This window comes from Psychromarinibacter sediminicola, from assembly GCF_029168335.1.
Classification (GTDB): Bacteria; Pseudomonadota; Alphaproteobacteria; order Rhodobacterales; family Rhodobacteraceae; genus Psychromarinibacter; species Psychromarinibacter sediminicola.
Window position 1 is genome coordinate 1 of record NZ_JARGYC010000040.1, and the last position, 45,007, is coordinate 45,007.

44 protein-coding genes, 1 tRNA gene, 1 other RNA gene and 1 pseudogene are annotated in these 45,007 nt (G+C 69.6%); 17 read left to right on the forward strand and 30 right to left on the reverse strand.

All coding sequences use genetic code 11. The annotated features are described in order from the left end of the window. Nucleotides 1-87: 87 nt before the first annotated feature. A tRNA-Ser gene (locus tag P1J78_RS14820) sits at nucleotides 88-177 on the reverse strand. 143 nt (nucleotides 178-320) lie between these two features. Between P1J78_RS14820 and P1J78_RS14825 the strand changes: the two genes are divergently transcribed. After that, nucleotides 321-1,274, forward strand: coding sequence for an MBL fold metallo-hydrolase (locus tag P1J78_RS14825; RefSeq protein ID WP_275568156.1), 954 nt, complete (start codon nucleotides 321-323; stop codon nucleotides 1,272-1,274). On the opposite strand, the gene P1J78_RS14830 is transcribed toward P1J78_RS14825, so the two are convergent. The 12 genes from P1J78_RS14830 to P1J78_RS14885 form a co-directional block, all read right to left on the reverse strand. Next, nucleotides 1,265-1,993 carry an alanyl-tRNA editing protein gene (locus P1J78_RS14830; RefSeq protein ID WP_275568157.1) on the reverse strand — a complete coding sequence of 243 codons (729 nt, stop codon included), beginning with the start codon at nucleotides 1,991-1,993 and terminating at the stop codon, nucleotides 1,265-1,267. The genes P1J78_RS14825 and P1J78_RS14830 overlap by 10 nt on opposite strands. Continuing rightward, nucleotides 1,993-4,458, reverse strand: a complete 2,466-nt coding sequence (locus P1J78_RS14835) for a DUF3772 domain-containing protein (protein ID WP_275568158.1) — start codon at nucleotides 4,456-4,458, stop codon at nucleotides 1,993-1,995. Before P1J78_RS14835 ends, P1J78_RS14830 begins: the two co-directional genes overlap by 1 nt. After that, a complete protein-coding gene (locus tag P1J78_RS14840) occupies nucleotides 4,455-5,492 on the reverse strand; it encodes a cysteine synthase A (RefSeq protein ID WP_275568159.1) in 1,038 nt (345 codons plus the stop codon). The genes P1J78_RS14835 and P1J78_RS14840 overlap by 4 nt, the downstream gene beginning before the upstream one ends. 61 nt (nucleotides 5,493-5,553) lie before the next feature. Next, nucleotides 5,554-6,663: an NUDIX domain-containing protein gene (locus P1J78_RS14845; protein ID WP_275568160.1), complete on the reverse strand. Its 1,110-nt coding sequence runs from the start codon at nucleotides 6,661-6,663 to the stop codon at nucleotides 5,554-5,556. Continuing rightward, entirely contained in the window at nucleotides 6,664-7,104 is a 441-nt protein-coding gene (locus P1J78_RS14850; RefSeq protein ID WP_275568161.1) for a TrgA family protein, read from the reverse strand. It lies immediately after the preceding gene. Nucleotides 7,105-7,291: 187 nt separating this feature from the next. Next, entirely contained in the window at nucleotides 7,292-8,713 is a 1,422-nt protein-coding gene (locus tag P1J78_RS14855; RefSeq protein ID WP_275568162.1) for a cryptochrome/photolyase family protein, read from the reverse strand. A 22-nt stretch (nucleotides 8,714-8,735) separates the two neighbouring features. Next, nucleotides 8,736-9,959 carry an aminotransferase class V-fold PLP-dependent enzyme gene (locus tag P1J78_RS14860; protein ID WP_275568163.1) on the reverse strand — a complete coding sequence of 408 codons (1,224 nt, stop codon included), beginning with the start codon at nucleotides 9,957-9,959 and terminating at the stop codon, nucleotides 8,736-8,738. A 324-nt stretch (nucleotides 9,960-10,283) separates the two neighbouring features. After that, nucleotides 10,284-11,990 (reverse strand): BCCT family transporter, encoded by a 1,707-nt coding sequence (locus P1J78_RS14865; protein WP_275568164.1) that lies wholly within the window; start codon nucleotides 11,988-11,990, stop codon nucleotides 10,284-10,286. Between the two features lie 66 nt (nucleotides 11,991-12,056). Further along, nucleotides 12,057-12,476, reverse strand: coding sequence for a universal stress protein (locus tag P1J78_RS14870; protein ID WP_275568165.1), 420 nt, complete (start codon nucleotides 12,474-12,476; stop codon nucleotides 12,057-12,059). Nucleotides 12,477-12,717: 241 nt separating this feature from the next. Then, nucleotides 12,718-13,710, reverse strand: coding sequence for an acrylyl-CoA reductase (NADPH) (gene acuI / locus P1J78_RS14875; protein WP_275568166.1), 993 nt, complete (start codon nucleotides 13,708-13,710; stop codon nucleotides 12,718-12,720). A 35-nt stretch (nucleotides 13,711-13,745) separates the two neighbouring features. Further along, nucleotides 13,746-14,252, reverse strand: coding sequence for a DinB family protein (locus P1J78_RS14880; protein ID WP_275568167.1), 507 nt, complete (start codon nucleotides 14,250-14,252; stop codon nucleotides 13,746-13,748). 27 nt (nucleotides 14,253-14,279) lie between these two features. Continuing rightward, complete coding sequence (locus tag P1J78_RS14885; RefSeq protein ID WP_275568168.1) at nucleotides 14,280-15,434, reverse strand: LCCL domain-containing protein; 1,155 nt, start codon at nucleotides 15,432-15,434, stop codon at nucleotides 14,280-14,282. Between the two features lie 81 nt (nucleotides 15,435-15,515). On the opposite strand from P1J78_RS14885, the gene ssrA reads away from it, so the two are divergent. From ssrA to P1J78_RS14920, 7 genes and pseudogenes are all read left to right on the forward strand, one after another. Further along, nucleotides 15,516-15,868: a transfer-messenger RNA gene (gene ssrA / locus P1J78_RS14890) on the forward strand. Nucleotides 15,869-15,976: 108 nt separating this feature from the next. Continuing rightward, nucleotides 15,977-17,089 carry a hypothetical protein gene (locus P1J78_RS14895; RefSeq protein ID WP_275568169.1) on the forward strand — a complete coding sequence of 371 codons (1,113 nt, stop codon included), beginning with the start codon at nucleotides 15,977-15,979 and terminating at the stop codon, nucleotides 17,087-17,089. An 85-nt stretch (nucleotides 17,090-17,174) separates the two neighbouring features. After that, a complete protein-coding gene (locus P1J78_RS14900) occupies nucleotides 17,175-17,624 on the forward strand; it encodes an SspB family protein (RefSeq protein WP_275568170.1) in 450 nt (149 codons plus the stop codon). Nucleotides 17,625-17,781: 157 nt separating this feature from the next. Continuing rightward, nucleotides 17,782-18,339, forward strand: coding sequence for a class I SAM-dependent methyltransferase (locus tag P1J78_RS14905; RefSeq protein WP_275568171.1), 558 nt, complete (start codon nucleotides 17,782-17,784; stop codon nucleotides 18,337-18,339). Between the two features lie 138 nt (nucleotides 18,340-18,477). Further along, nucleotides 18,478-19,872 carry a class II fumarate hydratase gene (fumC, locus tag P1J78_RS14910; protein ID WP_275568172.1) on the forward strand — a complete coding sequence of 465 codons (1,395 nt, stop codon included), beginning with the start codon at nucleotides 18,478-18,480 and terminating at the stop codon, nucleotides 19,870-19,872. 47 nt (nucleotides 19,873-19,919) lie between these two features. Further along, nucleotides 19,920-20,117 carry a DUF4169 family protein gene (locus P1J78_RS14915; protein WP_275568173.1) on the forward strand — a complete coding sequence of 66 codons (198 nt, stop codon included), beginning with the start codon at nucleotides 19,920-19,922 and terminating at the stop codon, nucleotides 20,115-20,117. Further along, nucleotides 20,114-20,329, forward strand: a pseudogene (locus P1J78_RS14920) (ribbon-helix-helix domain-containing protein); the annotation flags it as partial. The gene P1J78_RS14915 and the pseudogene P1J78_RS14920, both read left to right, overlap by 4 nt. Before the next feature lie 40 nt (nucleotides 20,330-20,369). Here the strand turns inward: P1J78_RS14920 and P1J78_RS14925 are convergent. Together P1J78_RS14925 and P1J78_RS14930 are read right to left on the reverse strand one after the other, a co-directional pair. Next, complete coding sequence (locus tag P1J78_RS14925) at nucleotides 20,370-20,807, reverse strand: DUF6314 family protein (RefSeq protein WP_275568174.1); 438 nt, start codon at nucleotides 20,805-20,807, stop codon at nucleotides 20,370-20,372. After that, the gene (locus P1J78_RS14930; protein WP_275568175.1) at nucleotides 20,804-21,832 is read right to left on the reverse strand and encodes a sodium:calcium antiporter; all 1,029 of its coding nucleotides are present in this window, start codon (nucleotides 21,830-21,832) and stop codon (nucleotides 20,804-20,806) included. Before P1J78_RS14930 ends, P1J78_RS14925 begins: the two co-directional genes overlap by 4 nt. A 78-nt stretch (nucleotides 21,833-21,910) precedes the next feature. Here P1J78_RS14930 and purB point away from each other — a divergent pair, with 78 nt between their 5' ends. The 6 genes from purB (at nucleotide 21,911) to P1J78_RS14960 (ending at nucleotide 26,097) form a co-directional block, all read left to right on the forward strand. After that, nucleotides 21,911-23,218, forward strand: a complete 1,308-nt coding sequence (gene purB, locus P1J78_RS14935; RefSeq protein ID WP_275568176.1) for an adenylosuccinate lyase — start codon at nucleotides 21,911-21,913, stop codon at nucleotides 23,216-23,218. Nucleotides 23,219-23,302: 84 nt separating this feature from the next. Next, nucleotides 23,303-23,458: a hypothetical protein gene (locus tag P1J78_RS14940; RefSeq protein WP_275568177.1), complete on the forward strand. Its 156-nt coding sequence runs from the start codon at nucleotides 23,303-23,305 to the stop codon at nucleotides 23,456-23,458. Nucleotides 23,459-23,620: 162 nt separating this feature from the next. Beyond that, nucleotides 23,621-23,788, forward strand: a complete 168-nt coding sequence (locus P1J78_RS14945; protein ID WP_275568178.1) for a hypothetical protein — start codon at nucleotides 23,621-23,623, stop codon at nucleotides 23,786-23,788. Nucleotides 23,789-23,877: 89 nt separating this feature from the next. Next, nucleotides 23,878-24,411 carry a tetratricopeptide repeat protein gene (locus P1J78_RS14950; protein ID WP_275568179.1) on the forward strand — a complete coding sequence of 178 codons (534 nt, stop codon included), beginning with the start codon at nucleotides 23,878-23,880 and terminating at the stop codon, nucleotides 24,409-24,411. Between the two features lie 104 nt (nucleotides 24,412-24,515). Beyond that, nucleotides 24,516-25,556, forward strand: a complete 1,041-nt coding sequence (locus tag P1J78_RS14955) for a flagellar motor switch protein FliG (RefSeq protein ID WP_275568180.1) — start codon at nucleotides 24,516-24,518, stop codon at nucleotides 25,554-25,556. Nucleotides 25,557-25,731: 175 nt separating this feature from the next. Further along, on the forward strand, nucleotides 25,732-26,097 hold the full coding sequence (locus P1J78_RS14960; protein WP_275568181.1) for a cupin domain-containing protein: 366 nt from the start codon (nucleotides 25,732-25,734) through the stop codon (nucleotides 26,095-26,097). Between the two features lie 56 nt (nucleotides 26,098-26,153). Here P1J78_RS14960 and P1J78_RS14965 read toward each other — a convergent pair whose 3' ends face one another. The 14 genes from P1J78_RS14965 to dusB form a co-directional block, all read right to left on the reverse strand. Further along, nucleotides 26,154-26,546 (reverse strand): DUF2177 family protein, encoded by a 393-nt coding sequence (locus P1J78_RS14965; protein WP_275568182.1) that lies wholly within the window; start codon nucleotides 26,544-26,546, stop codon nucleotides 26,154-26,156. A gap of 69 nt (nucleotides 26,547-26,615) precedes the next feature. Next, nucleotides 26,616-27,602: a magnesium transporter gene (locus P1J78_RS14970; protein ID WP_275568183.1), complete on the reverse strand. Its 987-nt coding sequence runs from the start codon at nucleotides 27,600-27,602 to the stop codon at nucleotides 26,616-26,618. 89 nt (nucleotides 27,603-27,691) lie between these two features. Then, nucleotides 27,692-28,972 (reverse strand): GTPase HflX, encoded by a 1,281-nt coding sequence (gene hflX, locus P1J78_RS14975; protein ID WP_275568184.1) that lies wholly within the window; start codon nucleotides 28,970-28,972, stop codon nucleotides 27,692-27,694. Between the two features lie 3 nt (nucleotides 28,973-28,975). Further along, complete coding sequence (gene hfq, locus P1J78_RS14980; protein WP_275568185.1) at nucleotides 28,976-29,209, reverse strand: RNA chaperone Hfq; 234 nt, start codon at nucleotides 29,207-29,209, stop codon at nucleotides 28,976-28,978. Nucleotides 29,210-29,416: 207 nt separating this feature from the next. Next, nucleotides 29,417-30,934, reverse strand: coding sequence for a TrkH family potassium uptake protein (locus tag P1J78_RS14985; RefSeq protein ID WP_275568186.1), 1,518 nt, complete (start codon nucleotides 30,932-30,934; stop codon nucleotides 29,417-29,419). Then, nucleotides 30,934-32,310 carry a Trk system potassium transporter TrkA gene (gene trkA / locus P1J78_RS14990; RefSeq protein ID WP_275568187.1) on the reverse strand — a complete coding sequence of 459 codons (1,377 nt, stop codon included), beginning with the start codon at nucleotides 32,308-32,310 and terminating at the stop codon, nucleotides 30,934-30,936. The genes P1J78_RS14985 and trkA overlap by 1 nt, the downstream gene beginning before the upstream one ends. A 98-nt stretch (nucleotides 32,311-32,408) precedes the next feature. After that, the gene (locus P1J78_RS14995) at nucleotides 32,409-32,948 is read right to left on the reverse strand and encodes a hypothetical protein (RefSeq protein ID WP_275568188.1); all 540 of its coding nucleotides are present in this window, start codon (nucleotides 32,946-32,948) and stop codon (nucleotides 32,409-32,411) included. 191 nt (nucleotides 32,949-33,139) lie between these two features. Then, nucleotides 33,140-33,595 (reverse strand): pentapeptide repeat-containing protein, encoded by a 456-nt coding sequence (locus tag P1J78_RS15000; RefSeq protein WP_275568189.1) that lies wholly within the window; start codon nucleotides 33,593-33,595, stop codon nucleotides 33,140-33,142. Between the two features lie 245 nt (nucleotides 33,596-33,840). Further along, on the reverse strand, nucleotides 33,841-34,452 hold the full coding sequence (locus P1J78_RS15005) for a hypothetical protein (RefSeq protein WP_275568190.1): 612 nt from the start codon (nucleotides 34,450-34,452) through the stop codon (nucleotides 33,841-33,843). Nucleotides 34,453-34,578: 126 nt separating this feature from the next. Next, complete coding sequence (gene ntrX / locus P1J78_RS15010) at nucleotides 34,579-35,991, reverse strand: nitrogen assimilation response regulator NtrX (RefSeq protein ID WP_275568191.1); 1,413 nt, start codon at nucleotides 35,989-35,991, stop codon at nucleotides 34,579-34,581. 20 nt (nucleotides 35,992-36,011) lie between these two features. Next, nucleotides 36,012-38,267 (reverse strand): sensor histidine kinase NtrY-like, encoded by a 2,256-nt coding sequence (locus P1J78_RS15015; protein WP_275568192.1) that lies wholly within the window; start codon nucleotides 38,265-38,267, stop codon nucleotides 36,012-36,014. Nucleotides 38,268-38,369: 102 nt separating this feature from the next. Continuing rightward, nucleotides 38,370-39,734, reverse strand: coding sequence for a response regulator (locus tag P1J78_RS15020; RefSeq protein WP_275568193.1), 1,365 nt, complete (start codon nucleotides 39,732-39,734; stop codon nucleotides 38,370-38,372). 29 nt (nucleotides 39,735-39,763) lie between these two features. Then, nucleotides 39,764-40,840 carry a two-component system sensor histidine kinase NtrB gene (locus P1J78_RS15025; RefSeq protein WP_275568194.1) on the reverse strand — a complete coding sequence of 359 codons (1,077 nt, stop codon included), beginning with the start codon at nucleotides 40,838-40,840 and terminating at the stop codon, nucleotides 39,764-39,766. Continuing rightward, a complete protein-coding gene (gene dusB / locus P1J78_RS15030) occupies nucleotides 40,837-41,775 on the reverse strand; it encodes a tRNA dihydrouridine synthase DusB (RefSeq protein ID WP_374213301.1) in 939 nt (312 codons plus the stop codon). The genes P1J78_RS15025 and dusB overlap by 4 nt, the downstream gene beginning before the upstream one ends. Nucleotides 41,776-42,017: 242 nt before the next feature. Here dusB and P1J78_RS15035 point away from each other — a divergent pair, with 242 nt between their 5' ends. Genes P1J78_RS15035 through P1J78_RS15045 form a run of 3 tightly spaced genes read left to right on the forward strand, consistent with a single transcriptional unit; the run spans nucleotide 42,018 to nucleotide 44,115 of the window. After that, nucleotides 42,018-43,154, forward strand: a complete 1,137-nt coding sequence (locus P1J78_RS15035; protein WP_275568196.1) for a bifunctional 2-C-methyl-D-erythritol 4-phosphate cytidylyltransferase/2-C-methyl-D-erythritol 2,4-cyclodiphosphate synthase — start codon at nucleotides 42,018-42,020, stop codon at nucleotides 43,152-43,154. Then, nucleotides 43,151-43,645: a phosphatidylglycerophosphatase A family protein gene (locus P1J78_RS15040; RefSeq protein WP_275568197.1), complete on the forward strand. Its 495-nt coding sequence runs from the start codon at nucleotides 43,151-43,153 to the stop codon at nucleotides 43,643-43,645. Before P1J78_RS15035 ends, P1J78_RS15040 begins: the two co-directional genes overlap by 4 nt. Next, on the forward strand, nucleotides 43,642-44,115 hold the full coding sequence (locus P1J78_RS15045) for a CinA family protein (RefSeq protein WP_275568198.1): 474 nt from the start codon (nucleotides 43,642-43,644) through the stop codon (nucleotides 44,113-44,115). The genes P1J78_RS15040 and P1J78_RS15045 overlap by 4 nt, the downstream gene beginning before the upstream one ends. Before the next feature lie 9 nt (nucleotides 44,116-44,124). On the opposite strand, the gene P1J78_RS15050 is transcribed toward P1J78_RS15045, so the two are convergent. Beyond that, the coding region (locus P1J78_RS15050; RefSeq protein WP_510177806.1) for an MmgE/PrpD family protein at nucleotides 44,125-45,007 on the reverse strand (883 nt) is incomplete at its 5' end.

The following is a 45,007-nucleotide window of genomic DNA, read 5'->3' on the forward strand; positions in this document are numbered from 1 at the left end:
GGTGTTCAGCCTGTCCGGCAAACCCCTTTGAAAACGCGGTAAAATCCGGCCGCAGCCGGATCGGGAGAACGCTTTCGCGAGGGCAAATGGCGGAGAGACAGGGATTCGAACCCTGGAGACGGTTTCCCGCCTACACGCGTTCCAGGCGTGCGCCTTCGACCACTCGGCCACCTCTCCGTGGCGCTCCGATTAACAGCTTTTGGCCGGGAAGGGCAAGCATGAGGACGACGCTTGTCGCGCATATTCGTCGCGAACCGTCATGGGGTTCTGCTAGGCTGCCCGGCACAGGCCTATCGCGCCAAATGCATGGAGGAACGATCATGAAACGCCGCGACTTTCTCACGAGCTCGGCCCTGGCCGCGACGGCCGGGCTGGCCGGTCTGCGCGTCGCCCCGGTCCTGGCGCAGGACGGCGCCGCCGGACTGGCCGTCGCCCGCAGCTTTCCGGTCGGCGACCGCACGGTGACGGCGCTGTCCGACGGGTTCCTGCCGATCGCCGCGGATGCGCTGATCGGCATCACGCCCGAGGAATTCGCCACGCTGCTGGCGGACGCGCATATCTCCGCCGACGCGCATCCCACGGGCGTCAACGCCTACCTGATCGAGGGCGGCGGCGAGACCGTGCTCGTCGATGTCGGCACCGGCACCGCCATGGGGCCGAGCCTCGGGCACGTGCTGGCCAACCTGACCGCCTTCGGCACCGACCCGGCGGAGATCGACCGGCTGGTCGCGACGCATCTGCACCCCGATCACATCGGCGGGTTGCTGGGCGACGGCGGCAATCCGTTCCCGAATGCGGGGCTGGTGACCCAGCGGGCCGAGGTCGCGTTCTGGTCCGACGATTCGATCCGCGACGGCGCGCCGGAGGGCGTGCGCGGCTTCTTCGACATGGCCCGCGCCGCGGTGGCCGCTTTCGGCGACCGGGTCGAGACGGTCGACGGCGAGACCGATCTGGGCAACGGCCTGACCCTGATGCCCCTGCCCGGCCACACCCCCGGCCATTCCGGCGTGATGCTGGAGAGCGCCGGCGACAGCCTGCTGATCTGGGGCGACATCGTGCATGTGGGTCCGGTGCAGTTCCCGCGGCCCGAGGTCACGATCGGCTTCGACACCGACAAGGAGATGGCCGCCGCGACGCGGGCGAAGGTCTTCGACATGGTGGCGACCGACGGGCTGCGGATCGCGGGGATGCATATCGGCTTCCCCGGCATCGGCTATGTCGAGAAGGGGCATTCGGGCTACGGGTTCACGCCGGCGCCGTTCCCCTACGGCTGATACGCCTCCAGCAGAACCGTCACCCGGCGGTTCTGCTTGCCCTTGTTCTCGATCTTGCCCAGCCGGACCGGCCCGATCTCGCCGGTGCGCGCCACATGGGTGCCGCCGCAGGGCTGCAGGTCCACCTGGTCGGCGCCGTCGCCGATCCGAATCAGCCGGATGCGCCCGGCGCCGCGCGGCGGCTGCACCGACATCGTCTTGACGAGCGCGGGGCTGGCGTCGAGCTCCGCCTCCTCGATCCACGCCTCCGTGACGGCGAGGTCGCGCGCCACCAAAGCGTTCAGGTCCGCCTCCAGCGCCGCCTTGTCCTCGGGCGGTTCCGGCATGTTGAAATCCAGCCGCCCGCGGCCCGCGTCGATGGCGCCGCCGGTCACCGGCAGCGGGATCACCACCGACAGAAGGTGCAGCGCCGTGTGGACCCGCATATGCGCATGGCGCCGCTCCCAGTCGAGCTCCTGCCGGACCGCCGCGCCCACCGGCGGCGGTTCCGCGCCCGGCGCCGGGATCAGCACCACCTCGGCGCCTTCGCCCTTCACCGTATCGGTCACGGCCGCCTCGCCGCCGTCCCAGAGCAACCGCCCGCTATCGCCGGGCTGGCCGCCGCCGCGCGGATAGAACAGCGTCCGGTCCAGCACGATCCCGCCCTCGGGCGTCACCGCCCGGACCGCGGCGGACGCGCTGCGCGCGTAGGGATCGTCGCGGAACATAAGCTCGGACATCACTGGTCCTCCCCGCCGCCGCCGTCCTGCACATCCTCGCCGCGCACGGTCTCGGTGGCGGTGGCGGACGGCGCCTCCGGCACGTCCTCGGCCTCCGGCAGGGCGCGCGGCTGCGGCGCCGCCGCGGAGGGCCGCAACGTCTCGGGGTTGCGCAGCCAGATATCCTGCTGCGCGAACGGGATCTCGATGCCTTCCTCGGCGAAACGCTCGGCGATCCGGTGGCGGATCTCGGTGCGCACGTCCAGCCCGTAGCCGATGTCGCGCAGGACCATGCGGATCTGGAAATCCAGGCTCGACGCGCCGAATTCCAGGAAATCCACCGCCGGCTCCGGGTCCAGCGTGACCAGCGGATGCTCGTGGGCGATCTCGGTCAGGATCTGCTGCACCTTCCGGGTATCCGTGCCATAGGCCACGCCCACCTGCACGATGATCCGGCCCATGACATTGCCGCGCGTCCAGTTCTTCACCGTGCCCGAGATGAAGTCCGCGTTCGGCACGATCACGTCGTTGCGGTCGAAGGTCTCGATCCGGGTGGAGCGCACCGAGATGTCCTTGACGATCCCCATATGGCCGCCGACCTCGATCCAGTCGCCCTCGGCCACCGGCCGCTCCACCAGCAGGATGATCCCCGAGATGAAGTTCGACACCACGTTCTGCAGGCCGAAACCGATCCCGACCGACAGCGCGCCGGCGACGAAGGCCAGCGCCGACAGGTCGATGCCGGCCGCCGTGACCGCCAGGATCGCCGCCAGGAAGATGCCCAGATACCCGATCCCCGAGATCACCGCGTTCTGCCCGCCGGGGTCGAGCTTGGTCTTCGGCAGGATGGTGGATTTCAGCGCCCCCTGGAACAGCCGCGTGGCGGCGTAGAGCACGATAAAGACCAGGATCAGCGTCAGCAGGGTGCCGGGCGAAAGCCGCGTGTCGCCCAGCATCACGCCCTCGCGCGCCATCGCCCAGATCTCGGTCAGGTCCGCGACCCGCGCGCCCCAGATCAGCGCGAAGAGCGGGACCGAGGCCAGAACCAGCAGAAAGCTGACCGCCGACGGCCCCAGCGCCTGGTGCGATTCCTCGGCCGTGCGCCCGGTGAACAGCGCGTGCAGCTCCACGACCAGGTCGTGAAACACGCGAAGGACCCCGAGCAGGAGCAGCGTCAGCGCCATCGGCTGGATCACGAAATCCGCCGCGTTCAGATAGCCGATCGCCGCCAGCAGAGGCGAGGCGAAGCCCACCAGGACCAGCGCCTGCCCGATCAGCCGCTGGGTGCTGTGCGCGAAGGCGGCGGCGACCGCCTCGCCATGCGGGTCGTTCGGTCTGGCGGTGGTCGTGAGGATCCGGCCGATCCGCACGAAGATCAGGCCCGAGACCAGGATCAGCGGGAAATAGACGACCGCCTGCGTCGCCTCGGAATAGCTCTCGTATTCGACCAGCCCGTCGATCAGGACGAACAGCCCGACCAGCACCCCGAGCATCGTGGTGTAGAACCGCATGCCGCGCCCGCCATCCGCCGGCACCGGCATCGGCCGCGGGGCGTCGGGGTGGATCGGGTAGAGCCGCTGCGACAGCCAGCGCGCCACGAAGACGCTGAACCCCGCCACGGTCAGGCTGCGCACCAGCACCTCGCCCCGGATGCCCAGCATCCCCGTGGCCTGCAGCGCCGCGGCCAGGAGCGCCAGGCCCAGCACCGGCAGCACCACCTGGAACAGCGAGGTGATGAACGCCGCCAGCGCCCGGGCGCGGCCCTTCGACCGGGTCAGCACCGCCTGCGTAAGCTTCACCATCGCCGGGCGGCCGCGCAGCAACAGCGCGCCGGCGATCACGATATAGAGAATGGTCTGCGGCAGTTGCTGGCGCAGGCTCTCGCGCCGCACCTCGGACGCCCATTGCGCCTGCATTTCCGTCCAGACCGCCCGCACGCTTGTCACGAAGGCGGTCACCGCGTCGGGCCAGATCGCCGGGTTCAGCGGGGACGGCCCGATACTGAGCAGCGCGTCCGCCTGCCGCAGCCGGATCAGCGCGTCGATCCGGCGGATCAGCCCCTCGGCGCGGCTGAACGCTTCCTCGGCCCGCCGCACCGGCGCCAGCGCCTCGCTCAGCTGCTGGTTCAGCGTCTGCCGCCGCTCGGACAGTTCGGCGACCTCGGCCTCGCCCTCCGCCGGCGCCGGTCCCAGCGCCTCGATCTGCGCGCGGAGCGTCTCGATCCGCGAGGCGTTGACGGTCTGCGCCTGCAGGAACCGCTCGCGCCAGCCGTCGATCTCGGCGCGCAGCGTCTCCAGCGCCTCGTTCGACGCCCGCGCCGAGTCCACCGCGGCCTCGGCCCGGGTGGCCACACGCTCCCACGCCTCGTAATCTATCGTCTCGGGGGCCGCGGCCTCCTGGGCAAAGACCGGCCCTGTCGCCGCGGCGCCGCCGATGGCGAGGCCGAGACAGAGGACCAGCAAGAACCGGGCAAGCATGGCGCTCATGCGTCTTCGAACACTGCCGGGAGCGCCCGGCGTCCCTCGTCCACCAGCCATTCCGGCACCGGCAGGCCCTTTTCCTTCAGAAAGCCCGGGTTGTAGAGCTTCGACTGATAGCGCGAGCCATAGTCGCACAGCACCGTGACGATGGTGTGCCCCGGCCCCAACTCGCGCGCCATGCGCACCGCGCCGGCCATGTTGATCGCGGTCGAGCCGCCCATGCACAGCCCCTCGTGCTCCAGCAGGTCGAACACGTAAGGAATGGCTTCTTCATCGCTGATCTGCCACGCGAAATCGGGGGTGAAGCCTTCCAGGTTCGCGGTCACGCGCCCCTGCCCGATGCCTTCGCTGATGGAACTGCCCTCGGCCTTGAACTCGCCGTTGGTGTAGAAGCTGTAAAGCGCCGCGCCCATCGGGTCGGCAAGGCCCATCTTCACGCCCCTGGACTGCAGCGCCTCGGCGACGCCGGCCAGCGTGCCGCCCGAGCCGACGGCGGCGACGAAGCCGTCGACCTTGCCGTCCAGCTGCGCCCAGATCTCCGGGCCCGTCGTCTCGACATGCGCGCGCCGGTTGGCGACGTTGTCGAACTGCTGCGCCCAGATCGCGCCGCCGGGCTCGGTCTTGGCCAGCTCTTCCGCCAGCCGGCCGGAATACTTCACGTAGTTGTTGGGGTTGCGGTAGGGCACCGCCGGCACCTGCACCAGCTCGGCGCCCGCCAGGCGGATCATGTCCTTCTTCTCCTGGCTCTGGGTCTCGGGGATCACGATGACGGTCTTGAACCCCATCGCCGCGCCGACCAGCGCCAGGCCGATGCCGGTATTGCCCGCCGTGCCCTCGACCACGGTGCCGCCGGGCTCCAGCAGGCCGCGCTCCACCGCGTCGCGGATGATGTAGAGCGCGGCGCGGTCCTTCACCGACTGGCCGGGATTCATGAACTCCGCCTTGCCGTAGATGTCGCAGCCGGTCGCCTCGGAGATCGCGTTCAGCCGGATCAGCGGCGTGTTGCCCACCGCGTCCGGCAAGTCCTTGTAGATGCGCATCGGAACTCCTCCCGGCTGCAATGGATCGTCGCCGCCGGTGTAGGCCGCGCCCCGCCGAAACTCAAGCGCCCGAGCGCAGCCGCTCCCGGTTGGCGGCCAGCCACAGCCCCGTCAGGATCAGCGGCCCGTTCTCCGCCTCGCGCCCGCCGAGGAACTCGGTGAATGCGGACCAGTCCAGCACCACGCCGCGGATGTCCTCGTGCTCGTGGTCCAGCCCGCCGATCTGCGCCGTCCCGTCGGGCAGGTCGCACAGCCCGACATAGGACCACAGGTATTCCGACACGGCCCCCGGCGACGGGTAGTAGCGCGCCACCAGCTCCAGCCCGCGCAGCGCGACCCCGGCCTCCTCCTCCGCCTCGCGATAGGCCGTCGACTCCGGCCCCTCGCCCGGGTCGATCCGCCCCGCCACCGGCTCCAGGCTCCAGGGATGCCGGTCTCCGCGCGCGAAGGGGCCGAAGCGGAACTGCTCCACCATCAGCACCCGGTCGCGGACGGGATCGTAAGGCAGAACCGTCACCGCGTCGCCCATGACGAAGGCCGCGCGCGTGACCGTCTCGCTCTCGCCGCCGTCGAAATGGCGAAACCGCAGATCCTGCTCCTCGACCGCGAAGAACTGCACATAGGGCCGGCGCCGCTCTTCGGTGCGGACATCCTCGGCCGTGCCGCCGCGGCGCACCGCGTTCGGCGCGCTGTCCGCCGCCGCCCGCACCCAGGAGCTCGCCCGCACCGCCGCCTGCGACAGATGCGCGGCCACCTCCCCGGCCGCCTGCGCGCCGTAGCGCTCCATGATCTCCTGCGCCAGCCGCGTCTCGGCCGCGCCGTGCCGCACTTGCCAGTCCTCGTAGCGCCAGGGCCCGCCCGGCGTCGCCGCGCGCGGCACGAAGGCCCGCGCCGGCACCGCCCCCGCATCGGTCTGCACGGTCACCGGCGCGGCGTAATGCCCGCGGACCGCGGCATAGAAATCCAGCCGCGCCCGCAGCGCCGGATCGGGCTCCAGCAGAATGCCCGGCACCGTCCCGCCCGCCTGCGGCACCGGGACCGGCCCCTGCGCACTGTCGCACAGGGCATGGTCGCCCAGCCGCGCCGGCCGCGCATCCGCCTTCGCCTCCGGCCCCAGCACCTGCTTGAGGACCGGCGCGTAACGTAGCGTTCCGTAGAGAAAAACCGCCATTCAGGGCAAACGCCGCGCCGTCATCTCGGCCAGAAAGCCCTGCACGACACCGCCGCCGGCCAGCGTGCCCCAGATCTCGGTGGGCTTGAGGTAGTCGAAATACCCGATGCCGATCGCCACCATGTCCTTCAGCGCCTCCATCGGCCCGCCATAGGACATGTTGATCGAGCGCATGAACATCTCGTAGCCCGCGAACCAGACGATCCCCCAGAACGCCAGAAACGCCGCGCCGCCCAGCCCGTAGCCGACCGAGGCCACCACCCCTTGCCCCGCGTGCCGCCCCACGAAGCGCCAGCCGATGATCAGACCCAGCACCGCCAGGACCTCGCGGAACACGCCCGCCGGGGTCTGCTCGGGGAAGTAGGGGATGATCAGGTGCCCCACATACCAGGCCAGCGCCGCCAGCAGGACGGCAGAGACGAGTTTCGCGGCTGTGGGCATCGGGTCGGCTCCTGGCAGAGACGGGTTGGCCCCGTTCTCCGCCCGACGCCCCGCAACCGCAAGCGCCGCGCCGGATTTTCCCGCCGGCCTGTTCCAGTCGCGACACAACGCGCGACACCGGCGCGGGGCCGGAAACGGTGCATCGCAGGGTCCGGCGCCGCGGCGCCCGGTCAAAGCGCGCCCCGCTTCAGAAATCGCGCCGCTCGTAGGCGTCGAGCGCCCGCTTGCGGCCCGCGTCCAGCCCGACGACCGGCGCGGGGTATCCGTCGTCAGGCGACAGCCCCCACGCCCGCGGCACCGCCGCGAAATAGTCCAGCGCCGTCCGCGGCGGCTGCCCCTGCCCCTCGGCGACCCAGCGTCGGACATAGCGGCGGTCGGGGTCGAACCGCCTGCGCTGCGTCGCCGGGTTGAAGATCCGGAAATAGGGCGTCGCGTCCGGGCCGGAGCCCGCCGACCACTGCCAGCCCAGCGCGTTCGACGCCGGATCCCAGTCCACCAGGCAGTCCTCGAACCACGCCTTGCCGATCTTCCAGTGGGTCATCAGGTGCTTGGTCAGGTAGCTCGCCACGATCATCCGGGCGCGGTTGTGCATCCGCCCGGTCACGTACATCTCGCGCATCGCCGCGTCGACGAAGTCCACCCCCGTCCGTCCGCGGGTCCAGGCGATCACCTCGGCCCGCCGGTCGTCCTCGTTCCACGGAAACGCATCCCACTCCGGGCGCCAGTTGCCGGTCTCCAGCCGTGGCGTGTGGTGCAGCAGGTGATAGGCGAACTCGCGCCAGACGAGTTCCTTCAGCCAGGCCTCGGCGCCGGGTTTGCCGTCCTGCCGCGCGCGCATCCCGGCATGCCAGCAGACCCGCGGCGAGATCTCGCCATAGGTCAGCGGCTCGGACAGGGTCGACGTGCCGTCTTCCGCGGGAATGTCGCGGGCCTCGTCATAGTCCGCGATCCCGTTCGCGATGAAGGCGCCCAGCCGCCCCTGCGCCGCCGCTTCGCCGACGCGCACGTATCGGCCCACGATGTCGGCGCCCCGGTCCATCGCGGCGCCCATCGCCCAGTCGGCCAGCGCGTCGCTCTCGGGCCAGCGCTGCGGCGCGCGCAGCTCCGACACCGAAGGCAGCGCCGCAGGCACCTCGCGATCCTTCACCGCGCGCCAGAAGGGCGTGTAGACCTTGTAGTAATCGCCCTGCTTGGTCTCCACCGTCCAGGGCTCGAACAGCAGATGCCCGGCAAAGCTCCGGGCGTCGACGCCGTCCTCCTTCAGCGCCGCCTTCACCGCGCGGTCGCGTTCCTGCGAAGCCGGGTCGTAGGCCCGCTGCCACCACACGGCGCCGGCGCCGGTCTCCTGCACCAGCGCCCGCAGGCCCTCCAGCGCCGTGCCCCGCCGCAAGGTCAGCCGCGCCCCGATCCCCGCCAGCGCTTCGGCGAACGCGCCCACGCCCAGCCCGAAGCGCCATTTCGGCGCCGCGCCCAGCCGGTCGACGACCTCGTCATGCAGAAAGACCGGAATGACCGGCCGGCCGCTTCCGGCGGCCTCCGACAGGGCCGCGTGATCGGACAGGCGCAGATCGCGCCGGATCCAGACGATGATCGGTGATGTGTCGCTCAAACCCCTGCCCCGGCGGCCAAAATCACAGCACGTGATCTAGCGCCCGGATCAGCCGGTCAACGTCCTCTTTCGACGTGTAATGCACGAAGCTCAGCCGCAGCACGCCCTGCGCCGGATCCACCCCCAGCGCCGTCAGCGGCCGCACCGCATAGAAATCGCCGCCGCCGGCCATGATCTCGTGCGGCGCCAGCGCCTCGGCCAGCTCCGCCCCCGGCCGGTGACAAGCCAGCGCGACGGTCGGCGCCCGGGCCTCCGCCTCGGCCGGTCCGATCAGCCGCACCGCGTTCTTCGCCTTTAGGTAATCGAGCAGCGGCTGCAGCAGCGCCGTCTCGTGCGCCCGTTGCAGGTCATGCACCCGCGCCGCCCGCACCCGCGCGTCCCGGCTCGGCTCGCAATGCCGGGCGTGCAGCAGGTCGACGTAATCCGCGATCCCGGCACAGGCCGCCACCTGCGCATGGTCCGGCCCGGCCGGCGTGAACCGCTTGTAAAGCGCGTCGCCGTTGAAGAAATGCGCCTGGTTCGGCAGCGCCTCGCCCAGGTCGCGGCGGATCACCATGACCCCCTGATGCGGGCCATAGGTCTTGTAGGCCGAGAACAGGTAGATGTCCGCGCCCGTCGCCCCCACATCCGGCAGCCCGTGCGGCGCATAGCTGACCCCGTCGACGCAGACCGCCGCGCCGGCGGCATGGGCGATCTCGGTCATGCCGGCCACGTCGTTGATCTCGCCCACCACGTTCGAGCAATGCGGAAAGCAGACGAGCTTCACCTTGTCGTCCAGCAGCGCGGCCAGATCCTTCGGGTCCAGATGCCCCGTCTCCGGGTCGATGCGCCATTCGCGGATCTCGACGCCTTCCTCGGCCAGCCGCCGCCAGGGGCCGGAATTCGCCTCGTGGTCCTGGTCGGTGACGACGATCGCCTCGCCGGGCGCCAGCGCCTGCCGGAAGGCCTGTGCCAGCACATAGGTGTTCTGGGTCGTGGACGGCCCGAACGACACCTCGTCGGTGGCCACGCCCAGCATCGCGGCCATCCGCTGGCGCGCCTCGTCCATCTCCTCGCCGCCCAGCCGGCTGGCCTCGTAGGGGCCGTAGGGCTGGACCTTGCGCTCGCGAAAGAACCGCTCCAGCCGCTGCATCACCGGGGCGCACATGTACGACCCGCCCGCATTCTCGAAAAAGCCCTTGTCGCCCAGATCCTCCACGTCGAAGGCCGGGAACTGCGCGCGGACGAAATCGAGGTCGAGGGGCATCGGGGAAACTCCGTCTGTGACGCCTGCGATCGGCCCTGAATTGGACCGCGCCGGGCCGGAATGCAAGCGGGGGCGCGGCCGCCCGCCGGCAGCCGGCAAAATCTTCTAGAAGATTTTGCCCAGCCGAAATTTCTAGAAATTTCGGCCCCGCCCCGCCCCTTCGGGCCATCGCCCCATCCGGCGCGGACACCCGCGAAGATCCTTGGACGTGTTATCGCTATCTATAGAAAAATCAGGATCTTGGACCCCCGTCCAACCTTGGACACCCAAGAAAAAGGCGGCCCTCCGGGGGCCGCCTTTCGATGTTTTTCAAGGTCGTCCGCCTCAGGCGTTCGCCTTCTCCTGGATCAGCCCGCGGGTGATGGCGAAGCAGATCAGGATCAGGATGATCGTGAACGGCAGCCCCGTCGAGATCACCATCGCCTGCAGCGAGCCGAGCCCGCCGCCGACCAGCAGCGCGATCGCCACGAGCCCTTCGAAGGTGCACCAGAACACCCGCTGCGGCACCGGCGCGTCGACCTTGCCGCCCGCTGTGATCGTGTCGATCACCAGCGAGCCGGAGTCCGACGAGGTGACGAAGAACACGATCACCAGGATGATCCCGATGGTCGAGGTGATCGCCGCCAGCGGCAGCCCCTCCAGCATCGCGAACAGCGACAGCTCGGGCGCGTAGGTGTCGATCACCTGGCCCTTCACGGCGCTGGTCTCGGGGTTGGCGATCACGTCGCTGATCGCGGCTCCGCCGAACACGGCCATCCAGAACACGCAGACGAGGCTCGGGATGATCAGCACGCAGGTGATGAACTCGCGCACCGTGCGGCCGCGGCTGACGCGGGCGATGAACATGCCGACGAAGGGCGACCAGCTGATCCACCAGGCCCAGTAGAACGCCGTCCAGCCCTGCATGTAGCCCAGATCCTCGCGCCCGTGCGGGTTCGACAGCGGGATGATCTCCTGCGCGTAGCCCAGAAGCCCCTCGACGAACTCGCTCAGGATGGTGCCCGCCCCGGCCGCGAACAGCACGAACAGTAGCAGCACCAGCGCGATCACCATGTTGATCTCGGACAGCACCTTCACGCCGCCGTCCAGGCCCCGCAGCACCGAGACCAGGGCGACCAGCGTGATGCCGATGATCAGGATCACCTGCACCGTCACGTTGCTCGGAATGCCGTAGACGTATTCGAGCCCCGCATTGGCCTGCTGCGCGCCGAGACCCAGCGAGGTGGCCAGGCCGAACAGCGTCGCGAAGACCGCCAGCGTGTCGATGATGTGGCCCCACCAGCCCCAGACGCGATCGCCCAGGATCGGGTAGAAGGCCGAGCGGATCGAAAGCGGCAGGCCCTTGTTGTAGGAAAACAGCGCCAGCGCCAGCGCCACGACGGCGTAGATCGCCCAGGGGTGCAGCGCCCAGTGATAGGACGTGGCCGCCAGCGCCATGCGCCGCGCCTCGTCGATATTGGCCTCGATCAGCGTGCCGTCCTCGGCGAAGGGCCGGACGGTGCCCAGCGGCTCGTCGCCCCACGGCGTGCCGAAGTAGTAGACCGGCTCCAGCACCCCGAAGAACATCAGCCCGATGCCCATGCCGGCGGCGAACAGCATCGCGAACCAGCCCGCATAGCCGTAGTCGGGCCGCGCATCCGTGCCGCCCAGCCGCACCGAGCCCCAGGGGCTGATGATCAGGAACAGGCAGAAGATGACGAAGATGTTGGCGCCCCACAGGAAGAACCAGTCGAACTGCGAGGTCAGATAGGCGCGCAGGCCCAGGTCGCAGAACGCGCCGGCCTCGCAGCCTTCGACGTCACCGGCATTGACGCCGTTGAAGAGCGCGTCCGCGCTGCCCGGCGCGATCAGCGCATAGGCGACGAAGGCGATGATCGTCAGGCCAGAGATCATGAAGACGGGATTGTGGATGTCGAAGCCGAACGGCCCGACCTTGCCCTCGATATTGTCCTGACCGATATCGTAGTCGGTCTCGATGATATGGGCGTTGCCTTCCGGCTCGGGAACGCCCGGAGATGTTTCGTCGGCCATGGCGGCCTCCCCTGTTATTCTTGAGTATCGATTGCGGCGAAGAAGGTTCCTTCGAACTGGCCCGGATCAGGAGTCGCGCACCAGGAACACCGAGGCCGGCGTGTGCGCGGCGATCTTGCCGCCGTTCGACGGCCAGATGTAGTCGGCAAGGCCCGGCTTGTGGGTGCCCATCACCACGAGGTCGGCGCCGATCTCCTTGACCGTGTCCAGCAGGACGTCGTCCAGATCGGTCGTCGGATCGTGCGCGATCGAGGTGTGGTAGGTGGCGTTGATGCCGCGGCCCGCCGCCTGCTCCTCGGCGAAGGCCTTCAGCTTTTCGTCGTACTCCTTGGGGTTGTGCCCCATCGCACCAGGCGTTTCCGCCGTCACGCCCACGTAGCAAAGCTCGGCACCGTAGTGTTTGGCAATATCGGCCGCTGTATCCAGCGCCTTGCCGAGCGTCTCCAGATGGGCAAGATCGACGGGCGCCATGATCTTTCGATACATGTATCCCTCCTGAGTTCGGACCGGCCGTTCGCCCCGGCGACCGAATGTGGCCGAAGCGGGCAAGCCTCTGATTATGTTGCGTTGCGGAATCAGCTTAGCCGATCCGGGCCGCGGCAACAAACATCACGCTAACGGTCGCGTGATCGGCGCACGGTCCGGAAGCGAAGTGTTGTGTCACGGAAACGGCATGAATCGCCGAATCCGGCGCGCCGGCCGCCCCTGGTCCGGCAGCGGCGCCGTCTCAGCCGTTCACGTCGACGACGACCCGGCCGCGCACACGTCCGCGGAGAATGTCGGCCCCGAGACCGGGCAGATCGGCCAGCGTGGCGGGCTGCGCCATCTCTTCCAGCTTGTCCATCGGCAGGTCGCGGGAGATGCGCTGCCACGCGCGCAGCCGGTTGTCGTAGGGCTGCAGCACGCTGTCGATGCCCAGAAGATTGACGCCGCGCAGCAGGAACGGGATCACCTTGGCCGGCAAATCGGCGCCGCCCGCCAGCCCGACGGCGGCGACCGAGGCACCGTATTTCATCTGCCCCAGCACCCGCGCCAGCATCGCGCCGCCGACGGCGTCGACGCAGCCCGCCCAGCTTTCCGATTCCAGCGGCCGCTTGACCGTTTCGGCCAGCTCCTCGCGCGGGACGATGCGGGCGGCGCCGAGATCGGTCAGATAGCCCTCGGTCTCCGGCCGCCCCGTCACCGCGGCGACCGTGTAGCCCAGATTGGCCAGGATCGCCGTCGCGACCGAGCCGACGCCGCCGGCGGCACCGGTGACCAGCACCTCGCCCTTGTCCGGCGTCAGGCCGTGATCCTCCAGCGCCATCACCGCCAGCATCGCGGTGAACCCGGCGGTGCCCACCGCCATCGCCTGCCGCGTCGTCAGCCCCTCGGGCAGCGGCACCAGCCAGTCGGCCTTGACCCGCGCCTTCTGGGCATAGCCGCCCCAATGCGCCTCGCCCACGCGCCAGCCGGTCAGCACGACCTTGTCGCCGGGGGCATAGCGGCTGTCGTCGCTGGTCTCGACGGTGCCGGCAAAGTCGATGCCGGGCACATGCGGATAGCTCCGCACCAGCCCGCCGCCGGGACCGATGCACAGCCCGTCCTTGTAGTTCACCGTGGAATACTCGACCGCGACCGTCACCTCGCCCTCGGGCAGGCGATCCTCGGTCAGGTCCTGCACGGCGGCATGGGTCTTGCCGTCGTCGTCCTTCTCCACCACGAGCGCCTTGAACGTCATGTCGCTGTCTCCCCTGTTCGATGTCGCCCGCAGGCTTACGCGGACTCGGGCATGATGAACAGGTCGGTGGCCTCGGGCCGCGCCCCGGCGGCGGTCAGCATGGCGTGGACCTGGCCGCGGTGGTGCGTCTGGTGGTTGAAGAAATGCGCCACGCAAAGCGCCATCGGGTTGACCATGTCGGCCTGCAGCGACCCGGAATACCACGACAGGTCGCCGGCGAGGTCCGCATCCGTCAGCCCGTTCGCCCAGTCGACGATGTCCGCGTCGGCCCGGAGCCGCGCCGCCTTGTAGCTCTCCCAGTCCGGGGTGATCTGCGGGCTTTCGGCGATGCCGCCCGCCGGCTTTTCCCAGTCGGCAAAGCGCGACATCCAGATGCGATCGCCCCAGAGCACATGGTTCAGCGTGGCCTGGATCGAGCCGAAGAAGGCGCCCCGGTCCGCCCGCCGCGCACCGTCGTCGAGCCCGTCGGCCGCCGCCACCAGGCTGCCGTTCTGCCAGCGGTTGTAGCGCGCCATCAGCCGGGCGTAGTCCGCGGTGATCATCGGTGGCGGTCCCTCGGTTGCGGTCCCTCAGTTGCGGTCGAAGACGATGGAGCTGTCGAAGGGCTCGGCCCAGTCCGACGTCCGCACGCCGTTGGCGACCCCGCCGGCATAGCGGTCGAGCCCCCGGATTCGCAACACCCGGATCTCGCCGCCGAAGGCCCGGATCACGCCCGCGTGCCGCGCCGCGGTGCACAGGTCGCTGTCGGCGGTATAGGGCCCCATGCCCCAGACATCGCCGCGCGCCGAGGTCCGGCCGCAGGTGCAGGCGTGAGCCTCCGCGCCGTCGGGCATCACGGTGCAGTCGGGCAGCGCCACCTCCGCGCCGGGCTCGTCCAGCGGCTCGGCCTCGGGGGCCGGTTCCGGCACCACCTCGGCGGTCGTCTCCGGCGGCGGCGGCGGCGTGCTGTCGGCGACCTCCGCCTTCCTGGCGCCGGCGAAGGGAATCACGTCGAAGCTGACGCTGTAGCTGCCCCAGTCGCGCGTCTCGATGCCGTTGGCCTCGCTGCCGTCGTAGCCGTCCTGCCCCGGCCGGTGCAGCAGCCGCAGCGCGCCGCCCTCCGGCCCGATGGCGCCGGCATGCCGCGCCGCCGTGCAGATGTCGCTGTCGCCGGTATAGGGCCCGCTGCCCCAGACGGCGCCGCGATGCGGCCCGGCCCCGCAGCGGCAGGCGAGCTCGCCGCCCGCCTCGGGCAGCCCGTCGCATTCCGGCAGGTCCGCCGGGTCGACCGCGGGCACCGGCGTCGGCGTCGGCGTCGGGGCCGGTGTCGGGGCCGGCGCGGTCTCCAGCGCGGCGATGCCGATGCTCTCGTCGTAGCGGCCGTAATCCTCGGTGGTCACGCCGTTCGCGGTGGACCCCTCGTAGGCCGCCTGCCCCGGCAGCCGCTCCAGCCGGATCTCGCCGCCCTCGGCCCCGATCGCCCCGGCATGGCGGGCGGCGGTGCAGATGTCGCTGTCGGCTGTATAGGGATTGCTGCCCCAGACGGAGCCGGCGAAGGCCCCCGGCGGCGGGCAGGCGCAGGCCATGCTGTCCACGTCCGCCGGAAGCGGCGCGCAGGCGGGCAGGTCCGCCGCCGGGTCTTCCGCGGGCCCGGCCTGGCCCGCCTGTCCGCCCTTGCCCTGTGCCAGCCCCGCGCCCGGCGCCACCGCCATTGCCAGCACAACCGCAACGATCCTGAAATCCATGATCCGTCCTCCCCGGACATCCCGGCAACGCCGCCACCGCCAGAATGAGCGCGCCGCGACATGCGAGTCAACGCTGCATCCCCCCTTGCCGGACGCGCCGCGCATCACTACATTTCTCCTGCCGGTACGCCGGCTATGGACATAAACGCGCACGTAATAAGCGGATCGGACCCGGGGGCGGTACCCGGCGGCTCCACCAAATACCCGGTCGTTGGCGGGGCATGGGGCCGAAACAGGATCGACGAACGTGTAAAGGTGTGGCTTTGTCCCGGTGAGGTACCACCGTTATCGGTCCGTCAAAGCATAATTGCCAACGACAATCGTGCTCCGGTCGCCGTTGCCGCCTAAGCGGTAACGAGACCGAAATCTTGAAGCCCAGTCCTCTAGCCAGGGCTGGCGGGGTTCGCAGGCACCTGGCAACAGAAGCCTGCATCTTCCTTCACACGCTGTTGTCACCCGCCGCGTGCCGCGCTACCGCCCGGTGGTGACCGGACGTGCGAGGCGCCAACCCGATGAAATGGGCCGATCTTCGAAGACAGGCCATGCTCCTGTGGCTGCTTTGCGCGGCGGGTACTGTCTACGTTGTCGGCTACTTTCTGTTCGCGGCGCTCGACATCGTGCCGTCGCGGATGTTCTGGGACCTTTCGGTCTATAAACAGGCCGCGGAGGTCGCATCCGCCGGCGGAGACGCCTACGAGCAACGCTACGGCGGGCTGCGATTCGTCTATCCGCCCTTGGTTCTGTCCGCGTTCGCGGCGCTCGAGCCGTGGCTCCTGCCGCTTCTGGCCGGAACCTATGTCGCCGTCACCGCGGTCTTCCTGCTCAAGGCGCCGCCCAGCCTGCGGCTGTCCCCCTTCCTCATCATGGGCGTGTCTGCCTTTCACGACCCGCTGATGGTCGCGGTCCGGACCGGCAACCTGTCGCTATACCTCCACCTGCTCGTTCTTGCGCTCTGGGTTCGCCCCGGGGGCGCCTGGACGCGCCGCGCCCTGCTTGTCGTGATCCTGCTCGGTACCGTCATCAAGCCGGTATTCGCCGCCTACTTCGGCCTCTGGCTCCTGCGCGATGCCCGACTCGGGCGGGAGAGCGCCGAGGCTGCCCTTACCCTGGCCGCCGCAGCCGCAACATGGCTCCTGCAACTCTGGCTGATGCCCGAGGCCTTCGCCGGGTTTCTGGGCGCCGTCGACCGTCAGATAGGCCTCGACGACACTTATTCAGATCTCGGCTCGGGCGTGCTCCCGCAGGTCTTCAATCTGAGCGGGAGCTTCACGACAGGGCTGCTGGCCCACCTTGCGGCCTGGGGCGGCCTGTCGCTGATCTGGCTGCTATGGCTTCGCAAGCGCGTGTCCGACGCGCCCGACGCGGCCCGGCGCCACATCCTGCTTGCCGCGCCCTTCGTGCTCTGCGTGCTCCTCAACCCGCGTATGAAACAGTACGACCTGGTGGCGGGGTTCTTTCTGGTATTGCAGGCAGGCTACCTCTGGGGCCGCCTCCCGCGGCCTCCCACTGTCCTGCCCCTTCTTGGTCTGGCCGCCGGGATCCATCTGAATGAGTTGCTGACGCCGCTCGCCTTCCGATCGCACCTCGAATTGCTGATCGTGACCCTGTTCTTCGGCCTCGCCGTGCATGCAATCGGCCGTGCGCCCCGCGCATGAACGGGCGGACCCGACGCCGGCAATCCCCTTTTAATCGCGACCGAATCCCGTATGTTGAACCCTATGACCGACGAAGGATCCCCGAATGTCGCGCATGATTGACTACGGAAACCTCATGCACCGGGCGATGCGCGGTCTGATCCGCGACGTGCTCGCGGATGTGCAGGATAACGGCCTGCCGGGGCAGCATCATTTCTTCATCACCTTCGACACGATGCATCCCGACGTCGAGATCGCCGACTGGCTGTCGGACCGCTATCCCGACGAGATGACGATCGTCATGCAGCACTGGTACGACAATCTCGACGTCACCGACGACGGGTTCTTCGTCACCCTGAATTTCGGCGACACGCCGGAGCCGCTCTATATCCCCTTCGACGCGATCCGCACCTTCGTCGACCCCTCGGTCGAGTTCGGGCTGACCTTCAAGACCCAGGACGAGGCGGACGAGCCGGAAGAGCCCGAAGACATCGAGGTGGAAGAGGAACCCCAGCGCGAGGCCGACATCGTCAGCCTCGACAGCTTCCGCAAGTGACGCCCGCCGCCACCGCTGTTTGACAGTTTCGTAACGCCCCTGAAACGCGCAGAAAACGGACCTGCGAAAGTTTCGCGACACGGGCGTCCGGGCGCTTGCCTTGCCGCCGGGTTGCGGTGCAATCGGCTTTGCGTCCGAGCAGAACCGAGGCCACGACATGACCAGCGAATTCCGCGTCTTCCTTTCCGAGATGTTCCGCAACCCCAAGGAGGTCGTGGCCATCGCCCCCTCCTCCGCCGCCGTCGCGCGCAGGATGACCGAAGGGCTGGAGCGGGTCTCCGGCCCGGTGGTGGAGCTCGGCCCCGGCACCGGCTCGTTCACCCGCGCGATCCTCGACCGGGGCGTCGCGCCGGAGCGGCTGACGCTTCTGGAGACGAACGAGCGGTTCTGCGCCACGCTGGCCACCCGCTTTCCCGGCGTGACAGTGCTGAACCGCCCCGCACAGGAGATTCGCGCGACCGGCCTGACCGGCGTCGGCGCCGTGATCTCGGGCGTACCGGTGCTGGCCCGCCCGCAGATCCAGCGCGAGGTGGTGGGCCGCGCGCTGGAAGTCATGGCCCCCGACGGCATCTTCGTGCAGATCACCTATTCGCCGACCGCGCCGATCTCGCCCGAGATGCAGGCGCGGCTGGGGATCAAGGGCAGATGGCGCGGCGTGGTGCTGGCCAACCTGCCGCCCGCGCATGTCTTCGTCTTCTCGCGCCGGCCGCACTGACTGGTCGGCAGCGGTCGGGAGGCGTGCCCACCCGCCGCTACGGCCGGCCCCGGGCGCAATTCGCGGCGAAAACAGGTTCCCACTTGCCGGATTGCGCTTTAGACGGTCATCCGACGATTGCAGACCGGAGGAGCCCCGATGACCGCCACCCGCACCGAGACCGACAGCTTCGGCCCGCTGGACGTGCCCGCCGACAAGTACTGGGGCGCGCAGACCCAGCGGTCGATCCGGAACTTCCCGATCGGATGGGAAACCCAGCCGGTGCCGATCGTCCGGGCGCTCGGCGTGGTCAAGAAGGCCTGCGCGCAGGCGAACCGGGAACTGGGCACCCTCGACCCGAAGCTCGCCGACGCCATTATCGAGGCCGCGGGCGAGGTGATCGACGGCAAGCACGACGACAACTTCCCGCTGGTGGTCTGGCAGACCGGCTCGGGCACGCAGTCGAACATGAACGCCAACGAGGTGATCTCGAACCGCGCCATCGAGATCCTCGGCGGCACCTTGGGCAGCAAGGATCCGGTGCATCCCAACGACCACTGCAACATGGGCCAGTCCTCGAACGACACCTTCCCCACCGCGATGCACGTGGCCATCGCCATGCAGGCGCATAACGTGCTGCTGCCGGGCCTCGCCAAGCTGCACGCCGCGCTGGAAGCCAAAGAGGTCGAGTTCCGCGACATCATCAAGATCGGCCGCACCCACACCCAGGACGCCACGCCGCTGACGCTGGGCCAGGAATTCTCGGGCTACGCCCACCAGGTCCGCAAGGGGATCGAGCGGGTGAAAAGCGCGCTGGCCGACATCTACGAGCTCGCGCAGGGCGGCACCGCCGTCGGCACCGGGCTGAACACGAAAAAGGGCTGGGCCGAGATGGTCGCCGCCAACATGGCCGAGATCACCGGCCTGCCCTTCGTCACCGCGCCGAACAAGTTCGAGGCGCTGGCGGCGCATGACGCGATGGTGATGTTCTCCGGCGCGCTGAAGACCGTCGCGGCCTCGCTGTTCAAGATCGCCAACGACATCCGGCTTCTGGGCTCCGGCCCGCGCTCGGGCCTGGGCGAGCTGATCCTGCCGGAGAACGAGCCCGGCTCCTCGATCATGCCCGGCAAGGTGAACCCGACGCAGGCCGAGGCGCTGACCATGGTCTGCGCCCATGTCATGGGCAACGACGCCGCCGTCGGCTTCGCCGGCAGCCAGGGGCATTTCGAGCTGAACGTCTACAACCCGATGATGTCCTATAACGTGCTGCAGTCGATGCAGCTTCTGGGCGACAGCGCCTCGGCCTTCACCGACAACATGGTCAACGGCATCCAGGCCAACGAGGCCCGGATCGAGACGCTGATGAAGGAATCGCTGATGCTGGTGACGGCGCTGGCGCCCACCATCGGCTACGACAACGCCACCAAGGTCGCCAAGACGGCGCACAAGAACGGCACGACGCTGCGCGAAGAGGCGATCAACCTCGGCTTCGTCGACGCAGAGACCTTCGACCGCGTCGTCCGGCCCGAAGACATGATCGGCCCCAAGGAGTGACCCCGGCGCGGCCCCGCCTTGCCGGGGCCGCCCTGCCAGGAGCCGCGATGCCCGCCGACCGCCCGATCAACCTCAACAAGGCCCGCAAGGCCCGCGCGCGCGTGAAGAAACGCGCGCAGGCCGATGAGAACGCGGTGAAATTCGGCCGCACCCGGAGCCAGCGGCAGGCTGACGACGCACGCACCGCCGCCGCCCGCGCGCGGCTGGACCAGCACCGCCGCGATACCGGCGACGACACGGAATGACCTCCCGCCCGGCCAAGCACTCGCTGACCCTGCGCGGCCACCGCACCTCCGTCTCGCTGGAGCCCGAATTCTGGGCGGCCTTCCGCGAGATCGCGGCGGCGCGCGGCCGGCCGCTGAATGCCCTGGCCGCCGAGATCGACGAGGACCGCGGGGTCGAGGTCGGGCTGGCTTCCGCCATCCGGCTGTTCGTGCTGCGCCACTACCGCGACGGCGCCACAGGATTTTCCAGAAAATCTCGCCGCGCAGACCCTTCTAGAAGGGTCTGTCGCCCCCCGCCCGGCGATAGGCGCTGACCATCCGGTAGTCCTTGCGCTGGCCCTTCACCTGCCACACCGCCTGCCAGGCCGGCCAGCCGGTGAAGTCGTAGCGCACGCGGTAGACATCCGGCGCGCAGTCGTGATGCGCGACCGGCGTCAGCCCCGCCTCGATCACGTGGAACGGCCGCCCGTCCTCGAAGACCACCGCGAGGCCCACACCCTGCCGGCGCCAGAAATAGCGCCGCTCCGCCTGCAGCGACGCCTGGCCTGGCACATGCAGCAGCCCGCTTTCGACATAGGCCAGCCCGGCGCCGTCGGGCGTGAACTCCGCCGTGCCCTCGAAACGCGGCGCGTGGTGCGACAGACGGTCCTCGACATGCCGCTCCAGGACCCAGAGTCCAAGGAAATCCGTGAGTTCCGGCCCGACCTTCATCCGGTCCACACCTGCAGCACCACCGCGCCGCCATAGACCACCAGCATGGCCAGACTCTCCCATCCGATGCTCAGCGGCCCGCGCCGCTCGCGCAGAACCAGGCCGATCAGCAGGATCGCCGTCATCAGCATGCCGACGGCCAGCCAGAAATACCCGTCCTGTCCCACCGCGTGATACAGCGATCCGTCGCGATAGGCCATGTCCGACAGACTGAGGAACAGCGTGTCGAAGGTGTTGCCGCCGATGATCCCGCCCACGGCCAGCTGCATCGCCCCGCGCCGCACCGCCGCGATCGTCGTCACCAGTTCCGGCAGCGAGGTCACCACCGCCGTCATCAGCGCCCCCACCACCGTCTGCGACAGCCCGAAGCGGCCCGACAGCTCCGAGCCGGTCTCGGCGATCACCCAGCCGGCCAGGCCGAGGCACGCCACCAGAAGCGTGAACGACCCGACCAGCACCACCGCGCCCTTGCGGCTCTGCGGCTCGTCCGGCGTGTCGGCGCGGGTGTCCGAGGTCTCCACCGGCTCCCACATCGGCTCTTCGCGCACCGTCTTGGTCGTGACCGCGCCGATGCAATAGGCCGCGATCAGCAGGACCGACACGGGGTGCACCTGCCAGATCGCGAAGTCCGGCGCCAGCCAGGCCGTCAGCGGCATCGACAGCAGGCAGATCAGCACCGCCCCCTGGAACAGGTTCGTCGCCTCTGCCGCCGTGTGCTCCAGGTTGGCCTTGCGATAGATCACGTCCGCCAGCGCCAGGAACGCCGTCTGCGCCGCGATCCCGCCGATGCCGTTGGCGAAGGCCAGCTCCGGCGCCCCCTGCACCGCCGCCGTCACCGACACCACCGTGCCCGACAGCGAGGTCGCCGCGCCCAGCACGATGCCGCCGATCACGGCCTCGCCCAGCCCGGTCCGGTCCGCGATCCGGTCCGCCAGCCCGGTGATCCGCGTGCCCAGCACCAGGATCGCCAGCCCGGCCAGCGCGAACAGCCCGAATATCCACGGGTTCGACAGCTCCGAGATCATGCGGACACCCCGCCTTGCCGCGGGGTGCGGCGCGGTCTACACCCGCGCCCGAAGTCAGATGTCAAAGTCAGGTCCGCCATGATCCCTCGTTACTCCCGTCCCGATATGGTCGCCAACTGGTCCCCGGAAACAAAGTTCCGAATCTGGTTCGAAATAGAGGCCCATGCCGGCGACGCGATGGCCGAACTGGGCACGATCCCGAAGGAGAACGCCGACGCGGTGTGGCAGGCCAAGGACGTCCCCTTCGACATCGCCCGCATCGACGAGATCGAGCGCGTGACCAAGCACGACGTCATCGCCTTCCTGACGCACCTGTCCGAGATCGTCGGCGGCGACGCCGCGCGCTTCGTCCACCAGGGGATGACCTCGTCGGACGTGCTGGACACCTGCTTCAACGTGCAGCTCACCCGCGCCGCCGACATCCTGATCGCCGACATGGACGCCCTGCTCGCGGCGCTGAAGACCCGCGCCTTCGAGCACAAGGAGACCATCCGCATCGGCCGCTCCCACGGCATCCATGCCGAGCCCACGACCATGGGCCTGACCTTCGCCCGCTTCTATGCCGAGATGGCGCGCAACCGCGACCGGCTGGACACGGCGCGGGCCGAGATCGCGACCGGCGCGCTGTCCGGCGCCGTCGGCACCTTCGCCAATATCGACCCGCGCGTCGAGGAACACGTCTGCAAGCAGCTGGGCCTCAAGCCGGAGCCGATATCGACCCAGGTGATCCCGCGCGACCGCCACGCCGCCTTCTTCGCCGCGCTCGGGGTGGTGGCAAGCTCGATCGAGAACCTCGCCACCGAAATCCGCCACATGCAGCGCACCGAGGTGCTGGAGGCCGAGGAGTTCTTCAGCCAGGGCCAGAAGGGCTCCTCGGCGATGCCGCACAAACGCAACCCGGTGCTGACCGAGAACCTCACCGGCCTCGCCCGCCTGGTCCGCATGGCCGTGATCCCGGCGATGGAGAACGTGGCGCTCTGGCACGAGCGCGACATCTCGCATTCCTCGGTGGAACGGAACATCGGCCCCGACGCCACGATCACGCTCGACTTCGCGCTGGCGCGGCTGACGCAGGTGGTGGAAAAGCTCGTCGTCTACCCCGAGCACATGCTGGAGAACCTGCACAAGTTCCGCGGGCTGGTGCATTCCCAGCGTGTCCTGCTGGCGCTGACCCAGAAGGGCGTCAGCCGCGAGGACGCCTACCGCCTGGTGCAGCGCAACGCGATGAAGGTCTGGGAACAGGGCGCCGACTTCATGGAAGAGCTGAAGGCCGATCCGGAAGTGACCGCCGCGCTGTCCGGGCCCGAGATCGAGGAGAAGTTCGACCTCGGCTACCATACCAAGCATGTCGACACGATCTTCGCCCGCGTCTTCGGCGACTCTTGACCCAAGGGAAGACGTCCGCCGGTCGGGGCGTGATTTTCGCGCGCGACGTGCTATGATCGGGTCCATCCAACAGGAGGATGCCCCATGACCCGGACGATACTCGCCGCCGCCGTTCTGGCCCTGACCCCGGCGCTCGCCATGGCCGAATGCGGCTGGCACCAGAAGAACGCCGCGATGACCTGTGCCGACGGCATGGTCTATGACGCGGATGCCGACGCCTGCGTCAAGGTCACCGGCTAATCGCCTGCCGGCGCTGAAGAATTCTCATTTACCCGGCCTCCGGCCTGTCCGGCGGGGCGGAGTTTGTTGCGAAAGCAGAAACACTCTGTCGCGATGCCCGGCGTTGTCGATGAACGGCATCCGACCGTAGCCTTTTTCCATGACGAAAACGGAGTTTTCCAGATGACGAGATACCTTGCTGCCCTCGCCACCGCCGCCGCGCTGCTCGCGCCGGCCGCCGCCTCGGCGGAATACCTGTGCGAAAAGCTGTGGAACCAGAAGCACGGCGCCGTCTGCCCGGCCGGCAGCCATTGGGACGCGACCTCGGCCGCCTGTATCGTCAACGGCTGAGTCGCCCTGACGCTATCGTGATCGCCCGCCGCCCGCCGCGCCGTGCTAGCCTTCGCCTGCCCGACACCCATCCAACGGAGCCTTCGCCGATGCGTACTCTCCTGCTTTCCGCCGCCCTGATCCTGCCCGCGGCCGCCTTCGCCGCCAGTTCCGACGACAGTTCCGAACCGGCGACCACCGAGACCACCACCGAATGCACCGACGGCATGGTGTGGTCCGACGACGCGCAGGCCTGCGTCGCGCCCGAAGACAGCTCGATGAACGACGACCGGCGCTACCGCGCCGTGCGCGAGCTGGCCCATGCCGGGCGCTACGACGACGCGCTGCGGGTGCTGGCCGCGATGTCGGACCCGCAGGACGACCGCGTGCTGACCTATCTCGGCTTCATCCATCGCCAGCAGGGCGAGACCGAGCTGGGCTTTGCCTATTACCGCAAGGCCATCGCGGCGAACCCGGACAACCTGCTTGCCCGCTCCTATATGGGCCAGGGATTCGTCGACGAGGGGCGCCTGCAGGAGGCCTATGCCCAGCTCGTCGAAATCCGCACCCGCGGCGGGGCCGGCGGCTGGCCGGAGGTCGCGCTGCGCCGCGCCATCGAGACCGGCGTGACGACCAGCTACTGACCCGCGCCCCGGGGCGGCGAAAACCGCCGCCGGGCCAGTGCATTACACGGATCGTTAACCGGTCTCTGCCAGTCTCCGGTCGGTAATCGGGGACGGAGCGTGACGTGCCGACGGAAATGACACTGGCGGGGGCCGGCGGCCACGCCGCCCGGCTGAGCAAGCGGCAGAAGGCCGCCATCGTCGTGCGCCTGCTGCGCAGCGAGGGGATCGACCTGTCGCTGGCCGACCTGCCCGAATCGCTGCAGATCGGCCTGACCAGGGAGATGGGCAATCTCCGCTTCGTCAGCCGCAAGACGCTGAAGGCGGTGGTGGACGAGTTCGTGGAAGAGCTCGACGCGCTCGGCCTGTCCTTTCCCTCCGGCCTGGGCGACGCGCTGTCGCTGCTCGACGGCACGATCAGCCCGGCGGCGGCCGAACGCCTGCGCCTGCAGGCCGGCATCGGCGCCGTCACCGACCCATGGGGCCGGCTCAGCCAGCTCGATGCCGCGCGCCTCCGCCCGCTGATCGAGGAGGAAAGCACCGAGATCGGGGCCGTCGCCCTGTCCAAGCTCAAGGTCTCCAAGGCCGCCGAGATCCTCGGCCTCCTGCCCGGCACGACGGCCCGCCGCCTCGCCTACGCCATGGGCCAGACCAGCGCGGTCAGCCCGGCCACGGTGGACCGCATCGGCGCCGCGCTGGTCGCGCAGATCGACGCCGAGACGCCCAGGGCCTTCGCCGGCGGCCCGGTGGAACGGGTGGGCGCGATCCTCAACTCCTCGCCGGCCGCCACCCGCGACGAGGTGCTCGACGGGCTGGACGAGGCGGACAAGGCCTTCGCCGACGAGGTGCGCAAGGCGATCTTCACCTTCTCCAACATCCCCCAGCGGCTCGACCCGCGCGACGTGCCCCGGATCGCCCGCGAGATCGACGGCGCCGTCCTGATCAAGGCGCTCGCCGCCGCCCTGCAGTCCGAGCGCGAGGCGGCGTCGGCCGAGTTCGTCCTGTCGAACATGTCGCAGCGCCTGGCCCAGCAGATGCGCGACGAGATGGAGACGCTCGGCAAGGTCAAGGGCAAGGAGGGCGAAGACGCGATGGCGGCCGTCGTGGCCGCGATCCGCGCGATGGAGGCGGCGGGCGAGATCATGCTCGTCGCCGAGGACGAGTAGCGCCGGTCGTCCCCGCCCCCGTTTTCTTGCAAAGAAAACGCCCCGGATCGTTCGCAACGATCCGGCCCCGGCCCCACGGTACAGTTCGTGGACTGGAGCGCCTCCATGCGTCCTGCGAGTCTCGCACCAGGGCCGCGCCCCGGCCACACCGCAGACCGCAAGGAGGGAAGACATCATGGACACCGCAATCGAGATCAGACGCTTCGACGCCCCCGACGAGTCGCTCGACATGAAGGAGCGCGGCGGCATCGACATCGTGAAGCTGTCCGGCGGCGCCAGCGGCATGCATGCCGTCTTCGAACCCGGCTGGACCTGGGAGGCCGACGAGAAGCCGCTCCTCGGCTCGCCCGACTCCTGCCCGATGCGGCATATCGGCTACTGCCTCTCCGGCCGGCTGGTCGTGCGCATGGTCGACACCGGGGCCGAGACGCCGATCACCCCGGGCGACTTCTTCGAGATCCCGCCCGGCCACGACGCCTATGTCGACGGGGCCGAGCGAGTGGAACTCGTGCTGTTCGAGCCGCCGGAACACGCCCACTGAGCGCCCGCCGCCGGCGCGGGGCGCGCGCGCCCCCGGCCGCCGGCGGCCCGCCCGCGTCAGGTCAGCGCCCGCGTGATCGCCACGCCCGCCGTGGCGGCCACGGTCGTCAGCACCGTGCCCCAGGCGACATCGGCCGCCACCATGGTCCAGTGCCACGGCCGCAGCGTCGCGAGGTTTGTGAACTCGTAGGTGCCGTAGGCCACCGCTCCGAACAGCGCCGCGTTCACGATCAGCGGCACAAAGCTGCGCCCCGGCAGCGCCGGCAGGCTGACGAGCCAGACGAGAACGGCGACATAGAACAGATAGAAGATCGCCGCCGGCAGCAGGCGGAACGCCAGAAGATCCCCCACATGCCGCTCGAACAGCGGGCGGATCATCAGCGTCAGCCCGATCGCGTCCAGCACCAGAAAGATCGCCGCCGTGGACAGGTACAGGATGAGAATGGACATGCGTGCTCCGCCGGTTGCTTGCCTTACCGAACGGTTACGGTGCCGGGCGGGGTCCGGATCAGGCACGCCTCACAAGACCAGCAGCGACACGGCGAGGAAATAGATCGCCAGGCTCGCCGCGTCCTGGATCACCGTGCAGACCGGCCCCGACCCCAGCGCCGGGTCCGAGCCCAGGCGGTCGAACGCCCAGGGCAGCCCGAAGCCCACCACCGCCGAGACCGCCCCGCCGCCCAGCACCGCCAGCGCCACGGCCAGCGCCAGGGGCCCGTCGCCGAACACGGCCAGCACGCCCCCGGCCGCCAGCACGCCCAGCGCCAGCCCGATGGCCAGCCCGATCGCCAGTTCGTCCCGCAGCAGCCGCCGGATCGGCACCGCCCCGGTCGCCAGCGCCCGGACCGAGACCGACACCGCCTGCGTCCCAATGGCCCCCGCGATATAGACCAGCGCCGGTACGAAGAAGGCGACCGAGACATTGGCGTCCAGCGCATGCTCGAACCCGACCATCACCAGCGTGACCAGCGACGAGGCCACCAGCCCGAAGACCAGCCACGGCAGCCGCCGCCGGACCCGGTCCAGGATCGGGGCGTCCAGCGCGGCCCCCGGCCCTTCGGCATGCGTGCCGATCCCGGCCAGTCGCTGCAGATCCTCCATGTGCTCGTCGCGCAGGATGCGGAACAGCGCCTCGGGCGGGACGGCGCCGATCAGCCGGCCCTCGGCGTCCACCACCGGCACCGCGATCATCCCCAGCCGGATCGCCAGCGCCGCGATCTCCTCCTGGTCGTCGTCGGCGCGAACCGCCTCGTGCTCCGGCTCCATGATCTCGCCGATCCGCTCGGCGGTGGCCGCGAACAGGTCGTTGATCCGCACGATGCCTTCCAGATGCCCGTCCGCGTCCACCACGAAGACGGTATCGGCCGACCGGAACGCCTGGCCGCGCAGGTCGGCGATGACGTCCTCGACCGGCGTGCCGGGCCGCGCGGTGGGCACGCTGGTCAGCATATGCGCGGCGGCGGCCTCGCGGGTATAGGCATGGGTGACGGAAAGCGTGTCGGGCATCGCCGGCTCCGGAATTGCGGTGTCGGCGGGATGCTAGAGCAAGTCGCCGGGATGTGGGAGCCCGCAGGACACGTCGCCGCGCTGCCCCGCTACAGCTCGCGGAACCGCTTCTCCTGCCGCGGCGTCCAGCGGACGTGCAGGTCGAAGCCGTCCTCCACCTGCTCCTCGCGCTCGATGACGCCCTCCTCGTGCAGCCACGCCCGCCGGCGGCCGTCGGCGAAGTCGAGATGCAGGTCGCGCTCCACCTTCGGCTCCTCCAGCGCCTGCGACACCGCGTCGAACAGCGCGTCCAGCCCCTCGCCCGTCCAGGCGGACACGGCATGCACCCCCGCGTGCCGCGCCGCCAGCGCCTCCAGCGTGGCGCGGCGCTCGGGCGTCAGCTGGTCGATCTTGTTCCAGACCTCGATCATCGGCGTCTCCTCGGCGACGCCCAGATCGTGCAGGATCGCCTCGACATCCTCCGCCTGCCCGTCCGATTCCGGATGCGCGATGTCGCGCACGTGCAGGATCAGGTCCGCCTCCAGCACCTCTTCCAGCGTGGCGCGGAAGGCGGCGACAAGCTGCGTGGGCAGGTCGCTGATGAAGCCCACCGTGTCCGACAGGATCACCTCGCGGCCCGAGGGCAGCGTGACGCCCCGCATCGTCGGGTCCAGCGTGGCGAAGAGCATGTCCTTCGCCATCACCTCGGCGCCGGTCATCCGGTTGAACAGCGTCGACTTGCCGGCATTGGTATAGCCCACCAGCGCCACCACCGGGAACGGCACCTTGCGCCGCGACGCCCGGTGCAGCTCGCGCGTGCGGACCACCTTGTCCAGCTGCCGGCGCAGCCGCACGAGCTGTTCGTCGATGGCGCGGCGGTCCGCCTCGATCTGCGTCTCGCCCGGGCCGCCGACGAAGCCCAGCGCGCCGCGCTGCCGCTCCAGGTGGGTCCAGGCCCGGACCAGCCGGGTGCGCTGATAGGACAGCGCCGCCATCTCCACCTGCAGCACGCCCTCGCGCGTGCGCGCCCGGTCGCTGAAGATCTCCAGGATCAGCCCCGTGCGGTCGAGGATCTTGACCTTCCAGGCCTTTTCGAGGTTGCGCTGCTGCACCGGGCTGACCGGCCCGTCGACCAGCACCAGCTCGACCTCGGCCTCCTTCAGCCGCGCCGCCAGCTCCTCGACCTTGCCGGAGCCGAACAGCATCCCCGGATGCGCCTTCGGCAGCCGCACGATCTCCGAGCCGACGACCTCCAGCCCCGGCAGCGCGGCGGCGAGCGCCACGGCCTCCTCCAGCGCCGGCCCGGGCGCGCGTCCGTCGCGGTCCGTCTGGATGTCCGGGTGCAGGACCCAGGCGCGGGTGACGTCGGGTGTGGCGCCCTCGCCCGTCACGCCCTAGTCGTCACCGTCATACAGGTTGATCGGCTGCGACGGCATGATCGTCGAGATCGCGTGCTTGTAGACAAGCTGCGACTGGCCGTCGCGCCGCAGCAGCACGCAGAAATTGTCGAACCAGGTGATCACACCCTGAAGCTTCACGCCGTTGATCAGAAAAATCGTCACCGAGACTTTCGTCTTCCGGACATGGTTCAGAAATGCGTCCTGCAAATTCTGCTTGTCGGCAGCCATGGTTTCTTGCCCTTTTTAGCTCTGCCGCGGTCTGTCCCGCTTTTCACTGGGCCGGAGTATGAACGCGAACATAACAGGATTCCAGCCCCAAAACGCGGGCCCCGCCGATTGAAAAACGGGCGAAATCTCAAAGCGATGCGCCGTTAACATCGTTAAGAAACCACATGGCGAATCGCCGCGCCGCGCCGCCGGGCCGGGGGCGCCGGCCTAGCCGCGCCAGAACTCGGGGTTCAGAAGCGCCACGATCACCAGCGTCTCCAGCCGCCCCAGCACCATGCTCGCCATCAGGATCCACTTCGCCGGATCGGTCAGCAGGGCATAGCGGATCGGCTCCGCCTCGGCGATGCCCGCCAGGGGCCCGGTATTCGACAGCGCCGCGATGGTCAGCACCGTGGCGGTGTCGAAATCCAGCCCCGTCAGCGACAGCGCCAGCATGACGCCCGCGATGGAGATCGCGAACAGCATGAAGAAGATCCACGCGATATAGGCCCCCCGCGTCCGCAGATGCCGCGCGAAGCCGCCCTCGCCGCCGATCGAATGCGGATGCACCAGCCGGTCCAGCTCGCGTATTCCGTGCTTGTAGAGCGCATAGCACCGCAAGAGCTTCACGCCCCCCGCCGTCGTCGCCACCCCGCCGCCGACCAGCGCCAGCCCCATCAGGATCAGCCCCGGCGTCTTCAGCCCCGACCAGGCCTGCGCCGCGGCCCAGTCGGCGCTTTCGAACCCGGTGGTCGACAGGAAGGACAGCACCGTGAACACGCTGCCCCACAGCGCCCGCACCCCCTGCAGAAAGGCGCTGCCCGCCTCGACCTCGAAGGCGCCCCACCAGTGCCGCAGGAAGATGAACAGCGGCACCAGCACCGCCAGCCCCGCGCCCATCCGAAGCTCCGGATCGCGCAGCAGCCGGCGGCGGCGGCGCACGTTGCCCTCGCGCTCGAAGGTCCGCCGCGACAGGGCGAAGCCGAAGAACAGAAAGATCAGCAGCTCGCCGCCGAAGCCCGACGCCGCCCCGGTCGTCCCGCCCACCGGGGAAATGCCGCTGGTCGCCAGGGTCGACATCGCGTGGCTGGCCGCCACCAGCGGCGCGTCGCCCATCACCAGAAGCCCCACCCACAGCGCCAGCGTCAGCGCCGTATAGATCGGCAGCAGCGCCACCGCATAGCGCCTGAGCCGCATCTGCGGGTCGGCCACCTCGGTGATCTGCGGGATCGCGCCCGCCGCGCTGTCGCCCCGCTCGCCCAGCACCTCGAAGCCGCCGAGGTTCAGCGGCGCCATGATCGCGACCGCCGTGACCCAGACCAGGAATCCGCCCATCCAGCCGACCAGCGCCCGCCACAGATGCGCCGCCCCCGACAGCCGCCCGGGGTCGTCATAGACGGTGGCGCCGGTCGTGGTCAGCGACGAGACCATCTCGAAATAGGCGTTCAGGAACCGCGTGTCGCCCACCGAGTCCCACAGCGGCACCGCCAGCACCGCCGGCAGCAGCACATAGGCCCCGAGCAGCGCCAGAAGGTGGCTGCGCGCCTGCCGCCGCGGCTCGTAGTTGGCAACGGCCACGCCGATCATCGCCGCCAGCGCCAGCCCGATCAGCGCCGAGAACAGGAACGCCTGCGCATCCGCCCAGTCCTCGGCCGCCGCCGCATAGGCCGCGGGCAGCAACATAGACGCCGCCCCGATCCCGGTCAGCAGCACGATCAGCGGCAGGCCGAGGATGCGCGCCCACATCAGAAGAAGTCGATCGAGACCTGCAGGAGCCGCTCGACCTCCGGCACCTCGGCGGCCATCGAGAAGATCGCGATCACGTCGCCCTCCTCGATCCGCATCCGCCCCGTGGGGCGCAGCACCTGGTCGCCCTTCATGACGGCGCCGACCAGCACGCCCTCGGGGAAGTCGATGTCGCGCAGCGCCCGGCCGGCGATGGGCGAGGTCGACAGCACCTGCGCCTCGATCACCTCGGCCTCGGCGTCGCCGATGGAATAGACGCCGCGCACCCGCCCGTGCCGGATGTGGCGCAGGATCGAGGAGACGGTCGTCGTCCGCGGGTTGATATGCGCGTCGATGTTCAGCGGCGCCATCAGCGAGGTCAGCGAGGGGTCGTTGATCAGGCAGATCGCCAGCTTGGCGCCCGCCGCCTTGCCGCGCACGCAGGCCAGGATGTTGGTCTTGTCGTCGTCGGTGACCGCCAGGATCGCGTCGGCGCGGCGCACGTTCGCCTCTTCCAGAAGCTCCATGTTCAGACCGTCGCCGTTCAGCACGATGGTCCGTTCCAGCGCGTCCGCCGCCTGTTCGGCGGTGCGGCGGTCCTTCTCGATCACCTTCATGCGCACCCGCTCGGTGCGTTTCTCCAGCGCCCGCGCCACGGCCAGCCCGACATTGCCGCCGCCCACGACCACGGCGCGCTCGGCGCGGCTGATCTCCTTGCCGAAGATCTCCAGCGCGCGGTTGGCGTCGTCCTTGTGGGCGAAGACATAGACCTCGTCGCGCGGGAACAGCTGGTCGGCCGGGTCCGGCGCGAACAGCCGGCCGCCGCGGCGCACGCCCACGACGATGGCCCGCAGGGTCGAGAACAGGTCGCTGAGCTGCCTCAGCGGCGTGTGGACCACCGGGCAGTCGTCGTCCAGCGTGATCCCCATCAGCTGCGCCCGCCCGCCCAGGAAGCTCTCGGTGTCGAAGGCGGCGGGGTGCTTCAGCCGCCTCAGCGCCGCGTCGGCCACCTCGCGCTCGGGCGAGATCACCACGTCGATCGGCATGTGCTCGCGCCGGTAGAGATCCGAATAGATCGCGTTCAGATAGGACTGGCTGCGCAGCCGCGCGATCTTCTTGGGCACGCTGAAGACCGAATGCGCCACCTGGCAGGTCACCATGTTGACCTCGTCGGAATAGGTCGCGGCGATCACCATGTCGGCGTCGCGCGCGCCGGCGCGGTCCAGCACGTCGGGGTAGCTGGCGAAGCCCGCGATGCCCTGCACGTCCAGCGTGTCGGTCGCCCGGCGCACGAGGTCGGGGTTGTTGTCCACGACGGTGACATCGTTCTTCTCGCCCGAGAGGTGCCGCGCGATCTGCCAGCCGACCTGGCCCGCGCCACAGATGATGACCTTCATGCGCCCGTCGCTCTGTTCGTGCCCCGCACTTACCGATGGCAGAAGCGGCGGGAAGGGTCAATCTGCGGCGGCGGCACGCCCGCCTGCGGGCGACAGGCTCACAGCCACCAGAAGATCAGCGGCACCGGCGCCACCGCGACCACCACGGTCAGCGCATAGCCCGGAAAGCCGTAGACGCCCGACAGCCCCGCGGCGAAGGCCAGCCCGCCGCCGCCGCCCAGAAGCGTGTTGCCCGGCATGTTGATCAGCAGCGCGAGAAGCACGTGGCGGTTCCGCACCAGCCGCCCGAAGACCGGCGGCAGGCGCCCGGCCAGCCGGGCCGCCCGTTCCTCCTGCGGCATCCCGGCCAGCTCGCAGACCAGCTCGGCCGCCCGGCGCAGCCGCATCCAGCGCAGCGCCCGGCACAGCCGGTCCGGCGGCACCAGCCGCCCCGCGCCATAGGACAAAAGCAGCGCGCCGACCATCCCCGCATAGACCACCGGCGCCGCCGCGCCCCCGAACATCAGCAACAGCGCCAGCCCGATCTCCGCCCCGGGCACGAACGGGATCGCGGCGGTCAGGACATAGAGCGCCACGGCCCCGGTGACGAAGCCGCGCATCGCCGGGTCGCTCATCGGGCGGATCTCGGGGGCGGCCACGCGCAGGAACGAGTTGCCCAGCCACCAGCCCGCGCCCAGCAGGAGCGCGTAGACGAGGACCGCGCGGCGGGCCTCCCAGAGACGTGTCAGGACGTTGCGCAGCGCGGCCTCTCTCGCGGCGGTCGGGGCGCGGGCCGCCCGTCACGCCTCGGTCCGGTGCCGCGCGTGGGGGGCCGCCCGCTCATCCCGGGTCAGCCGCAGTCGGAATTGTTCATCTCGTCATCCGGCATCTGGGTGTTGCACAGGATGGCGTCTTCAAGCGCCGTCTCGGACAGGCTCGCGCCGTCGAAGATCGCGCCGGTCAGGTCGGCCCCGTCGAAGGAGATGTTGCGCAGGATGCTGTCGGAAAAGCTGACGCCGCGCAGATCGGCCGAGGCGAAATTGACGTCGGTCAGCCGCGCCTCCTCGAAGATCGCGATCCGCAGGGACGCGCCGGAAAAGTCGCTGCCGGTGATGGTCGCGCCGGACAGGTCGATCCCGATCAGCCGGCGGCCGGTCAGGTCGGCGCCCTCCAGGGTGCAGCCGCGACAGTCGTCCATCGCCCCGAGCGCCGCGATCTCTTCCGCGGTCTGCGCCAGGGCGACCCCCGCGCCGATCGCGGCGGCGGTTGCCGCGGCCGTCAGGGCTGCTGCTGTTCTCGACCTCATCCTGTGTATCTCCGCTGATGTGTGGTGGAAGGATGCCGCAACGCTTCATCCATTCCGCGCCGCCTGTCCAGTCCGCCGTGCATCACGTTTCGGGCAGATGCGCCGGGCCGCATCCGGGCGGGCGGTGCGGACCCCGTCCAGCCCAGCCTCGTCCGGCTCGGACGGGCCTCGGTCAGTTAGCGCTATCTATAACGATTACAAAAGGTTGCCCCCCTGCCCAACCTTGGACACCCTCGGACGCCCGGCTACAGCCGCCCGCGCGCCCGCTTGTAGTCGAAGACTTCCCGGCGGGGCCACCAGTCGTATTTTTCGTCCGCCGCCACCGGCGACCAGAACAGCACCCCCCGGCCCTCGCGCCAGGGGTCCAGCACGATCCCCTCCTCCATCGTCGCCCCCAGGGCCGAGACGATGACCGTCGAATGCTCGATCCGGATATTGTCGTGGTTCGCGATGGCCCGGTGCAGGCTCAGGGTCTGCAGCCCTTCCTCGCGCAGCCGCGCCTCCAGGTCGTCGGCCCAGTCCTTGCACAGGCCGCGGGGCTTGTAGCCCATATTGACCTTCATGTTATGCACCAAAGGCGGGTCCACCGCCCCGTAGCGCGGCGCCAGCGTGAACAGCGGATACTCCACCGCGATCCGCGCCACCCGCGCCGCCTCGTCGGGGTCCACGTCCGGCCCCAGCGCGGCGATCGCGGCGGTCAGCTCGGCGATCTTGGTCTGCTCCTCCGCCCCGCTCGTGGCCACCACCTCGCGCTGGCTGGACGAGGTCACGTCCGGACCGGAGGCCGGCGGCGGCCCGCCGCAGGCGGCCAGCGCCAGGGCGGCGAGAAGCGAAAGAACGGCGGATCTGACGGTCATGCCGGCATCCTCGGGGATCGGGGCGAACGGATGGCAAAGAGCTACCCCGTCCCGCGCGCCCTGTCGAGAGCCCCTATCGAGCGCCCCTATCGAGAGTCCGACAGGCACATGCGCGGGACGGCCGCGTCACCCCGCCTTCACCGGCTCCTCTTCGAGCGTGGCGATCCGGCTGCCGGACTTGTTGGTGGTCACCACGCCCAGGCTCTTCAGCTTGCGGTGCAGCGCCGACCGCTCCATCCCCACGAAGCTCGCGGTGCGCGAGATATTGCCGCCGAACCGGTTGATCTGGGTCAGCAGGTATTCGCGCTCGAACAGCTCGCGCGCCTCGCGCAGCGGCAGGGTGGCCAGCGAGCCGGACAGCACGACCTTGCCGTCCTCCTGCCCCTGCGGCTCGCTCTGCGGCAGTTCCAGCGCCGAGATCGGGCCGCCGTCCTCGCCCAGGATCAGCACCCGCTCGATCACGTTCTTCAGCTGGCGCACGTTGCCCGGCCAGACCATCGTCTGCAGCAGCGCGACCGCCTCGTCGCTGATCTCGCGCAGCGGCAGGCCTTGCATCTTGTTGAACCCGTCGATGAAATGCGCCGCCAGCACCGGGATATCCTCGCGCCGGTCCTCCAGCGAGGGCACCTGGATCGGCACGACGTTGAGCCGGTGATACAGCTCCTGCCGGAAGGCGCCGGCTTCAATCTCGACCTGCAAGTCCTTGTTCGTGGACGAAATCACCCGCATGTCCACGCGCACCTTGTCGGTGCCGCCGACGCGCTGGAACGCCTGTTCCACCAGCACGCGGAGGATCTTCGACTGGGTGCCCAGCGGCATGTCCGCCACCTCGTCGAAATACAGCACGCCGCCATGCGCCTGTTCCAGAAGCCCCGGCTCGACGCCGCGGTCGGCGCCCTCGCGGCCGAACAACACCTCTTCCATGCGCTCGGGCTCGATCGAGGCGCAGTTGACGGTGATGAAGGGGGCGGAGGACCGGTTGGAGTGGGCATGGATATAGCGCGCGGCCACCTCCTTGCCCGAACCGGCGGGGCCGGTCAGCATCACCCGGCCGTTCGACTTCGTCACCTTGTCGAGGTTGTTCTTCAGCGCCTTGAAGGCCGAGGACGTGCCGATCATCTCGGTCGGCCCCTCGTCGCGGCGCTTCAGCTCGGAATTCTCGCGCCGGAGCCGCGAGGTCTCCATCGCGCGGCCGATCACGACCATTAGCTGGTCGATGTTGAACGGCTTCTCGATGAAGTCATAGGCCCCCTGCTTGATCGCCGCGACCGCGATCTCGATGTTGCCGTGGCCCGAGATGATGACGATCGGCACGCCCGGGTTGTCGCGCTTGACCGTCTTGAGGATGTCGATGCCGTCCATCCGGCTGTCCTTCAGCCAGATGTCCAGGACGATCAGCGCCGGCGGCTCGGTGTTGATCGCGGCCATGCATTCGTCGGAGTTCGCCGCGAGCCGGGTGGCATAGCCCTCGTCCTCCAGGATGTCCGAAATCAGTTCGCGGATATCGCGTTCGTCGTCGACTATGAGAATATCGCTCATGACTGCTTCCTCTTATTGGCTCATACGGCGAGTTCGTGGTCTTGGGGGGCGATCTCCTGCGGCACCAGCGGCAGGCGCACCTCGGCCCGCGCCCCGGCATGGGCGTCGGGCGCGAAGGGGTCGGCATCGGTCAGCGACAGCGTGCCGCCGTGTTCCTCGATGATCTTCTTGACGATAGACAGGCCCAGCCCGGTGCCCTTTTCGCGCGTGGTCACATAGGGCTCGAACAGGCGCGAACGGTCGGGCGGCAGGCCGATGCCGTTGTCCTCGATGGTGATGTCGGCGCCGGCGCCGTCGACGGACATGGTCACCCGCACCTCGCCGGGATAGTCGGCCTCTCCCGTCTTTTCCCGATAACTTTCAACGGCTTCTCCGGCGTTCTTGATCAGGTTGGTGAGCGCCTGGCTGATCATCGTGGCGTCGATATCGGCGATCACCTCGGCCTGCGGCAGGTCGGCCTTGACCGCGACGTTGTCCTGCTGGGCGTCCTCCTGCAGCAGCACCGCGTCGCGGACGATGGCGGTCAGGTCCTGCACCCGCCGCTCGGGGTCGGGCATCCGGGCGAATTTCGAGAACTCGTCGACGATGCGGCGCAGGTCGGTGGTCTGGCGGATGATGACCTCGGTCATCTGGTCCAGCCGCTCGACGTCCTGCACCTCCTTCGAGAACTTGCGCTTGATGCGCTCGGCCGAGAGCTGGATCGGGGTCAGCGGGTTCTTGATCTCGTGCGCGATGCGGCGGGCGACATCGCCCCAGGCGGCCATGCGCTGGGCGCTGACAAGGTCGGTTACGTCGTCGAAGGCGACCACGTAGCCTTCGAGGCTGCCGTCGTCGGCGCGGCGGGTGGCCATGCGCACCAGCAGGTTCTCAAGCTTGCCGTTGCGCATCATCCGGGTCTCTTCCTGCACCGTCTCGGAGATGCCGCTGCGCAGCCGGTCGAAGAGCGGCTCGAACTCCGGCACGACCTCGGAGAGCTGGCCGGAATGGACGTCGGGCTTCAGTCGCAGGAGTTTCGCGGCGGAGCGGTTGATGAAGGTGACGTTGCCGCTCGGGTCCAGCCCGACGACGCCCGCGGTGATCGAGCTGAGCACGGAATCGAACAGCCGCCGGCGGCGTTCGATCTGGGCGTTGGTGTCCAGCATCGTGTCGCGCTGCGCCTTCAGCTGGCGGGTCATCTGGTTGAAGACCCGGCCCATCATGGCGATCTCGTCGTCGCCCTTCTCCTCCTTGATGTGCACGTCGAGGTCGCCCGCGCCGACCCGCTGCGCCGCGCCGGCCAGCCGCCCGACGGGGCCCGACAGACGCTCGGCGAACCACAGCCCCAGCCAGATCGCCGCCAGCACCAGGATCATCGCGAAGCCGAGGTACAACAGCCCGAATTCAAAGACGATTCTGCCCCGCTCGCTTTCCAGCTGGGTGTATAGGTGGACGGTCTCCTGGGTGTCGTCCAGCAGGTTCAGGATCTCGCCGTCGACATTGCGCGAGACATAGAGCAGCCGGTCGACATAGCCGTCCAGCGCGACGATGGCGCGGAACTCGTTGACGTCCCAGTCCTCGATCACCACGGTCTCGCCGTCGAGCGCCCGCTCCAGCGCGGCCGGGCCCGGTTTTTCGAAATCGAACAGGTAGCTGCGCTCGCCCCGCGCCCGGATCTCGCCGGCGCTGTTGATCACGTAAGCCTCGCGCAGGCCGCGCTGGATCTGCCCCTGGCCCTGGGTCAGAAGCTGCCGGAGCTGGCCGTCGGAGACGAAGAACGACTGCTCGCGCGCGGTCTCCAGGTAGTCGGCCAGCGCCTCGGCATCCTGCATCAGGTCGCGGCGGTGCTCGTCCTCATAGGCCTCCGCCGCCGCCAGCGAGGCGCCCAACACAGTACGCACGCGGTCCGAGAACCACCCTTCCAGCCCGAAATTCACGGTGATCGCGGCAAAGACGGCGACCAGAACCGCCGGGGCCAGCGCCAGGATCGCGAAGACTCCGGTCAGCCGCAGGTGCAGCCGCGAGCCGGCCGAGCGCGCCCGGCGCGCGGCGATCATCGCGGCCACGCGCTGCAGCACCAGCGCGGCAACCACCATCACATAGATGAGGTCGGCCAGCAGGACGAGGCGCAGCGACAGCGCCGACGCGCCCTGGTCCAAAGGCCCGAGAACGAGGAAGGTCGCCGCCGCAAGCAACGGCCCCAGGATCACAAGCCCCAGAGTGGCTGCGTTCTGCACCCTGCGTTGACGGCGGATCCTGCTCAACCGCTCCCAACTGAGACTTCGCACGGCTTCGCGCACGCGTGCTCACCTCACTATCCACCCACCCGAAGGTGGCTCTACCGCAATATCGAGTGGTCTGTTCTACCGCTGCGGCGGCAATGCCACTCTTATGTTGCCCTTTTACATCAACTTGCGGCGGCGTGTCACCTGAATATCGAGGTCGGTGATCTTTTTTCTGAGCGTGTTCCGGTTGATTCCCAGCAAATCGGCGCATTTCGCCTGGTTCCCGCCGGTGGCGTCCAGCGCGATTTCGATAAGCGGAAGCTCCACTTCGCGGAGGATCCTCGCGTAGAGACCGGGGGGCGGCAGGACTCCGCCATGCAGGTCGAAATAGCGGCGCAGATGCTTGGCGACCGAGGCCGACAGCTTGTCGCCGTCGCTGCCGCCCTGAAGTGGCTCCATCGCAGGTTGATTGCCCAGCACCTGCTCTGCCTCGGCGCGTGTGATTTCCTCTTCGGTCGAGGTCACCAGAAGCCGGCGGATCGTGTTCTCCAGCTGGCGCACGTTGCCCGGCCAGGAATAGGCCCGGACCAGCTCCAGCGCGGCGTCGTTGAACCGCCGGGCGGGCAGCCCCTCGCGCTCGGCGCGGGCGAGAAAATGCTCTGCCAGCAGCGGGATGTCGTCCACTCTTTCCCTGAGCGACGGCACGTTCAGGGTCACCCCGGACAGCCGGTAGAACAGATCCTGGCGAAACGCGCCCGCCTCCATCTTGCCGGCCAGGTCGGCCTGGCTGGTGGCCATCACCCTCGGCGCGTTGTCGGTGAAGCTGTCCAGCATCCGCACGATTCGCGCCTGCGCGTCGTCGTCCAGGTCGCCCACCTCGTCGAACAGGATCGAGCCGTTCTTGGCCCGGCTCAGCAGGGTCGAGGGCCCGTCCATCGTGGCCAGATCCGCGGCCCCGGCGACCACGAAGGGCAGCGTGCGGCGGTCGGAGAAATCGTGGATCGCCCGGGCGATCAGCGACTTGCCGGTGCCGGACTCGCCGGTGATCAGCACCGCGAGCTCGGTGTTCATCACCCGCGCCACCAGCCGGTAGAGCGCCTGCATCGCCGGGGTGCGGCCGACCAGCGGCAGGTCGTCCTGGGCCTGTTCGCCGCCGGTCCGCTTGGGCGGCGCGCGGCGCTTCACCTCCAGCGCGCGGGCGGCGCGCTTCATCAGGTCGGGCAGGTCGAACGGCTTGGGCAGATAGTCATAGGCGTCCTTCTCGGCCGCCTGGATCGCCGTCATGATCGTGTTCTGCGCCGAGATCACGATCACCGGCAGCCCGGGCCGCTCGTCCGCGATCTTGGGCAGCGCGTCCAGCCCGTTGCCGTCGGGCATGACCACGTCGGAGATCACCAGATCCCCCTTCCCTTCCTCGACCCAGCGCATCAGCGTGACCATCGACGAGGTCGCGTGCACCTTGCACCCGGCCCGCGTCAACGCCTGGGTAAGGACCGTTCGGATCGTGCGGTCGTCGTCCGCGACAAGGACTGTACCGTCCATCTATCCTGTCTCCTTGAGAGTGATCTGCTTCATTCCTCCTCGGCCTCCTTCGGCGCCACCGGCAGCGAGATGCGGAACACGGTGCGCCCGGGCACCGAGTCCAGCGTGATCCAGCCGCCATGGTCGGAGATGATCTTGCTGACCAGCGCCAGCCCCAGCCCGGTGCCGTTCTCGCGGCCCGAGACGAAGGGGTCGAAGATGTCGGCCTGCATCTCTTCGGGGATGCCGGGGCCGTCGTCGACGATCTCGATCTGCAGCGGCAGCTCGCCCCGCTGCCCGTCGCGGCGCCGCAGCCGCAGCGACAGGTCGTAGAAGCTGCGCAGGGTGATCGTGCCGCCCTCCTTGCCGGCGGCCTCGGCGGCGTTCTTCAGAAGGTTCTGGAACACCTGCAGCATCTGGTCGGCGTCGACATAGGTCGGCGGCAGCGAGGGGTCGTAGTCCTCGCGGATCTTCATCTGCGCCGCGAAGCCGACCACCGCGGATTTGCGCGCCCGGTCCAGCAGGTCGTGGATGTTGACGACCTTGCGCTCCGGGGGGCGCAGGTTGCCGAATTGCTCCACCTGGTCCAGCAGCGCCACGATGCGGCGGCTCTCGGCCACGATCAGGTCGGTCAGCTCCATGTCGCCGTCGTCCAGGTTCATCGACAGAAGCTGCGCCGCGCCGGTGATGCCGGCCAGCGGGTTCTTGATCTCGTGCGCCAGCATCTCGGCCATGCCGATCGCCGATTTCGCGGCCGAGGTCACCTCGGAGGCGCGGCCCAGCCGGTCGGCGATGCGGCGCGGCTCCATCACCACCAGGATGTGCCCCGGCATGCCCGCCAGCGGCGCGATCTGCACGTTGCACTGCACCGGCGGGGCGTTGCCGCCCGACACGTCGACCTTGTTGATGAACAGCGGCGAAAGATCCTTGCGCACCCGCCCGAACGCTTCCTCCAGCGGCGCGTCGATGGCCAGCTTGTCCAGCACCGGCGCCTCGCGCAGCGCCCGGGCGGAGGTGTTGAGGAACTGCTCCGCCGGGGCGTTGACCTCGCTGATCCGGTCCTCGGCATCCACGACGAAAGCCGGCACCGGCAGCGAGGCCCAGATCGCGTCTCCCAGCGTTCTCATGCCGCCACCCGGACCGGCGCCGACAGCGCGGCCGTCAGCAGGCGCGGCACCTCCGCCGGCCCGGCCGTCAGCACCTCGCGCCGCAGCGGCGGCGGCGTGCCGGCGACCTCCATGTACCAGCCGAGATGCTTGCGGACGACGCGGGCGCCCAGCTCGGTGCCGTAAAAGGACAGCGCGGCGTCGTAATGCGCCCCGGCCATGTCGGCGAAGGCGGCGCCCTGCGGCCGGTCCGGCCGGGGCGTGCCGTAGAGCGCCGAGGCGACCTCGGCCAAGAGCCACGGCCGCCCCTGCACGCCGCGGCCGATCATCACCCCGTCGGCGCCGGACAGATCCAGCGCGCGCCGCGCGTCTCCGGCCGAACAGATGTCGCCATTGGCGACGACCGGGATGCGCACCGCCGCCGTCACCGCCCGGATCGCGGCCCAGTCGGCCTGCCCCTTGTAGAACTGGCAGCGCGTGCGGCCGTGGATGGTGATCATCCGCACGCCCGCCGCCTCGGCCCGCCGCGCCAGCGCGGGCGCGTTGCGCATCGCGTCGTCCCAGCCCAGCCGGGTCTTCAGCGTGACCGGCACATCGACCGCCGCCACCACCGCCTCGATCAGCGACAGCGCATGATCGGGATCCTTCATCAGAGCGGACCCGGAGGCCCCCGCGCCCGAGGCGCTCGTCACCTTCTTGGCCGGGCAGCCCATGTTGATGTCGATGACCCGCGCGCCGTTGGCCTCGACCATCCGCGCGGCCTCGGCCATCCAATGCGCCTCGCGGCCGGCGAGCTGCACCGCCGTGTCCGCCTCACCAAAGCCCAGCTCGGCCCGCTCGCGCATGCCGGGCTTGGCCTGCACCATCTCCTGGCTCGCCACCATCTCGGACACGACGAGCCCCGCGCCGAACCCGGCGACGAGACGGCGAAAGGGCAGATCGGTGATGCCGGCCATCGGCGCCAGCAGCACGGGCGGATCCAGCGAGAGGTGCGCCACTCGAATGGTCAAATGCCTATTCCTTGTGCGGTTGCCTTTGGGAATTATTACCCGGGCCGGCCGAATACAATTCCTGCGCCCCGGATAATCCGGCCGATTCCGGAATTGCCGCGAATTTGGGCACATTCGCCTGCAAAACGTCCTGCATTGTCACGCGGACGGACTGGCAATAGACAGGCGCCGGGGCATGGGAACGCAGCATGGGCCGAACAGCCGTGATCATCGTGGCCGCCGGGCGCGGCACCCGGGCGGGGGGCGAGGTGGCCAAGCAGTGGCAGCCGCTTGCGGGCCGGGCCGTGCTCGACTGGACCGTCGACGCCTTCCGCGCCGCCCCGGGGGTGGATCACATCGCGCTCGTGCTGCATCCGCAGGAGATGGACCGCGCCGCCCGCTACCAGGACGCGCAGGCCGTGGCCGGCGGCGACACCCGCGGCGAATCGGTCCGCGCGGGGCTGGCGGCGCTGGCGGCGGACGGGGTCGACCGGGTGCTGATCCACGACGCGGCCCGGCCGCTGGTCAGCCAGCGGATCATCGCGGACGTCCTGGCGGCGCTGGACCACGCCCGGGGCGCGGCCCCGGCGCTGGAGGTCACCGACGCGCTGTGGCGCGGCGCGGACGGCATCGTGACCGGCCTGCAGGAGCGCGCCGGGCTCTATCGCGCGCAGACGCCGCAGGGCTTCGACTTCCGCGCGATCCTGGACGCGCATGACGCTTTCGAGGGCGTGCCGGCCGACGATGTCGAGGTCGCCCGCGCCGCCGGGATCGAGGTGGTCATGGTGCCCGGCGAGGAGCGCAATCTGAAACTGACGCGGCCGGCCGATTTCGCGCGCGCCGCCGCGTTGCTGGGGGCGACGATGGACATACGGGTCGGCAACGGGTTCGACGTGCACAGCTTCGGCCCGGGCGAGCGGGTGATCCTCTGCGGCGTCGCGGTGCCCCACGACCGCGCGCTGACCGGCCACTCGGACGCCGATGTCGGAATGCACGCGGTGACCGACGCGCTTTACGGCGCGCTGGGGCTGGGCGATATCGGGCGGCACTTCCCGCCCTCGGACGACCGGTGGAAGGGCGCCGACAGCGCGGTCTTCCTGCGTCACGCGGTGGACCAGGCGACGGCGCACGGCTTTACCATTTCCAACATCGACCTGACGCTGATCTGCGAGCGCCCGAAGATCGGGCCGCATGCGGCTGAAATGACACGGAAAATGGGAGAGATCATGGGACTCGACCCGGCGCGCCTGTCGATCAAGGCGACCACGAGCGAGCGGCTGGGCTTCACCGGCCGCGAAGAGGGCATCGCCGCCATGGCCACGGCGCTTCTGACGGGGGCGGGATGAGCCGGGCGCTCGCCACCTTCTTCGGCGTGGGGCTGTTGCCCTGGGCGCCGGGCACCTGGGGCACGGCCGCGGCGATCCCGGTGGCGTGGGTCCTGCACGGGCTGGGCGGCTTTCCGCTGCTGCTGGCCGCCACGGTCCTGGTGTTTGCCCTGGGCTGGTGGGCCACGGTGGACGCGACGCGCGGCATGGACGACCACGACCCTTCCGAGATCGTCATCGACGAGGTCGCGGGCGTCTGGGTGGCGCTCTGGCCCTTGTCGGCGGGGCTGTGGCATGCGGGCGTCGACCCGTGGGTCTTTCCCTGGCCCGGCTGGGTCGGCGCCTTCGTGGTGTTCCGGCTGTTCGACATCTGGAAGCCCGGGCCGGTCGGCTGGGCGGACCGGCGGGGCGACCCGCTGGGCGTGATGCTGGACGACGTGCTGGCCGGCCTCGGCGCCGCCCTCGTCGTGGCCGTCGCCGCCTATATCTCGCACGGGGTTCTGGGGATGTGACCAGCCGCGCCGAGACCCTTCTGCGCCGCGCCCGCGAGAGGGGCGTGATGATCGCCACCGCCGAGAGCTGCACCGGCGGGCTGATCTCGGGCGCGATCACCGAGGTGGCCGGGTCGTCGGACATCTTCGACCGGGGCTTCGTCACCTATTCCAACGCCGCCAAGCAGGCGATGCTGGGCGTGTCGGCCGAGACGCTGGCGGCCCACGGCGCGGTCAGCACGGCCGTGGCGCGAGAGATGGCGGCCGGGGCGCTCTGGCGCTCCGAGGCCGATCTGGCGGTGTCGGTCACCGGCGTCGCCGGGCCGGGCGGGTCCGAGGCGAAGCCCGAGGGGCGGGTCTGCTTCGGCCTCGCGCAGACCGGGCTGGCGGTGCAGACCCAGACGATGGAGTTCGGCGCGCTGGGCCGCGGCGCGGTGCGCCAGGCGACGGTGGACTACGCGCTCGACCTGCTGATCCGGGCGCTGGCCTGAGCTGTTCGGCTATTCGGCCGCCACCGGCGTCGGGAACTGGCCGGCGATGCAGCGGCAGAAGGCGGTCATGTCCGGCGCGTCGTGCGAGGTGATGGCGTGCCAGAACGGCTGCATCACCGCGTCGCCCAGAAGCCCCCGCGCCTTGCCGCGCAGCTTGGTGGCGCGGTTGGGCATCGGGATCGGGCTTTGCAGATCGTGCCACGCCTGGATCTTGCGTCCGCCCGCGAGGCGCACGCTGACCTGCGCGGCGGTTTCGGCGAGCGTCTCGTCGCTGACCACCTCGACCTTGTCGCGCAGGGCGACGAGCCGGGGCGCGCTGCAGGTGGCCTCGCAGAAACTGTCGAGCTGGGCGGTGTCGACGCCGTCCAGCGCCATCGCCGCGGTGAGGCGCAGGCTGAACTTCGCTTCCAGGCCGGTCGACGGCGCCTGGATGTTGCAGACCGACAGCCAGCTTGGATTGACGGCGACCTCCACCCGCTCGACCGTCTCGCCGGCCAGCCGCGGCGCCAGCGATCCGATCGCCTCCAGCATGGCGTGGGTGCCGTGGCAGCAGGCGTGGAACTTGTGGGTGACCCAGTCGAAGCGCCACTCCTCGCCCAGATCGTCCAGCGCGTCGGCCCGCGCCTCGCCCGCATGCGTGGGGCCGAAGCCCTGCGCGCAGTCCAGCGCGTCGGGGCACGAGACGAAGCCGGCGGCGGCCAGCGTCGCGGCCTCGACCCCGGTCGCGGCGGCCAGGCCGGCGTGATAGGGCTTGCCCATCGTGCCGAATTGCGACTTCAGCCCCGCCGCCCGCCTCGCCGTAAGCGCCGGGCCATCACCCTCGTTGTTTGAGGCACCTTTTCGTCCGAGGTGACACCTGCACAGCAGGAGGTGTCTCATGGATGGCGACGTA

Excerpts from the sequence above, each read along its gene's own strand:
- P1J78_RS14825 (WP_275568156.1), top strand. The coding sequence starts at position 321 with ATGAAACGCCGCGACTTTCTCACGAGCTCGGCCCTGGCCGCGACGGCC.
- P1J78_RS14830 (WP_275568157.1), bottom strand. The coding sequence starts at position 1,993 with ATGTCCGAGCTTATGTTCCGCGACGATCCCTACGCGCGCAGCGCGTCC.
- P1J78_RS14835 (WP_275568158.1), bottom strand. The coding sequence starts at position 4,458 with ATGAGCGCCATGCTTGCCCGGTTCTTGCTGGTCCTCTGTCTCGGCCTC.
- P1J78_RS14840 (WP_275568159.1), bottom strand. The coding sequence starts at position 5,492 with ATGCGCATCTACAAGGACTTGCCGGACGCGGTGGGCAACACGCCGCTG.
- P1J78_RS14845 (WP_275568160.1), bottom strand. The coding sequence starts at position 6,663 with ATGGCGGTTTTTCTCTACGGAACGCTACGTTACGCGCCGGTCCTCAAG.
- P1J78_RS14850 (WP_275568161.1), bottom strand. The coding sequence starts at position 7,104 with ATGCCCACAGCCGCGAAACTCGTCTCTGCCGTCCTGCTGGCGGCGCTG.
- P1J78_RS14860 (WP_275568163.1), bottom strand. The coding sequence starts at position 9,959 with ATGCCCCTCGACCTCGATTTCGTCCGCGCGCAGTTCCCGGCCTTCGAC.
- P1J78_RS14865 (WP_275568164.1), bottom strand. The coding sequence starts at position 11,990 with ATGGCCGACGAAACATCTCCGGGCGTTCCCGAGCCGGAAGGCAACGCC.
- P1J78_RS14870 (WP_275568165.1), bottom strand. The coding sequence starts at position 12,476 with ATGTATCGAAAGATCATGGCGCCCGTCGATCTTGCCCATCTGGAGACG.
- acuI (WP_275568166.1), bottom strand. The coding sequence starts at position 13,710 with ATGACGTTCAAGGCGCTCGTGGTGGAGAAGGACGACGACGGCAAGACC.
- P1J78_RS14880 (WP_275568167.1), bottom strand. The coding sequence starts at position 14,252 with ATGATCACCGCGGACTACGCCCGGCTGATGGCGCGCTACAACCGCTGG.
- P1J78_RS14885 (WP_275568168.1), bottom strand. The coding sequence starts at position 15,434 with ATGGATTTCAGGATCGTTGCGGTTGTGCTGGCAATGGCGGTGGCGCCG.
- P1J78_RS14895 (WP_275568169.1), top strand. The coding sequence starts at position 15,977 with ATGCTCCTGTGGCTGCTTTGCGCGGCGGGTACTGTCTACGTTGTCGGC.
- P1J78_RS14900 (WP_275568170.1), top strand. The coding sequence starts at position 17,175 with ATGTCGCGCATGATTGACTACGGAAACCTCATGCACCGGGCGATGCGC.
- P1J78_RS14905 (WP_275568171.1), top strand. The coding sequence starts at position 17,782 with ATGACCAGCGAATTCCGCGTCTTCCTTTCCGAGATGTTCCGCAACCCC.
- fumC (WP_275568172.1), top strand. The coding sequence starts at position 18,478 with ATGACCGCCACCCGCACCGAGACCGACAGCTTCGGCCCGCTGGACGTG.
- P1J78_RS14915 (WP_275568173.1), top strand. The coding sequence starts at position 19,920 with ATGCCCGCCGACCGCCCGATCAACCTCAACAAGGCCCGCAAGGCCCGC.
- P1J78_RS14925 (WP_275568174.1), bottom strand. The coding sequence starts at position 20,807 with ATGAAGGTCGGGCCGGAACTCACGGATTTCCTTGGACTCTGGGTCCTG.
- P1J78_RS14930 (WP_275568175.1), bottom strand. The coding sequence starts at position 21,832 with ATGATCTCGGAGCTGTCGAACCCGTGGATATTCGGGCTGTTCGCGCTG.
- purB (WP_275568176.1), top strand. The coding sequence starts at position 21,911 with ATGATCCCTCGTTACTCCCGTCCCGATATGGTCGCCAACTGGTCCCCG.
- P1J78_RS14940 (WP_275568177.1), top strand. The coding sequence starts at position 23,303 with ATGACCCGGACGATACTCGCCGCCGCCGTTCTGGCCCTGACCCCGGCG.
- P1J78_RS14945 (WP_275568178.1), top strand. The coding sequence starts at position 23,621 with ATGACGAGATACCTTGCTGCCCTCGCCACCGCCGCCGCGCTGCTCGCG.
- P1J78_RS14950 (WP_275568179.1), top strand. The coding sequence starts at position 23,878 with ATGCGTACTCTCCTGCTTTCCGCCGCCCTGATCCTGCCCGCGGCCGCC.
- P1J78_RS14960 (WP_275568181.1), top strand. The coding sequence starts at position 25,732 with ATGGACACCGCAATCGAGATCAGACGCTTCGACGCCCCCGACGAGTCG.
- P1J78_RS14965 (WP_275568182.1), bottom strand. The coding sequence starts at position 26,546 with ATGTCCATTCTCATCCTGTACCTGTCCACGGCGGCGATCTTTCTGGTG.
- P1J78_RS14970 (WP_275568183.1), bottom strand. The coding sequence starts at position 27,602 with ATGCCCGACACGCTTTCCGTCACCCATGCCTATACCCGCGAGGCCGCC.
- hfq (WP_275568185.1), bottom strand. The coding sequence starts at position 29,209 with ATGGCTGCCGACAAGCAGAATTTGCAGGACGCATTTCTGAACCATGTC.
- P1J78_RS14985 (WP_275568186.1), bottom strand. The coding sequence starts at position 30,934 with ATGTGGGCGCGCATCCTCGGCCTGCCGCTGATCGTGCTGCTGACCGGG.
- trkA (WP_275568187.1), bottom strand. The coding sequence starts at position 32,310 with ATGAAGGTCATCATCTGTGGCGCGGGCCAGGTCGGCTGGCAGATCGCG.
- P1J78_RS15000 (WP_275568189.1), bottom strand. The coding sequence starts at position 33,595 with ATGAGGTCGAGAACAGCAGCAGCCCTGACGGCCGCGGCAACCGCCGCC.
- P1J78_RS15005 (WP_275568190.1), bottom strand. The coding sequence starts at position 34,452 with ATGACCGTCAGATCCGCCGTTCTTTCGCTTCTCGCCGCCCTGGCGCTG.
- ntrX (WP_275568191.1), bottom strand. The coding sequence starts at position 35,991 with ATGAGCGATATTCTCATAGTCGACGACGAACGCGATATCCGCGAACTG.
- P1J78_RS15020 (WP_275568193.1), bottom strand. The coding sequence starts at position 39,734 with ATGGACGGTACAGTCCTTGTCGCGGACGACGACCGCACGATCCGAACG.
- P1J78_RS15025 (WP_275568194.1), bottom strand. The coding sequence starts at position 40,840 with ATGAGAACGCTGGGAGACGCGATCTGGGCCTCGCTGCCGGTGCCGGCT.
- dusB (WP_374213301.1), bottom strand. The coding sequence starts at position 41,775 with ATGGCCGGCATCACCGATCTGCCCTTTCGCCGTCTCGTCGCCGGGTTC.
- P1J78_RS15035 (WP_275568196.1), top strand. The coding sequence starts at position 42,018 with ATGGGCCGAACAGCCGTGATCATCGTGGCCGCCGGGCGCGGCACCCGG.
- P1J78_RS15040 (WP_275568197.1), top strand. The coding sequence starts at position 43,151 with ATGAGCCGGGCGCTCGCCACCTTCTTCGGCGTGGGGCTGTTGCCCTGG.